The organism is Streptomyces aureoversilis (genome assembly GCF_042657885.1).
In the GTDB taxonomy this organism is placed as follows: domain Bacteria; phylum Actinomycetota; class Actinomycetes; order Streptomycetales; family Streptomycetaceae; genus Streptomyces; species Streptomyces aureoversilis.
Genome location: NZ_JBHSKJ010000021.1, coordinates 55170 through 112840, shown reverse-complemented (window position 1 = coordinate 112840; position 57671 = coordinate 55170). Strand labels below are relative to the sequence as shown.

General features: G+C 73.0%; 43 protein-coding genes and 1 pseudogene (3 of these 44 running past the window's edge). 22 read left to right on the top strand and 22 right to left on the bottom strand.

Annotated elements, in window-relative coordinates; genetic code table 11:
* Positions 1 to 77: the start of a phosphatidylserine decarboxylase gene (locus tag ACFPP6_RS29660; protein WP_382048838.1), read on the bottom strand. 241 nt of this gene lie to the left of the window's left edge; only the first 77 of its 318 coding nucleotides appear in the window; it begins with the start codon at positions 75 to 77; its stop codon lies off the left edge, out of view.
* A protein-coding gene (locus tag ACFPP6_RS29655; RefSeq protein WP_382048836.1) for a phosphatidylserine decarboxylase crosses the window boundary here: on the bottom strand, positions 1 to 978 show its 5' portion. 27 nt of this gene lie to the left of the window's left edge; 978 of the gene's 1005 nt are visible here — the first part of the coding sequence; its start codon is at positions 976 to 978; its stop codon lies off the left edge, out of view. The genes ACFPP6_RS29660 and ACFPP6_RS29655 overlap by 104 nt, the downstream gene beginning before the upstream one ends.
* A gap of 255 nt (positions 979 to 1233) precedes the next feature.
* Positions 1234 to 1674, bottom strand: a complete 441-nt coding sequence (locus ACFPP6_RS29650) for a MarR family winged helix-turn-helix transcriptional regulator (protein WP_382048833.1) — start codon at positions 1672 to 1674, stop codon at positions 1234 to 1236.
* Positions 1675 to 1756: 82 nt separating this feature from the next.
* Between ACFPP6_RS29650 and ACFPP6_RS29645 the strand changes: the two genes are divergently transcribed.
* From ACFPP6_RS29645 to ACFPP6_RS29635, 3 genes are all read left to right on the top strand, one after another.
* Positions 1757 to 2314: a quercetin 2,3-dioxygenase gene (locus ACFPP6_RS29645; RefSeq protein ID WP_382048830.1), complete on the top strand. Its 558-nt coding sequence runs from the start codon at positions 1757 to 1759 to the stop codon at positions 2312 to 2314.
* A 302-nt stretch (positions 2315 to 2616) separates the two neighbouring features.
* Positions 2617 to 3879: a family 2 encapsulin nanocompartment cargo protein terpene cyclase gene (locus ACFPP6_RS29640; RefSeq protein ID WP_382048827.1), complete on the top strand. Its 1263-nt coding sequence runs from the start codon at positions 2617 to 2619 to the stop codon at positions 3877 to 3879.
* Between the two features lie 75 nt (positions 3880 to 3954).
* Positions 3955 to 4812, top strand: a complete 858-nt coding sequence (locus ACFPP6_RS29635; RefSeq protein WP_179084287.1) for a geranyl diphosphate 2-C-methyltransferase — start codon at positions 3955 to 3957, stop codon at positions 4810 to 4812.
* 194 nt (positions 4813 to 5006) lie between these two features.
* On the opposite strand, the gene ACFPP6_RS29630 is transcribed toward ACFPP6_RS29635, so the two are convergent.
* Positions 5007 to 5372 (bottom strand): DUF488 domain-containing protein, encoded by a 366-nt coding sequence (locus ACFPP6_RS29630; protein ID WP_382048824.1) that lies wholly within the window; start codon positions 5370 to 5372, stop codon positions 5007 to 5009.
* 664 nt (positions 5373 to 6036) lie between these two features.
* Between ACFPP6_RS29630 and ACFPP6_RS29625 the strand changes: the two genes are divergently transcribed.
* On the top strand, positions 6037 to 6618 hold the full coding sequence (locus ACFPP6_RS29625) for a hemerythrin domain-containing protein (protein ID WP_382048822.1): 582 nt from the start codon (positions 6037 to 6039) through the stop codon (positions 6616 to 6618).
* Between the two features lie 256 nt (positions 6619 to 6874).
* On the opposite strand, the gene ACFPP6_RS29620 is transcribed toward ACFPP6_RS29625, so the two are convergent.
* On the bottom strand, positions 6875 to 7534 hold the full coding sequence (locus ACFPP6_RS29620) for an HhH-GDP family DNA glycosylase (RefSeq protein ID WP_382048819.1): 660 nt from the start codon (positions 7532 to 7534) through the stop codon (positions 6875 to 6877).
* 266 nt (positions 7535 to 7800) lie between these two features.
* On the opposite strand from ACFPP6_RS29620, the gene ACFPP6_RS29615 reads away from it, so the two are divergent.
* From ACFPP6_RS29615 to ACFPP6_RS29595, 5 genes are all read left to right on the top strand, one after another.
* The gene (locus ACFPP6_RS29615) at positions 7801 to 8799 is read left to right on the top strand and encodes an L-histidine N(alpha)-methyltransferase (RefSeq protein ID WP_382048816.1); all 999 of its coding nucleotides are present in this window, start codon (positions 7801 to 7803) and stop codon (positions 8797 to 8799) included.
* 604 nt (positions 8800 to 9403) lie between these two features.
* Entirely contained in the window at positions 9404 to 10093 is a 690-nt protein-coding gene (locus ACFPP6_RS29610) for an HAD family hydrolase (RefSeq protein ID WP_382048813.1), read from the top strand.
* 231 nt (positions 10094 to 10324) lie between these two features.
* Entirely contained in the window at positions 10325 to 12442 is a 2118-nt protein-coding gene (locus ACFPP6_RS29605; RefSeq protein ID WP_382048810.1) for a catalase, read from the top strand.
* Between the two features lie 57 nt (positions 12443 to 12499).
* Complete coding sequence (locus ACFPP6_RS29600; protein WP_382048807.1) at positions 12500 to 13009, top strand: metallophosphoesterase family protein; 510 nt, start codon at positions 12500 to 12502, stop codon at positions 13007 to 13009.
* 110 nt (positions 13010 to 13119) lie between these two features.
* Positions 13120 to 13371, top strand: coding sequence for a hypothetical protein (locus tag ACFPP6_RS29595; RefSeq protein ID WP_382048805.1), 252 nt, complete (start codon positions 13120 to 13122; stop codon positions 13369 to 13371).
* A 239-nt stretch (positions 13372 to 13610) separates the two neighbouring features.
* On the opposite strand, the gene ACFPP6_RS29590 is transcribed toward ACFPP6_RS29595, so the two are convergent.
* The 4 genes from ACFPP6_RS29590 to ACFPP6_RS29575 all read right to left on the bottom strand — a co-directional run bounded on the left by ACFPP6_RS29590 (position 13611) and on the right by ACFPP6_RS29575 (position 18507).
* Positions 13611 to 16277, bottom strand: a complete 2667-nt coding sequence (locus ACFPP6_RS29590) for an AMP-binding protein (protein ID WP_382048802.1) — start codon at positions 16275 to 16277, stop codon at positions 13611 to 13613.
* A 304-nt stretch (positions 16278 to 16581) separates the two neighbouring features.
* Positions 16582 to 17412: an ammonia-dependent NAD(+) synthetase gene (gene nadE / locus ACFPP6_RS29585; protein ID WP_382048799.1), complete on the bottom strand. Its 831-nt coding sequence runs from the start codon at positions 17410 to 17412 to the stop codon at positions 16582 to 16584.
* Positions 17413 to 17514: 102 nt separating this feature from the next.
* On the bottom strand, positions 17515 to 17928 hold the full coding sequence (locus tag ACFPP6_RS29580) for a hypothetical protein (RefSeq protein ID WP_382048796.1): 414 nt from the start codon (positions 17926 to 17928) through the stop codon (positions 17515 to 17517).
* 216 nt (positions 17929 to 18144) lie between these two features.
* Positions 18145 to 18507: a hypothetical protein gene (locus ACFPP6_RS29575; RefSeq protein WP_382048793.1), complete on the bottom strand. Its 363-nt coding sequence runs from the start codon at positions 18505 to 18507 to the stop codon at positions 18145 to 18147.
* Between ACFPP6_RS29575 and ACFPP6_RS29570 the strand changes: the two genes are divergently transcribed.
* Positions 18506 to 19126, top strand: coding sequence for a DUF4232 domain-containing protein (locus ACFPP6_RS29570; RefSeq protein ID WP_382048790.1), 621 nt, complete (start codon positions 18506 to 18508; stop codon positions 19124 to 19126). The genes ACFPP6_RS29575 and ACFPP6_RS29570 overlap by 2 nt on opposite strands.
* Before the next feature lie 63 nt (positions 19127 to 19189).
* Here ACFPP6_RS29570 and ACFPP6_RS29565 read toward each other — a convergent pair whose 3' ends face one another.
* From ACFPP6_RS29565 to ACFPP6_RS29550, 4 genes are all read right to left on the bottom strand, one after another.
* Positions 19190 to 19606: an SHOCT domain-containing protein gene (locus ACFPP6_RS29565; RefSeq protein WP_382048787.1), complete on the bottom strand. Its 417-nt coding sequence runs from the start codon at positions 19604 to 19606 to the stop codon at positions 19190 to 19192.
* A 20-nt stretch (positions 19607 to 19626) separates the two neighbouring features.
* On the bottom strand, positions 19627 to 20979 hold the full coding sequence (locus ACFPP6_RS29560) for a hypothetical protein (RefSeq protein WP_382048784.1): 1353 nt from the start codon (positions 20977 to 20979) through the stop codon (positions 19627 to 19629).
* Between the two features lie 142 nt (positions 20980 to 21121).
* On the bottom strand, positions 21122 to 21358 hold the full coding sequence (locus tag ACFPP6_RS29555; RefSeq protein ID WP_382048782.1) for a hypothetical protein: 237 nt from the start codon (positions 21356 to 21358) through the stop codon (positions 21122 to 21124).
* Between the two features lie 92 nt (positions 21359 to 21450).
* Complete coding sequence (locus ACFPP6_RS29550) at positions 21451 to 24192, bottom strand: winged helix-turn-helix domain-containing protein (RefSeq protein WP_382048780.1); 2742 nt, start codon at positions 24190 to 24192, stop codon at positions 21451 to 21453.
* Positions 24193 to 24482: 290 nt separating this feature from the next.
* Between ACFPP6_RS29550 and ACFPP6_RS29545 the strand changes: the two genes are divergently transcribed.
* A complete protein-coding gene (locus ACFPP6_RS29545; protein ID WP_382048777.1) occupies positions 24483 to 26132 on the top strand; it encodes an MFS transporter in 1650 nt (549 codons plus the stop codon).
* A complete protein-coding gene (locus ACFPP6_RS29540) occupies positions 26129 to 26674 on the top strand; it encodes a potassium channel family protein (protein ID WP_382048774.1) in 546 nt (181 codons plus the stop codon). The genes ACFPP6_RS29545 and ACFPP6_RS29540 overlap by 4 nt, the downstream gene beginning before the upstream one ends.
* Here the strand turns inward: ACFPP6_RS29540 and ACFPP6_RS29535 are convergent.
* Complete coding sequence (locus ACFPP6_RS29535; protein ID WP_382048772.1) at positions 26642 to 28039, bottom strand: diacylglycerol/lipid kinase family protein; 1398 nt, start codon at positions 28037 to 28039, stop codon at positions 26642 to 26644. The genes ACFPP6_RS29540 and ACFPP6_RS29535 overlap by 33 nt on opposite strands.
* Before the next feature lie 142 nt (positions 28040 to 28181).
* Here ACFPP6_RS29535 and ACFPP6_RS29530 point away from each other — a divergent pair, with 142 nt between their 5' ends.
* Together ACFPP6_RS29530 and ACFPP6_RS29525 are read left to right on the top strand one after the other, a co-directional pair.
* Positions 28182 to 29171 carry a hypothetical protein gene (locus ACFPP6_RS29530; RefSeq protein ID WP_382048769.1) on the top strand — a complete coding sequence of 330 codons (990 nt, stop codon included), beginning with the start codon at positions 28182 to 28184 and terminating at the stop codon, positions 29169 to 29171.
* A 5-nt stretch (positions 29172 to 29176) separates the two neighbouring features.
* Positions 29177 to 30583 (top strand): DUF2252 domain-containing protein, encoded by a 1407-nt coding sequence (locus ACFPP6_RS29525; RefSeq protein ID WP_382048767.1) that lies wholly within the window; start codon positions 29177 to 29179, stop codon positions 30581 to 30583.
* 51 nt (positions 30584 to 30634) lie between these two features.
* On the opposite strand, the gene ACFPP6_RS29520 is transcribed toward ACFPP6_RS29525, so the two are convergent.
* The 5 genes from ACFPP6_RS29520 to ACFPP6_RS29500 all read right to left on the bottom strand — a co-directional run bounded on the left by ACFPP6_RS29520 (position 30635) and on the right by ACFPP6_RS29500 (position 37123).
* Entirely contained in the window at positions 30635 to 31954 is a 1320-nt protein-coding gene (locus ACFPP6_RS29520) for a cation:proton antiporter domain-containing protein (RefSeq protein ID WP_382048764.1), read from the bottom strand.
* Positions 31955 to 32210: 256 nt separating this feature from the next.
* A complete protein-coding gene (locus ACFPP6_RS29515) occupies positions 32211 to 33356 on the bottom strand; it encodes an XdhC family protein (RefSeq protein WP_382048761.1) in 1146 nt (381 codons plus the stop codon).
* On the bottom strand, positions 33349 to 35490 hold the full coding sequence (locus ACFPP6_RS29510; protein WP_382048758.1) for a xanthine dehydrogenase family protein molybdopterin-binding subunit: 2142 nt from the start codon (positions 35488 to 35490) through the stop codon (positions 33349 to 33351). The genes ACFPP6_RS29515 and ACFPP6_RS29510 overlap by 8 nt, the downstream gene beginning before the upstream one ends.
* Positions 35487 to 36482: an FAD binding domain-containing protein gene (locus tag ACFPP6_RS29505; RefSeq protein WP_382048755.1), complete on the bottom strand. Its 996-nt coding sequence runs from the start codon at positions 36480 to 36482 to the stop codon at positions 35487 to 35489. Before ACFPP6_RS29505 ends, ACFPP6_RS29510 begins: the two co-directional genes overlap by 4 nt.
* Positions 36479 to 37123, bottom strand: a complete 645-nt coding sequence (locus ACFPP6_RS29500) for a (2Fe-2S)-binding protein (protein ID WP_382048753.1) — start codon at positions 37121 to 37123, stop codon at positions 36479 to 36481. The genes ACFPP6_RS29505 and ACFPP6_RS29500 overlap by 4 nt, the downstream gene beginning before the upstream one ends.
* Positions 37124 to 37427: 304 nt before the next feature.
* On the opposite strand from ACFPP6_RS29500, the gene ACFPP6_RS29495 reads away from it, so the two are divergent.
* Together ACFPP6_RS29495 and ACFPP6_RS29490 are read left to right on the top strand one after the other, a co-directional pair.
* A complete protein-coding gene (locus tag ACFPP6_RS29495; RefSeq protein ID WP_382048750.1) occupies positions 37428 to 38006 on the top strand; it encodes a TetR/AcrR family transcriptional regulator in 579 nt (192 codons plus the stop codon).
* 127 nt (positions 38007 to 38133) lie between these two features.
* A complete protein-coding gene (locus tag ACFPP6_RS29490; protein WP_382048747.1) occupies positions 38134 to 38694 on the top strand; it encodes an N-acetylmuramoyl-L-alanine amidase in 561 nt (186 codons plus the stop codon).
* A gap of 117 nt (positions 38695 to 38811) precedes the next feature.
* On the opposite strand, the gene ACFPP6_RS29485 is transcribed toward ACFPP6_RS29490, so the two are convergent.
* Positions 38812 to 39942: an ABC transporter substrate-binding protein gene (locus ACFPP6_RS29485; protein ID WP_382048744.1), complete on the bottom strand. Its 1131-nt coding sequence runs from the start codon at positions 39940 to 39942 to the stop codon at positions 38812 to 38814.
* Between the two features lie 213 nt (positions 39943 to 40155).
* On the opposite strand from ACFPP6_RS29485, the gene ACFPP6_RS29480 reads away from it, so the two are divergent.
* On the top strand, positions 40156 to 40731 hold the full coding sequence (locus ACFPP6_RS29480) for a hypothetical protein (protein WP_382048964.1): 576 nt from the start codon (positions 40156 to 40158) through the stop codon (positions 40729 to 40731).
* Positions 40732 to 40758: 27 nt separating this feature from the next.
* On the opposite strand, the pseudogene ACFPP6_RS29475 reads toward ACFPP6_RS29480, so the two are convergent.
* Positions 40759 to 40860, bottom strand: a pseudogene (locus tag ACFPP6_RS29475) (serine hydrolase); the annotation flags it as partial.
* 284 nt (positions 40861 to 41144) lie between these two features.
* On the opposite strand from ACFPP6_RS29475, the gene ACFPP6_RS29470 reads away from it, so the two are divergent.
* The 5 genes from ACFPP6_RS29470 to ACFPP6_RS29450 all read left to right on the top strand — a co-directional run bounded on the left by ACFPP6_RS29470 (position 41145) and on the right by ACFPP6_RS29450 (position 57066).
* Positions 41145 to 42275 (top strand): cytochrome P450, encoded by a 1131-nt coding sequence (locus tag ACFPP6_RS29470; protein WP_382048741.1) that lies wholly within the window; start codon positions 41145 to 41147, stop codon positions 42273 to 42275.
* Between the two features lie 7 nt (positions 42276 to 42282).
* Positions 42283 to 43920 carry a PfaD family polyunsaturated fatty acid/polyketide biosynthesis protein gene (locus ACFPP6_RS29465; protein WP_382048738.1) on the top strand — a complete coding sequence of 546 codons (1638 nt, stop codon included), beginning with the start codon at positions 42283 to 42285 and terminating at the stop codon, positions 43918 to 43920.
* Positions 43921 to 44030: 110 nt separating this feature from the next.
* Positions 44031 to 50480, top strand: coding sequence for an SDR family NAD(P)-dependent oxidoreductase (locus ACFPP6_RS29460; RefSeq protein WP_382048735.1), 6450 nt, complete (start codon positions 44031 to 44033; stop codon positions 50478 to 50480).
* On the top strand, positions 50470 to 56718 hold the full coding sequence (locus ACFPP6_RS29455; RefSeq protein WP_382048732.1) for a beta-ketoacyl synthase N-terminal-like domain-containing protein: 6249 nt from the start codon (positions 50470 to 50472) through the stop codon (positions 56716 to 56718). Before ACFPP6_RS29460 ends, ACFPP6_RS29455 begins: the two co-directional genes overlap by 11 nt.
* Before the next feature lie 153 nt (positions 56719 to 56871).
* On the top strand, positions 56872 to 57066 hold the full coding sequence (locus ACFPP6_RS29450) for a hypothetical protein (protein ID WP_382048729.1): 195 nt from the start codon (positions 56872 to 56874) through the stop codon (positions 57064 to 57066).
* Between the two features lie 93 nt (positions 57067 to 57159).
* Here the strand turns inward: ACFPP6_RS29450 and ACFPP6_RS29445 are convergent, their stop codons facing one another.
* Positions 57160 to 57671 carry the 3' end of a glycosyltransferase gene (locus ACFPP6_RS29445; RefSeq protein ID WP_382048726.1) on the bottom strand. 748 nt of this gene lie beyond the right edge of the window, so the window shows 512 of its 1260 coding nt (coding positions 749–1260); its start codon lies beyond the right edge, outside the window; it ends in the stop codon at positions 57160 to 57162.

Genomic DNA, 57671 nt, shown 5'->3' with positions numbered 1-57671 from the left:
ACGGACGCGATCGAGTTGAGTCCGACGGGTACCTGGGCGACGTACCCTTCGCCATCCGGCCCTCCATCGGAATCCACGTACACCGTCTTGATGATGACGTACCCCCGGCGGAAGTCGAGGAAGTCGCTGTAGTCGTACCCGTAGCCGACGTTCCCCCTTGTCGAGCAGGTGGGGGAAGTTCCGGATCCCGTAGTACGCACCGCCGATGTCCTCGCGGGCCTCCACCACCTCTCCCGCCACCGGAGTGTGGTACCAGTGGTAACTGTCGGGCATCAGGATGCACGACACCGCCGTACCGCCGATGAAATGGCCTGCGTACGGGGAGCCGTCGAGCAGTTGATCGACGTTCATGGTCACGTTCTTGACCGGGATCTGTGTGAGCTCGCCCAGCTCATCGACGATCATGTTGATGACGCAGTCGGCCGGGGCGACGACCACGGTCCGGTCGTCCTTGGCGTCGATCGGCCGCCGGCCTTCCTTGACCTTCCGGATGAAGAACTCGTTGAAGTTCTCCCAGTCCTCGATCTCGTAGTCGTCCATGCGCTTCGGGCCGAGCTGTTCGACCCACCTCTTGATGGTTTCCTTCGAGTCCGCCGAGTCCATCTGCAGGCCCTGCAGATGCGTGAAGTCGGCGATCACCTCGCGACCCGGACCCTTGGACACGAAGTCCATGCCAGGCTTGTTGTCGCCGTAGTTGATCCAGCTGAACTTCTCGATGAAGGTCAGCCCGTTGTCGACCCCCGACCCGTACACCTGCCAGTCGTACCAGTCCCTGAAGAACTGGCACAGGAACTTGATGTCCTGGCGCCGCCAGTCGCAGTACACGGGATCGTTCTTGGGCACCGGGCACGGCTCCGCGTGCTCGACCGCAGCGTTGTACTGATCCTTGAAACCGTCATGGTTCTCGGCGTACCAGTGGTGGACTTTCTCGAGGAACTGGTCGATGGTGCTCGAGAACGATTCCTGGCCCTTCGTCACGTTCCCCTCTCCTTCCGCTTCGGCGTGAGAGGTGGTGACTTCGATGGGACGACAGGACAGGGCAGGGCAGCAGCCCGCCGACAGCGGGCCCGCCCTGCGTGCCGCCGCTCAATGTGCCGTGCCCCCGGCCCCGGGCGCCAGCGCGCAAAATGGCCATCAGGCAGCACGTGCACCAGGAGCCTCTGCTCGTCCAGAGCTCTCCCGGCGGCGATTCTCTTCAGCCGCGCGCCGGAAGCCGGAGCCGGTCCCGCGGGTTCATGAGCTCGGCGAAGGGGCCCGCCCCCACGGCGCTTCCAGGGCCGCCCGCAGTGCGTCGAACGACTCCCGGCCGATCCGCTCGGCGAGCTCCTCCTCCAGTCGTTCGAGGATGACGCCGGCCTGACGGTGTGCGCGCTCCCCTTCCTCCGTGCGCCGGATCAGCCGCTGCCGGGCGGAGGCGGGGTCGGGAACCTGCACGAGGAGCCCGGCGGCGATCAGGCCCTGCACGGCCTGGTGCGCGGTCTGCCGGGTGACGCCCATGCGGCGGGCCAGCTCGGACGCCGTGGTGCCGTCCTCGTCCAGCACGGCGAAGAGCTGCACCTGCGTCGGGGACACCGGTGTGGCGCCGGCCGCTTCCATGGCTGACAGCAGCCCTTCCTCGAACCAGCGCCGGGCGTCGCTGAACAGCTGGGGGAGGGTGCGGCGGGTGGACTGCATGGGTTCCTCACGGTCGGCTTGCCTGCCGCCACTCTCTCATGTCAGGCTGCCTGACATTCCTGAGGTCGTTCGAAGGAGCCCCATGACCATCGAGTACGCCACCCGCTACCGGCGCGCCTCGCGCATACCCGCCGATCCGGGCAAGCCCTACTTCATCGAGAAGGGCGAGGGGGACCGTGCCCACCTGTTCGGTGACCTGATCACCATCTACGCCGGCGGCGAGCAGACCGAGAACACCTTCAACTTCTTCACCGTCGAAGGCCCCAAGGGCGACCTCATCCCCGCTCACCTTCACCCCGACACCCACGAGGTCTTCTACATCACCCAAGGCGCCGTACGGCTCTTCGTCGAGGACACCGAGGGCGTCCAGCAGGAGAAGCTGCTCACCCCCGGCGACTTCGGCTTCGTACCCAAGAACTGCCCGCACGCCTACCGCATGGAGCGCCACCACAGCCAGGTCGTCGGCGTCGCCGCCGGCCCCGGCGGCACCTTCGAGCGCTTCTTCGAAAACCTCGGCGCGCCCGCCGAGGGGCTCGGCCTGCCGCACCGGCCCGTCGTCCCCGGCCCCGGCAAATTCGCCACCGTGCCCCAGCAGTACGACGTGCGCTTCCTGCCCGACCATCAATGGCTCATGCGGTGAGCTTGACACTCGCCCCTTCCGCTCGGCCCGACTGAGACCTCGGGGCCTTCTGAGGAATCTGTGTCACCAGCCGACCGGATAAACATACACAGCTACATACGGATGAACTTGCGTTGCTTCTGCTGTGGGGCCGCCTGCCCATCGGTCACGCTGCTGCATGGCCTGATCGGGGTGGCGAGCGGTGACCGGCGGTGCCTGCGGCTACCGCCGCGCGCATCGTTCGGCCGGGTGCCGTGACCCGGAACCCCGGTGTCACGGGCCGCCGTTCACGATGCCTGCTCGCGCAGCGAAGGGAACCCCGGATGCCCCAGCTCGACGGCGCTTCTCCGCTCAAGGCGGGTGCGAGCAGTGCCCTCCGCCCCCACGATCTCGCACCCGGCGCCACGGCACCGGCCGTGGCGGACGCGCTGCACGGGCTCCTCGCCGGGCCGACGGGGCTGGGCACGTCGGCGGCCCGCCTGTTCCGCGCTGATCTCACTCCGCCGGGGGGAGAAGGGCGGCAGGTTTCCGGAATCCCCGGTGTATCGGCGCCCAAGCAGTCCACGCAGTCCACGGACGCCAAGGCCGCCGAAGCCCGGCCCGCGGACGGGCCCCCGGAGGGGTCTTCCGTCCGCGTACCGCCGCTCTACTGCCCGGATGCCGAGCGGGACGACCCGGCCCTCGGCGAAGAGGTGAACAACCGGCTGGTCGAGTGGGCGGAGGAGATCGGGATCTTCCAGGGCCGCCTCGAACGGCTGCGGTCCCACAACTTCGGGCGGCTGTTCATGCTCGCCCACCCCGACACCGACGACCCCGAGCGCATCCTCACCGCCGCCCGCTGCGGACTGGCCGAGTGGGCCGTCGACGACCACTGGGTCGACGAGGGGGAGGACACCACGCCGGAGCTGATCGGTTCCCGCCTGGCCATGGCCCACGCCGTCGTCGACCCCGTCCGGCTTCCGGCCCGCTACCTGGCGGAGTTCGAGAACCTCGTCCGGAAGGAGCCGGTCCTGCGGGCCTTCCGCTCCTGTCTCGATCATCTGGCGGGGATCGCGAGCCCCACCCAGGTCGCGCGGCTGCGTCACGAACTGGCCGTGATGTTCGTGGGATACAACCAGGAGGCCGAGTGGCGCAGCTCCGGGCGGACCCCCGCCGTGTGGGAGTACATGCTGCACCGCTACGAGAACGCCTTCTACCCGTGCATGGTCCTGATCGACCCGGTCGGTGGCTACGAACTCCCGGCCGCGGAATTCGCCGACGCACGCGTACGCCGCACCTATCTGTACGCCGGCACGGCCAATGTGCTGCTCAACGACCTGTATTCGATGAGCAAGGAAGACCCCACCGACACCAACCTTCCCAACCTCATCGCCGCCGAGGACAACTGCTCGCTGCAGGAGGCCGTCGACCGCGCGGCGTGCATCCACGACGAGCTCATGCACACCGTGGAGGCCGAGTGCGCCGTCCTGAGCGCAGCCGGCTCTCCTGAGCTGCGGCGCTACCTCGCGGGGCTGTGGGCCTGGATGGGCGGCAGCAAGGAGTGGCACGCCACCAGCCCCCGGTACCACGGCACGTCGTCCCAGTGAGCCGCGTCGCGCAAACCCCTGCAACGACCCGGTGAATCCATATCAGTTCATCCGCTATCGGAAAGAGAAGACACGGTGACCATTCAGGAGACCCACGCCCCGGTTCTCGCCAGCGCTTACCAGCGGTCCGTCGCCGAGTACTGGAACCGGGAGAAGAACCCGGTCAACCTCCGCCTCGGCGAAGTGGACGGCATCTACCACCACCACTACGGAATCGGCGATGCCGACTGGTCGGTCCTCGAAGGCCCCGAGGAGACCCGCGACGAGCGGATCACCGCCGAACTGCACCGCCTGGAGTGCGCCCAGGCGGACCTGCTGCTGAGCCACCTGGGCCCCATCGGCCCCGACGACCACCTGCTGGACTCCGGGTCGGGCCGCGGCGGCAGCAGCCTCGTCGCCAACCAGCGGTTCGGCTGCCACGTCGACGGGGTCTCCATCTCCGAGACCCAGGTGGCGTTCGCCAATGAGCAGGCCGGCAAGCACGGCGTGGCCGACAAGGTGCGCTTCCATCTCAAGAACATGCTGGACACGGGCTTCGAGACGGGCCGCTTCCGGGCCATCTGGAACAACGAAAGCACCATGTACGTCGACCTGTCCCAGCTGTTCCCCGAGTACGCCCGGATGCTGAGTCACGGCGGGCGGTACGTGACCATCACCGGCTGCTACAACGACGCCTACGGGCTGCCGTCCCGGGCCGTCAGCGAGATCAACGCCCACTACATCTGTGACATCCACCCACGGAGCAGCTACTTCAAGGAGATGGCGAAGAACCGTCTCGTCCCGGCTGCCGTCGTGGACCTGACCGAGGCCACCATCCCGTACTGGGAGCTGCGCGCCCAGTCGCCCCTGGCCACGGGCATCGAGAAGGCCTTCCTGACCGCGTACAAGGACGGCAGCTTCCAGTACCTGCTCATCGCGGCCGACCGGGTCTGACGGAACGAAGCCCGTCGGCCCCCGGCGGCGGGACGCCGGGGGCCGACGGGCTTCAGCGCCGGGGCTTGGCCTTGCGCAGGGTCGCGGGAACCTGTTCGAGGCCGGTGACCACCTCGGTGACGGATGCCGCCGGGCCGCCGAGCCTGTGCGGCTACGCCAGCCGGGTACGGCCCACGGTGCGGGCAGGGCGGGCGTCAGCTTCGCGTCAGGAGCTTTTGGAGGACGGCCGCTGCGCTGATGTCGCGGTCCTTCGTCGCGGTGAGGAGGGTGACGGCTCCGTCACGGGTCAGGTCCTTGAGGTGCTGGAGGGGTGTCGCGTGGGCCGTGTCGGACAGTTCGGCGCGATAGCGGCGGGTGAACTCCTCGAAGCGGGCGGGGTCGTGTCCGTACCACTTGCGCAGCTCGGTGGAGGGCGCGACGTCCTTGCACCACTCGTCGAGTGCGGCAGCGCCCTTGGTCAGACCACGCGGCCAGATGCGGTCGACGAGCACCCGGCTCCCGTCGGCCTCCTCGGGCGGGTCGTAGACCCTGCGCACCTGTACTTGCCGTGACCGCTGCATGAGCTCATCGTTCCGTGCGGCCGGGCGGGACGCACCTGGAGCGGCCGTCGCACCGTCCTGTTTCGCCCCGTGCTGTTCGTAGTGGCCGGTTCGGGATGGGGGCCGGGGCCGGGCAGCGGGTCGGGTTCGGGCCGGGGATCGCGGCCGGGAGGGGGCGACGGCGGGGGTCGCTCGGGTTCGGGCTGCGGCGGTGCCGGTGGTACGGGGTCCGGGCGGGGAGCCGGCGCGGGGCCCGGTGGGGGAACGGGGCCGGGCGACGGAGTGGGCTCGGGCGGCACCGGGATGGGCGGGGTCCTGTGCTCGTGCGCCTCGTGCATGGCGTTCAGCGTTCCTCCGGTCCGTACGCGGCCGTACGCGGCCGTACGCGGCCGTACGCGGCCGTACGCGGCCGTACGTGGCGGGCGGCTGCGGGCTCGCGGCCGCGCCGCCCGTCACCGGCTCCGGCCCACGGCCGGTGCGGTCCACTCCCGCCAAGCTGGCACACCTGGCACCTGGAGGCCTGCCGCCCGTGCTCCGTCCGGAGCAGTGCCGGTGCTCCTCCGTATGCGGTGCCGGGGCACGAATCCCGTCCGGTACGGGACTTCCGGCAGTGTCAGGGACGCGTTCCGGGGTAGCCGCAGAACCGTGCCGATGCATACGACCGACATCCCCGAGGAGGACTCCCATGGGGTACCCGGACACTGCCGGCCAACGGCCGGAGAGCAATGACGTCGTGGCTTTGCTCATGAATCAGCACGAGGAGATCCGGACCCTTCTCGACGAAGTACTGGAGCGCACCGGAGAGGAGCGGCGGCATGCCTTCCGGCATCTCGTCCACCTGCTCGCGGTGCACGAAACCGCCGAAGAAGAGGTCGTCCACCCCTACGCCCGGCGGGCCGCGGAGGGCGGCGAGCACGTGGTGGCCGACCGGCTCAAGGAAGAGGACGCGGCCAAGCGGGCGCTGAAGCGGCTGGAGAGCCTGGACCCCGACGGGCCCGCCTTCGTCGAGGAGTTCACGTCCCTGCGCGAGTCCGTGCGCGCCCACGCGCGGGCGGAGGAGACGTACGAGTTCACCCGGCTGCTGGATGCCGGCGACCCCGCCCGGCTGCAGGCGCTCGCCAAGGCCGTGCGCGCGGCGGAGGCCGTCGCACCGACACGCCCGCACCCGGGGACGGATTCCGCCGCCAAGAACGCCCTGTTCGGCCCTCCGGCCGCGGTGGCGGACCGCGCCCGTGACGCGATGCGCAAGGTGCTGGGCCGGAGCTGAGCAGCGGCCCGCCCCCCGATCGGCGGTCCGCCCCCTGTGGCGGCCCGTCGCGGCGGCCGTCGCGGCGTACGCCCTCCGGGCCGTCCCGAGGCTCCTGTGACTGCCCCGCTGAGCCGGGACGAGGCCGACGACCCCTGGCGGGGCGATGGGGCGGCGGCCCCGCACGGCCGGTCACGGGGCCGGCCCGCCGCAGGCCCGGCGCCCGGCGCGCACGCAGCCGAGCGCGTTGCCGGGCGGTCCAGTCCTTCAGCGCCGGTCAGTCCCCCTTCCGGGCGGCTTCGTTCACTTCGTCGGCGATCTCCTTGTCCAGTGCGGCCCTCACCAGCGCGGCCGCGAACGCCGGAGCGTCCTCACGCTTGACGAGCCGTGCCAGCGCACCGGATGCGCGCGGCAACCCGAGGCGTGCGGCTCCCTCAGCGGCCTTGCCGTCGAAACACGGGTGCACCTCCGGCCACACGCCCTGGACTTCCCGCAGGAAGATGTTCACGCCCGCCGGCCCGAGCCCCGGCAGCTCTTGCAGCAGCTTCCGCAGCCGCCCGGGATCGCCGTCGGCTTCCTCGCGCATCCGCCGGACGTCGCCGCGGTACCGGTCGAGGAGGAGTTGCGCGCCGTCGCCGAGCTGGGTGGCCGTCCGCTCGTCGTAGCGGCGGTAGCCGCCCTTGCCCAGCGCATCCACGCGCTGCTGCCAGGTCGCCCCGGCCATCCGCCGCGGATCCTTCATCCCGGCCTCCGCCAGGCAGCGTGCGGCTTCGACCGCGACGGACGCCCGGATCCGCGCGCTGAGCAGACAGGCCAGCACGACCAGGCGGTACAGCGGCTGCGGGGTGTCCCGCAGCCGGATGCCCGCCTCCTCGGCGTACGTCCGCCCGTACATCCGCAGCAGCGTGGCCGCGGTCCGCTGGTCGCCGGTGCTCATGGAACGAGTGTGTCCTGCTCCGGCCCCGTCCGGTCGGCGGACGCCCGTCGCCGCACCACCCGCCCCACGCGATCACCCGGAAGGCCGAAATCACCCGGGAACGCTGAAATCGGCCGGAGGGCGGCTTCGGGTCACCGCGCGTGACGAGCCCACGGCGGCGCCGTGGCATCCGTCCGGCCGCCGGCCCGCTCACCTGCACGAGCGATGCCGCGGGGGCGGTGATAGGAAGGAACGGAGGCCGGCGGCCCGAGTCCCAGGAGCGGTGGATGAGCGTGGAGAGTCCCGGGCCCGGTGTCGTCGAGGTCGCTCTCGCGCCGGGCTCGCGGCCGGCCGGCGGCGAGGAGGACGAATTGCGGGCGGGCCTCGCCGAGAGGCCTCGCCGCATCCCGCACCGCTACAACTACGACACGGTGGGCTCACAGCTGTTCGAGGAGATCAGCCGCTTGCCCGCCTACTACCCTCCTCGCTCGGAACGCAGGCTGCTGCGTGACCACGGAGCCGAGATGGTGGGCCTGTCGGGCGCCACCGAGCTCGTGGACCTCGGGGCCGGCAGCGCGGAGAAGTCGGAGATCCTGCTGGCGGCCATGGAGACGAACGGGCTCCTCGGCGCGTACACCGGCATCGACGTGAGCCTCGAACCGATGCGGGCCGCCGCCCTCCGTCTCGGGGCCCGGTGGCCGGCGGCCCGCATCACCCTGGTGCACGGTGACTTCGCCACCGCCCTGCCGTGGCTCCGAGGCGGTGGGACAGGACGCCTCATGGCCATGCTCGGCAGTACCTTCGGATGTCTGACGCCACCCGAGCGATCCGGCTTCCTGCGCGCTTTGCGGGCCTGCTGCGGACCGCGCGACCACGTGCTGATCTGCGCCGACCTCTTCCAGCCGGTGGACACCGTGCGCCGGGCGTACCGCGCCGGATGCACGGGGGAACGGCCGGTGCGCCGCTTGTTCGCCCTCAATACCCTGGCTCACCTCAACAGGGAATACGGGGCCGATTTCGACCCCGCCTTCTTCGAACCGGACGTGGTCTACGACGTCCCCCGCAGGCAGGTGCGAGGCGAGATCCGTAGCACCAGACGCCAGCGGGTGGTGGTCTCCCGGCTCGGCACGGCCCTCGACTTCGCCGAGGACGAGACGCTCTTCTACGACGTGCTGCACAAATTCGAGCTGGGCGAACTGCTGGGGGAAGTGGAATCCTTCGGCTTCCGGTGCCGCCGGCACTGGGTGGAGGAGGAATTCCAGTACGCGGCCCTGCTGCTGAGGTGAGCGCGAGCGTGGGCGCGAGGGCGAGCTGAGGTGCGCCTTCGCGCACCCGGGGCCGGGGCTTTCCCTGCTCGGGGCCGGACAGGCGGCGGCGTTCAGGCAGCCTGCCTGCCGCTGTCCTCGGCAAGCGGGCCGACAGGCGACGCCCGGTCCCCCGGCGGGGCCGGCTCCTGGGAGGGAAGGCCGGGCACGGCCCGCAGAGGGCGCTGAGACTGTACGGGGTGCCCGGGCGCGGGGCTGCTCAGCAATCGTTCCTCATAACGGCCCAGCGCGAGCACCACGCACAACAGGAAAGGAGGCAGGAGCAGGGCGACGGCGACCACGAGGGCCCCTTCCGCAGTGGCGGTGTGTTCCCCATCGCCTTGCCGTACATGCCGGATACAAACACTCCTGCCCACGACGCCGGGGCCGTGCCGCCGCGCTGTTTAGCCGCCCCGCCCCCGGGAACCCGGGGGCCGTCATCCGCCCGCGCCGGTGGGAAACACCAGCGCGGGACTGCCGGGGAAGGACCGCCGGCCAAAGCACAAGGAGACACCATGCGGGCCCTGACCTGGCACGGAAGACGGGACGCCCGGGTGGAGACCGTGCTCGCCCCGGGAGCGGTGGCATGAACTCCCGGCCCCGGGCGGCGCTGTTCGACGTGGACGGCACTCTGGTCGACACCAACTACCTGCACGCGGTCAGCTGGTGGGAGGCGTTCCACCAGGCCGGGCACCGGGTCGCGATGACGGACATCCACCACACCGTCGGCATGGGTTCGGACCGGCTGCTGGACCGTCTGCTCGGCGAGGACCGCGACCGGGACGGGGACGAGGCCGTCAGCTGTGCGCACAAGGCGATCTACGCGACGTGGTTCGACCGGCTGCCGGTCCTCGACGGCGCGCCCGGCCTGCTGCGGGCGCTCGCGAGCCGCGGCTGGCGGATCGTCCTGGTGACCTCCGCCCAAGGCTCCGAGCTCGGCGCGCTCCGCCGCGCGATCGGCGCCGACGACGTCATCCACGCCGCCACCAGCGCCGACGACGTGGACTCCAGCAAACCCGCGCCGGACCCCGTCCACCAGGCGCTGGAGCAGGCCGGGACCGACGCCGGACGCGCCCTGTTCGTCGGGGACACCGTGTGGGACGTCAAGGCGGCCCGCGCCGCCGGAGTGGACTGCGTCGCCCTGCAATCGGGCGGCATCGCCCGCGCCGAACTCGAGGCCGAGGGCGCCGTGGCCGTCTACCGGGACCCGGCCGACCTGCTGGCAGGGCTGGACGACAGCCCGTTCGCCGGCCGGGAACGGGAAGGCGAACGGTAGCGCGCCGGGCCCGCCTCCCCGCGGCACCCGTTCGTGCCCCGCCGCGGGCCGGCGGCTCGGCGGGCAAGCGTCGCGCAGGCACACCGGCTCGGCCACCTGGAGCATTCCCGGCGCAGGCGCCCCGCCCGTTTCGGCTTGCCGCCTCCGGGAAGGCGGGTCAGCCTGAGGAGGCGCGCGGCGCTGCCGCCGCCGGCCCCGAGAGAACCGCACGACGAGGAAGGACGTACGCGCGTGCCCGATCGCTCCGCGTCAGGCCGAGGCTCCTCGGGCCCCGACGCCAAGGACCAGCAGCTGGACCGGTTCCGCGCCGCGCCCCGCCACGACGCGCTCACCACCGATCAGGGGGTGCGCGTCGACGACACCGACAACGCGCTGCGCGCCGGGCACCGGGGCCCCACCCTGCTGGAGGACTTCCACAACCGCGAGAAGATCACGCACTTCGACCACGAGCGCATCCCCGAACGCGTCGTGCACGCCCGGGGCGCGGGCGCCTACGGCTACTTCGAGCCGTACGAGTCGCTCAGCGAGTACACCTGCGCCGACTTCCTCGCCGAGGCGGGCCGCCGCACCCCGGTGTTCGTCCGCTTCTCCACCGTGCAGGGGCCGCGCGGATCCGCCGACACCGTCCGCGACGTCCGCGGCTTCGCCACCAAGTTCTACACCCGCGAGGGCAACTACGACCTCGTCGGCAACAACATGCCGGTGTTCTTCATCCAGGACGCCGTCAAGTTCCCCGACTTCGTGCACGCGGTGAAGATGGAGCCGCACAACGAGATGCCCACCGGCGCCTCCGCGCACGACACCTTCTGGGACTTCTGCTCCCTCCAGCCCGAGTCCACCCACATGCTGATGTGGCTGATGTCGGACCGTGCCATCCCGCGCAGCTTCCGGATGATGCAGGGCTTCGGCGTGCACACCTTCCGCTTCGTCACCGCCGACGGGCGCGGCACGTTCGTGAAGTTCCACTGGAAGCCCGTGCTCGGCGTCCACTCCCTCGTGTGGGACGAAGCGCAGATCGCGGCCGGCCGCGACCCCGACTTCAACCGCCGCGACCTGTGGGAGGCCATCGAGGCGGGCGAGTACCCGGAGTGGGAGCTCGGCGTCCAGCTCGTGCCGGAGGAGGACGAGTTCGCCTTCGACTTCGACCTGCTCGACGCCACGAAGATCATCCCCGAGGAGCAGGTGCCCGTACGGCCCGTCGGCCGGCTCGTCCTCGACCGCAACCCGCAGAACTTCTTCGCCGAGACCGAACAGGTCGCCTTCCACACGGCGAACGTCGTCCCGGGCATCGACTTCACCAACGACCCGCTGCTGCAGGGCCGCAATTTCTCCTACCTCGACACCCAGCTGATCCGTCTCGGCGGCCCGAACTTCAGCCAGCTCCCCGTCAACCGGCCGATCGCGGACGTCCACCACAACCACCGCGACGGCTTCGGCCAGCAGGTCATCCACCCGGGCACCAACTACTTCCCGAACTCGCTCGGCGGCGGCTGTCCGGCCCACGCGGGCGCGGGCGGCGGCGCCGGGGTCTTCCGGCACTACGCGGAGCGCGTGGACGGCGACAAGATCCGGGTGCGCAGCGAGAGCTTCAAGGACCACTACAGCCAGGCCGCGCTGTTCTGGAACAGCATGGCCGACTGGGAGCGGCGGCACATCGTCGAGGCGTTCCGCTTCGAGCTGGGCAAGGTCGACGCGGTCGAGGTGCGCGAGCGGATGACCGGCAACCTCGCCCACGTCAACCAGGACCTGGCGGCCGAGGTCGCCGAGGGCCTCGGCCTGCCCGCCCCGGCGCCGGTCGGCGGCGTCACCGCTGCCGCGTCACCCGCCCTCAGCCAGGAGAACCTGGCCGGTACGGGCATCCGTACGCGCAAGGTCGCCGTCCTGGCCGCCGACGGCACGGACACCGGGCAGGTCACGGCGGTCCGGGACCGGCTCACCGCCCGGGGCGCGATCGTCGAGGTCCTGGCCGCCAAGGACGGCACCGTCCAGGGCGCCGGCGGCGAGCCCCTCGACGTGGACCGCGCCCTGCCGACCATGGGCTCCGTCCTCTACGACGCCGTCGTCGTCCCCGACGGTGCCCAGGCGGTCTCCGCTCTGGCCGCCGACCCCGCGGCCGTGCGGTTCGTCGAGGAGGCGTACCGGCACGGCAAGCCGCTGGCCGTCCTCGGCGACGGCACCCGGCTGCTCACGGCCGCGCGGCTGCCCGAGGACGTCGTCCTGGGCGAGTCCGCTCCGGGCTACGGGGTGTTCACCGGCAACGGCACCGCCCCCGCGGAGGACCTCGCCGACGCCTTCGCCGAGGCCATCGGGCAGCACCGGTTCCCCCACCGCCCCGGACTGCTCAACTGAGGCGCGACACGATCCGGGCCCGGGCCCGGCGACCTTCCGGGGGTTACAGTGCGGTCCATGCGGCTGCTCCTGACCTCCGACACGCACCTGCCGACCCGGGCCCGCAGACTGCCGCCGCTCCTCCTGGCCGCGATCGACGACGCCGATGCCGTCCTCCACGCCGGCGACTGGACCGACGTCGCCACCCTGGAGCTGTTCACCGCCCGCGCCCGCCGTCTCATCGCCGTCCACGGCAACAACGACGGCCCCGAGCTGCGTGCCCGCCTGCCCGAGACCGCTCACGCCGAGCTCGGCGGGCTGCGCTTCACGGTCGTCCACGAGACCGGCCCGGCCCGCGGCCGGGAGAACCGCTGCGCCGAGCGCTTCCCCTCCACCGACGTCCTGGTCTTCGGCCACAGCCACATCCCCTGGGACACCGTCGCCCCCGGCGGGCTGCGTCTGCTGAACCCCGGCTCACCGACGGACCGGCGCCGTCAGCCCCACCGCACGTACATGACCGCCCATGCCGCCGACGGGAGGCTCACGGCGGTGACCCTGCACCGTATCGAGGCGGCGGAGGCCGGGTAGGACCACGGGCCGCCGCCGCACCGCATGCCCCGCAGGGTTCCGGGTACCCGGGGCGCGCCCGCCGCATCCGCGCGGCGGGGTGAACGACCACGACCACGGAGGTGGCCGGCATGGCCCGGCAGCAGCCCAGGAAGACACCCCGCGACCAGCGCGGACCGGGAGCTCATTCCGGTCAGGAGAGCCAGGCGCGCGAGCGCTCCGTGCCGGGCACGGCGAGCGCCCGCGAGGGCTACGGGAGCGAGGGCGGCACCGCACACGACGAGGCCCTGGAAGGGGTGAGGGCGCCCGGCGAGCGGGGGGAGAAGGACAGGGCGAAGGAGCGGACGCGCGACGAGGGGCACGGCAAGAGGACCCAGCCGTGACCGCCCGGCGCGGCGAGAAACCTGCGGGCCGCCGCAAGGCCGTTCCCCGGGACATGCAGGACCAGCAGGCGTCGCCACCGCCGGACCGGAGCACGGCAGGCCCGGAATCCTCTCGCGGCTCGAGGAACGCCGGGAGAGCCGGGAGAACTGAGGGCGCCGGGGGAGCGGACAAGCGCACCGACAGGACGGGCGGCCTCAAGCAGCCGAAGGCGGACGAGCCCCCGGACTGAGGCCGGCGCCTACCCGGCCAGCGCCCCTCCCAGGTCGCCCCGGGCCCTGCTCGTGCCCGGGGCGGCCGGGGCGTCCGGGCCCGGCGCGGGCTCCTTCGCGGCCGGCCGGCGGGCGAAGGGCAGCCGGCGCATCAGACGCGTCACCACCGCGGCGTACGCGATGCCGATGACGAGCGAGGCGCACAGCGCCAGCATCGGCGAGTGGCCCTTGAGGTGCGGGTAGACCTGCCAGTGCGTCAGGTAGATGGAGAGGGAGCTGCCGGCCAGCAGGCCGGCCGCCCGGTTGAGGGTCCTGGTGCTCGGCAGGACCGGGCACCACACCAGCAGGAGCAGGCCGCAGATGACCACGACCTCCCGCTGGGCCTGGCCGAAGTGGAAGAGCCCGGGCACGGACACCAGGACCGTCGTGGTCACCAGCAGGCGGTGCCGCACGGTGGTCGCCTTGGCCGCGGCCCAGCCCAGGGCGAAGAGCCAGAAGACGACGACCGGCGTCAGGTGCGGGACGCGCAGGTCGAACCCGGGGAGGTTGTAGCGGGTGACCAGCCCGAGCGCTATCAGGGCGGCGGGAAAGGCGAACGGGAACCGGCGTTCGGTGCGGTCCAGCGCCGGGACGGCCAGGCAGACGGCCAGGGCGACCAGGAAGTATACGAGGGCCTCGACGAACCAGTAGTGCCACTCCTGCCGGCCCTCGTGCGAGCCGATGACGCTGTTGAGCAGGACCGCGTTCTCCAGGTCGTAGCCCCGGCCGAGGAAGACCACGAGGCTGATCCAGGCGACGCTCGGCAGGGCGATGCGCGTGATGCTGTGCCATGCGTGCCGGGCGCGCTCGCGGCGCGGCGCCGAGGTGAGGTGGAAGCGGGCGAAGTTGAAGCCGGCGATGCCGAGCAGCACGTGTGCCCCGCCCTGGACGACGAACAGGGGTATGTGGGAGCCGACGATGAGGACGATGGCGACGGCGCGGAGGGCGACTCCGGTCTCCAGCGTGCGCATGCGGCGCGCGGCCGGGCGGTGCCCGGGCCGGGGGAGGGGACCCGCCGGCCGGAGTCCGCGGATCGGCCGGGTGTGCCAGTCGGCGGGGAGGCGGCCCAGCATCTGCTCGATCCGCAGCGACATCTCCACGTAGGAGAGGGAGTCGCCGCCGAGGCCGACGAAGGTGCTGTCCTCGGTGACGTCGGTCCGGCCGAGGACCTCCGCGTAGAGACGGCAGAGCGCCGTGGTGACGGTCACGGCCGCCGTCCCGGGCGCCGTCGCCGGCGGCTCCTCGGCTCCGGGCGCCCGCGCCTGCTGCCGTACGGCCCGGTAGTCGGGCTTGCCCGTGGCGAGCCGCGGCAGTTCGGCGAAGTGGCTTACGTGCACGGTGTGGACGGGTAATCCGCTCACTTCCGCCGCCAGCCGCCGCAGGTGCGCGAGGTCACGGGGAGGTGCGCCGGTGACGGCCACGATCATCCGCTCGTCGTCGCCCGTGCAGCAGGCGGTGATGCCGTGCCGCTCCAGCACCGACTCGATGCGCTGCGGGTCGATGCGCAGGCCGAGGATCTTCAGGAACCGGCTGCTCCGGCCGACCACCTCGTACAGCCCGCGGTCCGTGCGCCGCGCTATGTCCCCGGTGCGCAGCTCGTCGACGGTGCGCCCCAGGCGCAGGTCCGCCGGGGTCCGGGCGTAGCCCAGCATGACGTTCGGCCCGCGGTACACCAGCTCGCCGGCGCCCGGGCCGGCCGGGTCGCCGGGGAGGGGCTCGATGCGGAAGGAGCCGCCGGGGACGGGGACGCCGATTGACCGCGGGTGCGCGAAGACGAGTTCGGGCGGCAGGTAGGCCATGCGGGCGGTGGCCTCGGTCTGTCCGTACATCACGAACAGCTCCCAGCCGGCGCGCCGGCCCAGGTCCGCGTAGCTGGCCACGCGCTCGGGCGCCAGCCGGCCGCCGGCCTGGGTGACGTAGCGCAGGTGGGGCAGGCGCATGGCGGCGAATCCGACCCTGTCGAGCAGGTCGAAGGTGTGCGGGACCCCGGCGAAGGACGAGCCGCGGGCGGAGCGGAAGAGCTCCCAGAAGCGCGGGTCGGACACGGAGAGGTCGGTGAGGATCAGTCCTGCGCCGCGCAGGAGGTGGCTGTGGACGACCGAGAGGCCGTAGCAGTAGTGCATGGGCAGCGTCGTGGCGGCCCGGTCGTCCTCACGGATGTCCAGGCACGAGCTGATGGATTCCGCGTTCGCCTGGAGGTTGCCGTGGGAGAGGCGCACGAGCTTCGGCGAGCCCGTCGAGCCGGAGGTGCTCAGCAGCAGCGCGAGGTCGGGGTGGAGCTCGTGCGCCGAGACGGCGCGCCGCTCGTCGATGTGCCACGTACCGTCGTCGGCGGGCCGCGCGACCACATCGGGGTCGTACGCGGCGACCAGCGATTCCATGGCGGAGCCGCTGCCCGGTGACAGGAGGACGGGATGGCCGGCGGCCAGGGCCGCGAGATGGATGACGAGCGCGTCGGCCGCGTTGGCGCCGGCGAGCAGCACGAGACGCCGCCGTGGGCCGAGGCGCCGGGCGGCGGCCGTCACGCGCTCGGCGAGCTCGCGGTACGAGACCTCACCGGTGGGAGTGATGAGGGCTGTGTGATCACCATGAGTTGCGAGGGCGCGGGCGAAGGGGACCGATTCGACTCCGTTGGACTGGCCGAAAGAGAGCGTCACGCCGAGTATCGTAGATAAGGGTTGCTTTACCTGGAAGACCGGCGGAGAGGGTCTTTTCCGGAAGGTGGACTTCCCCGCCTCTGCTCGAAAACCTGTCTCTGACCTGCAGCAATGATCCAAAGCTGTTACAGGTCGGCGTTCCGTGCGGCTTCCTAGATCATTTGATGAAGCTCTCCGCGCTTTTGACGGACTTTACCCAGGCGATTGGCTATTGGGGTTTCTCGTGGGGCATTTTCGGCCTCCGGGCCCGTCGTCGGAGCAGAAGGCCCTCCGGCCGGAGCGGGAGGGCCTTCTGCTCGGGATGTCAGGGAGCGATGGGCAGCTGACGCTTGTGGTCGGTGAGGCGGTAGCGGCGGACGATCGTGTCGAAGGCCCGCTCGTCCACCGGCTTGCCCTCCAGGAAGTCGTCGATGTCGTCGTAGGTGACCCCGAGCGCGTCCTCGTCGGCCTTGCCCGGGTCGAGGGTCTCCAGGTCGGCCGTCGGGGTCTTCCACACCAGCTCGGCGGGCGCGCCCAGCGCGTCCGCGACGGCGCGCACCCGGCGCTTGGTCAGGCCGGTCAGCGGCACCAGGTCGGCCGCGCCGTCGCCGAACTTGGTGAAGAAGCCGGAGACCGCCTCGGCGGCGTGGTCGGTACCGACGACCAGGCCGTCGTGGGCACCGGCCACCGCGTACTGGGCGATCATGCGCTGCCGGGCCTTGATGTTGCCGTGCACGAAGTCCTGGTGGTGGGCGTCGCGGAAGCCGACGCCGGCGGCCAGCGAGGCGTCGAGTGCGGCGTCGCTCGCGGGCTTGATGTCCACGGTCAGCAGGTGGTCGGCACGGATGAACGAGAGCGCGAGCTGAGCGTCGTGCTCGTCGGCCTGGACCCCGTAGGGCAGCCGCATCGCGTAGAACCGGGCCTCGTGCCCGGCGGCGCGGGCCCGCTCGACGGCGAGCTGGCACAGCCGGCCCGCGGTGGTGGAGTCGACGCCGCCGCTGATGCCGAGCACGAGGGAGCGCAGACCGGTGGAGGTCAGCCGCTCGGCGAGGAAGGCCACCCGGCGCTCGATCTCCCGCTCGGCCTCGAAGGTCTCGGCGACCTCCAGTTCCCGGGCGATCTCCTGCTGCAGGGCGATGGACGCCGGCTCGCTCACGTCTGCTCCTCGTTGCGCTTCACGATGTGCTGTCGCGCCCACCCTAGCCGGGACGTGTTCGAGCAGGTGGAAGCGGTTCCTGCGGTGAGCGCGGTGTGCAGGTCACGGAACGGCGGCGGTGAGGCGGACGGAGCTCAGGTGGGTGCCGGGTCCCGCGGGGTGCGTCAGCCGCATGCCGGCAGGTACGTCTCCGAGGGCCTCCGCCACTTCTCGGTGCGGGTGGCCGAAGAGGTCGACGTCCTGCCAGACGACCGGTGTGGTGGCCGAGGTGCTCGGCGCGTCGCCGATCCGGTCGAGAGCGACGTAGTCCATCCCCTCCCCGTGCCTGCTGCCGATCAGCAGCGAGACGCCTCCGTACTCGGCGGCGAACGACCAGTTCAGCCCGCACACCCAGGTCTCACGCACGTCGCACAGCGTGGCGAGGGTCCACTGCGCCGCGCGCTCGGCCATGCCGAAGGCCAGCGTCCCGGCTCCGCGGGGCAGGACGATCCCCGTCCGGGGCAGCAGCTCGAACATCCCGCGACGGTACCCGGTCCGGCGTCGGCTCCGGAGCCGGCTGACCGCAAGAGTTGGCTGACTGACCGATCGTCTGTGGCGGGACTGTGACAGGGGATTGTGGTGTGCGCCACGGCGGGCCGTGGGGCGGTCCTGGTCGAATCGGCACATGCTTCGTGTCTTTCGCGCTTTTCCCCTCGCCCTCACGGGTGTCCTGCTGCTCACGGCGTGCGGTTCTCAGGTGGCGGGGTCAGGGGATGGCGGCCCGGCGCGGACGCCAGGGTCCGGCTCCGGTTCGCCGGGCTCTTCCGGTGAACCCTCGTGCGGGGACCGGGCGTCCGGCGAAGCCTCCGCGCCCGGCTCACCGGCCGCGCCCGGCAGTGCTGCCGGCGAGCCGGGCAAGGGCGGCGTGAAGATCACCGGTGTGAGCCCGGGGGCGCGTCCCTGTGCCGGGTTCGAGGTCACCAACCACAAGAGCGAACCCTTTACGTACACGGTCACCTTCACGTTCACGTCGGATTCCGGTGAGGCACTGCAGACGGTGAAGGAATCGGTGCCCTCGGTCGGGCCGGGGCAGACCGTGAAGCGCACGGTCACCATGAGCGAACGTGGTCCGGGCGCCCGGAACGACATCACGGGTGTGCGGATCACGACGGTGAGGAGCGTGCCCGCTGCCGAAGCCCCGTCCCGAGGGGGCGCCTGCCCGTCATCGGGAGTGCATGTGTACGCGGACGAAGGGGACGCCGCCATGGGGCTGCGCGTCGTGGGGCTCCTGCTGGAGAACTGCGGCACGCGGCCCTACCGGCTCAACGGCTACCCGCAGCTCCAGCTCCTCGACGGGGACCACCGGCCCGTGGACAGCGTGAAGATCCTCCGTGGCGGCAGTGCCATCGCGACCGGTACCGGAGCCGACGGGGAGCCTCGGCAGCTGGTCCTGCAACCCGGCGAGCGGGCGCACTCCGGTCTGGTCTGGCGCAACACCACCGGGGGCGGCGACGCCGTGAACGTCCCCTACGCGAGGGTGCGGCCGCAACCCGGTGCTCCTGCGGTGACGGTGGCGCCCGAGTTCGACCTGGGCACGACGGGACAGCTCGGCGTCGGCCCTTGGAAGAAGGACGAGACGCGTGCGCCGGGCGGCGATGGCACGTCCGGTGCGCAGGCGCCTGACAGGCCGTCTGCCGCGAGACCGTCCGCGGCCGGTGCCCCTGCCCGGCCGTGAGGGGGTTCCCGTCCCGGTGCTTGCCCCGGTGCGGCCTCGGCGCTGCCCGGGGAACCCGGCGCTTCAGTGCAGGATCTTCTCCTTCGCGCGGCGGAACTCCTCGTCGGAGATGTCTCCTCTGGCGCGGACCTCCGAAAGCTTCATGAGCTCGTCGGCCTCGCTTCTGCGGCCCGTTCCGCCGGCCGTCTCGCGGATGTAATGGTCGAGCGCCTCCTGCTGTGCTTGGAGGTGACGCCGTTCGCGGGACCCCATGCTCCGGCCGCGGGCGAGGACGTAGACGAAGACGCCGAGGAAGGGCAGCAGGATGGTGAGGAGGAGCCAGCCGGTCTTGGCCCAGCCGCTGAGCGTGTCGTCGCGGAAGATGTCGGCGATCACACGGAACAGCAGGATGAACCACGAGACCCACAGGACTATCCAGAGGACGGTCCAGAACGCACCCAGGAGCGGGTAGTCGTAGGCCAGATATACGTAGTCGTTCATGATCGGGTCCTATCGGAGTCCTATCGGGGTCCTATCGGGTCCTTTGTCCTTTCCGTGCCGTCCACGGTGGAGGCGGCGCCGAGTACCGCGAGGACGGCCAGGACGACGACGGCGATGCCGAGGACCAGGGCGACGCATGCAGCCGTCGGGTAGTTCCAGAGGACCAGCGCTACGACCGCTGCTGCGATGACGATGCCGGTGGTCCAGCGCCGGTGCGTATCCAGCCAGTGGCCCGTGGCGCCGGTGCGCAGACCGGAGCGGGCCATGGCCCGTCCGGTGGCGCCGGTGGCCCGGGAGGTCGCCGAGCGGATGAACCGGGCGCCGCGTCCGGGTCCGTAGAGATATCCGGCCACTGCCGCGATGACGGCCGTGACGAGGACCGTGCGGGTGCTGTTGCGCAGGAAGCGGACGAAGGTGTCGTAGACCGAGGCGGCCGCGTCCGCCGGCAGCATCGTGGTCGGGACGGAGTCCAGATAGACGCGCCGTGCGATGACGAGCCCCAGCAGGAGCAGCACCATCATCACGCCGGTGCCGATGGCCGCGACCATGAGCGTCACCCTGTGCGCGGGTGCCGTCCACACGGCGAGCGCCGCCAGGGCGACCACGGTGACGGGCAGCCACGTCCCGACGACGTTGAGCAGGCGCATGGTGTCCTGGGCGTCGTCGAGCTTGTCGGTCCGGAACAGCGGGATCGTCTTGTCGGTGTCGGGGATGTTCGCGGCCTTCTCGTACCCCTCGTCGACCAGCTTCTCCTGGACCTTGTCCAGGACGGTGCCCAGGTCCAGGACGACGCTGTCGCCCTTGGCCTCCACGGCGCTGCTCCCCTCGCCGGTGAGCGTCTTGACCAGGGCCGCGTGGGCCCGCCGGTTCGCACCGTCCCACAGCTGCGCGAACTGGTCGCTCGTGACGACCTTGCCGACCACGGTGTGAACGGCCGTGGTGAGAGCGTCCTTGAGGGGACCGGCGAGGAGGTGGGACTTGTCCACGATCGCCGGTGGGGCGTCGGTCTTGGCGAGCGCGTTGCTCAGGGCGTCGGTGATGCCCTTGACGTCGACGTTGTCGACCACGCGGGTGGTCAGCCGGTCCGTGACGGCGTTCTGCACGGACGGGTCCCTGGCCAGCGGCGCGACGGTCCGGACGTAACGGTCGGTGTCCGAGACCTGGCTGTCGGCCCAAGCCGCCACGACCGCGAGGGGCGAGAGCACGAAGGCGAGCACCAGCAGGACGGACGCCGCGGCGTAGCGCAGCCGCCGGTGGCGCAGGGCCTCCCGCCCGCGAAGGCGCGCGTAGTCGCGGCGTTCGCTGGGGGTCAGCGGGCCGTCGCGGTACGGAGGGCCGGACCCCTGGGGGCCGAGAGCGCGAGGCGGGTCCATGGCCTGCTCCCTCCTGCTGGGCGCGGGGCGGCCCGAAAGGGCACGGGCCGAACGCTTGAAGGGCCGGTCTCATGCGTAGGGTCGGCGTTGCCCGGCACGAACCGCATCACCCGTGGCGGATGAGCCGGACGGGCACCGCCCGTCAACCGGGCAGGCGGCGCATCTCCTCCACCTTCAGGCCGAGGTCCTGGAAGCGGGCGAGGAGCCCGGACAGGTGGGCCTCGTCCGTGACCGAGCCGAAGAACAGCGTCTGCCGCGGGACCGGTTCGGCCGCCAGTTCCGGGAACGCCTCGGCCATGAGGGGGGAAACGTCACCCGTCACGCGGAATTCGTAGCGCATGGTCATGGTCGGTCTGCTTCCGCCGTCGGGGCGCACCATGGTGCACGCACCCCACCAGAGGCAGCGTGCGCGCTTCGAAGGCCTCCGCCACCACCCGGAACAGGTGGTCAGAGGAGTGGTCAATGGAGTGGTCAAAGGATGTGCAGTTCCCTGCCTCGCTCCACGGCATCGCGACGCCGTGAGACGCACAGCTTGCGGTAGACGCTCCGCAGATGGGTCTTCACGGTGTTGACGGAGAGGGTGAGCTCGGCGGCGATCTCGTCGGCGGACATCATCTTCTGCACGCACAACAGCACGTCGCGTTCCCGGCTGCTGAGGGGTTGGACGAGGCCGGCGGGCGGTTCGCTTCCGTGCACGCCGAGCCAGGCTCCCCGGTCCTGTGCAGGACCGGCACCGGCCGCCTCGTTCAGCAGGTGGCGCAGCCAGGGACCGGCTTCGGCGAAGGGCCGGCGCAGCCGCTCGGGCCGGGCGGCGTCCAGGGCCCGGTCGAGCAGGCGCCGAGCGGCCGCCCGGTCGTCGGCCAGGAGCGCGGCGCGGGCCCGTAGCAGCCGGATGCTCACCCGGTCCGTCAGGCTCGGGTCAGGGGAGGCCTCGGCACGGGCCAGCAGCCGCAGGGCGCGGTCGGTGCGTCCGGCGGCGAGGTGGGCGCGGGCGAGGGCGACGAGGGCCGTCGGTCCGTCGGTGCGGGCGCCGTGCACGGCGGCGACAGCGGCTTGGTGGTCCCCTCGGGCCAGTGCCACGGCCGAGCGCATGAGCGCGACCCGTTGGACGGGCCACGGCGCGTCGGCCGTCCCCGGGCCGGGGAGGGCGGTGAGGGCGGCCTCCCGGCGCCCCCGGGCGAGTTCCAGGCGGGATCGCAGCACCGCCGCCTCGGTCGCCAGGACCGGGTCCTCGCGCACGTCGGAGCACGCGAGGGCCTGTTCGAGCCGGCGCTGGGCGACTTCCCGGTCGTCCCGTTCGAACGCCACCGCGGCCAGGGCGGCGTAACCGGCGCCGGACCGGTGCTCCGGCGGGGCGCCGTACTGGTCGGCCATGACCAGTGAGCGCAGCGCGTGGTCTTCTGCCGAGGTCAGGGCGCCCGCGGCGCTCTCCGTCACCGCGAGCAGGCCGAGGGACATGTGCCGTACGGGGAGGGACGCCTCGGCCGTACGGACGTCGGCGGCTCCGGTGGCCTGGGCGCCCTCGGCGGTCCCGGCGCCCCCGGCGGATCCGGCGGCTTCGGCAGCTTCGGTGGAAAGGCGGCCGGCCTCGGCGAGACGACCGGAGCCCAGGAAAGCCCGGGCGAGCCCGTACAGCCTCAGCGCCTCGATCTCGGGGTGCGCCTGGAGGCGTTCGAGCGGCATCCGCCCCATCAAGTCCGAGACGGCCTGTGCCGATTCCTCCGCTCGTCCCTCCGCTCGTCCCCCAGCTCGTTCCTCCGCCTGCGACGCGCACAGCAGCTGCAGCAGCGCGTGGGTGAGCCCGACCTCCGGGTCCGGCTCGACGCCGTTCCGGCGCAGCTGCCGTTCGGCCACGGCGAGGCGCTCGCGGCAACCGGCACGGTCATGCTGCGCCAGCCTGCGCGCGGCCGCTACGAGGGCCGGTTCGGCCCCGGCCACGGAGGACGGCATGCGGGAGAAGGCGCGCTCGGCACGTCCCGCCTCCGGAGGGGCGCACAGGGCCCCGACCATCAGCTGATGAACGGCCTCGGAGGCGCCGAACCGCCAGTCCCCGGCTTCCGCGGCGTGCTCCAGCGCCTCGACGGTGCGGCCCGCTCCGGCCAGCCAGCGGGCGGCGCGGGCGTGCAGCCGCGGTACGAGAGCGGGATGCCGTATGCGCAGCTGGGCGCGGAGCACGCCGGCGAACAGCGGGTGGACCCGGCACCAGGACGTGCCGGGGACGGGGTCGACGAAGGCGCTCTCGTGGGTCAGCCCGGCCAGGACGGCCTCGGCGTCCTGGCGCCCGGTCAGGGCGTTCACCAGGTCGGGGTGGAGGCGGTCGAGGACGCTCGCGCGCAGCAGCAGTTCTCTGGTGGCGACGGGCTGGGCGTCGAGCACCTCGGCGGTCAGATAATCCGAGACTGCCTGCTCGGAGCCGGTGAACGAGCGGGTGAAGCCGTCCGGATCGCCGGTGCGCTGCACGGCCAGGGCGCACAGCCTCAGTCCGGTGGCCCACCCTCGGGTCCGCCGCATCAGGGCGCGGACGACGTCGTCCCCCGGCTTGAGGCCGTGCCCGCGCAGCAGCGCGGCCGCCTCGTGCGGGGTGAAGGCCAGGTCGGCGCCGCGGACCTCCGTCAGCCGGTCCTCGGCCCGGTAGCGGTGGAGCGGCAGCAGCGGGTCCACCCGGCTCGTCACGACCAGCCGCAGCAGCGGCCCGCAGTGTTCGAGGAGGAATTCCAGACCGGCCGGCACCCGTCGGCCCGCCACCTTCTCGAAGCCGTCGAGGACGAGGACCACGGGTCCGGGCAAGCGCTCCGTCGCGGCGGCGAGCCGGGTCAGCAGGGAGGTGCCGACGCTTCCGGGACGGGCCGGCACGGGGATGCCGTCGGGCTGCTGCCGGGGGAGAGCGCGTCGCAGGGCTTCCACGACGTAACTCCAGAAGACGCCCGGTGCTCCGTCGTACGAGTCGAGCGTCAGCCACGCCACGGGCCCGGGAGGCTCGCCGTCCCGCACCCACGCGGCGGCGAGGGTGGTCTTCCCCGCGCCCGCGGGACCGGTGACCAGGGTCATCGGCCCGTCCGTGGCCGTGCGGAGCCTGTCGAGCAGCCGGTGCCGGGGAACGTGCACGCGAGGGACGGCGGGTACCGAGAGCTTCGCGGCGAGCAGCGGATCGCCGGACCAGGCCAGTGTCGTTCCGCGCCCGTCGCCGGAGAACGGGGCGTCGGTCGGAGGCATCCGATCACCACCGTGCTAGACCGCTCCTCTCCTTTCATCTTCACCACGTTCGACCGTTGATCGCACACGGACCCGCTGCGGGTTCCGGCCGGTCCGGATCTCCTGAGCCGCAGGGCGACACACCCTGCCGAAAGCGTCGAAAACGCCGCCCCTTCGCCGTGCGGTTCTAGAGTGCGATCAACCCGATCAACCCGATCAACCCGATCAACCCGATCAACCTGATCAAACCGGTTGATTCGATCAAGCTCGGCCGTGACCGGGGTCCACCAGAACGCGGAAAGGGCGCAGGCGTGAAACGATGGCGGGCCCTGATCGTGCTCGGGACGGCCCAGTTCCTGATGGTGCTGGACACGTCGGTGATGAACGTCTCGATCAGCACGCTGGTCGAGGACTTCGACACCGAGGTCACGGCGATCCAGGCCGTCATCACCCTCTACACCCTGGTCATGGCCGCCTTCATGATCACCGGCGGGAAGCTCGGTGACGCGTTCGGGCGCCGCAGGGCCTTCGCGGCCGGGCTGGTCGTCTACGGAGCCGGGTCCGCCGTCACCTCGCTGGCGCCGTCGCTGTGGGTACTGGCGGTCGGCTGGTCGGTGGTCGAGGGACTCGGCGCCACCCTCGTCCTCCCGGCGCTCGCGGCGCTCGTCGCCGGCGCGTACCGCGGGCGGGAACGGGCGGTCGCCTACGGCGTCATCGGCGGACTGGCCGGTGCCGGCATCGCCGTGGGGCCGCTGCTCGGCGGTTGGGTGACCACGTACCTGACCTGGCGGCTGGTGTTCGCCGGCGAGGTCGTGGTCGTCATCGCCATGCTGTGTGTCGTCCGGTGGATCCCGGACACCCCGCCGGGGCCGAGGACCGCCCTGGACAAGGGAGGCGTCGTGCTGTCGGCGGCCGGGCTCGCCCTCGTCGTCCTGGGCGTCCTGCAGAGCAGTTCCTGGGGGTGGCTGAAGCCCCGGAACCCGCCCTTCACCGTCCTCGGCTTCTCCCCGACCGTGTTCGTCATCGCCGCGGGGGCCGCCGACCTGTGGCTGTTCTGCGTCTGGGAACGGCGGCAGCAGGCGCGGGGGAGGGAGCCCCTGATGCGCCTGTCGCTGTTCGGGGCGCCGCCGCTGAGGTCCGGGCTGACGATGCTGCTCTGCCAGAACCTCGTCCTGCTGGGCCTGTTCTTCGTCATCCCGCTGTACCTCCAGGTCGTGCAGGGCTTCGACGCCTTCCAGACCGGCCTCCGGCTGCTGCCCGTGTCGGTGACCATGCTGCTGTCCGCCATGGCGGGGCCGCTGTTCGGCCGGATCGCGGCGCCCAGGACCGTGGTGCGGTGCGGCCTGCTGGTGCTCGTGGCGGCGCAGGTGTGGCTGCTGGCCACGATCGAGCCCCGGATCGACAACCTCTCCTTCGGCCTGGCGATGGCCGTCCTCGGCCTGGGCATGGGGCTCCTCGCCTCCCAGCTGGGCAATGTCGTGCAGTCCAGCGTCGGAGAGGAGGAGCGCAGTGAGGCGGGCGGCCTGCAGTACACGGCACAGAACCTCGGTTCGTCCCTGGGCACCGCGCTCATCGGCTCCCTGCTGATCGGCGCCCTGGTCCATGCCTTCACCACCCAGATCGACGGCAACCCGAGGATCTCGGACGCGGCACGGCAGCAAGCCGGCATCGCCATGGAGGCCGGGGTCAGCTTCGTCGGCACGGACCAGGTGCGCGGCGCCGCCGAACGCGCCTCGCTCCCGCCGTCCGAAGCCGACGCGCTCGTCGACTCGTACGCCGCGGCGCAGCTCGACGCCCTCAAGGCCGCCGTCCTGGCCGCCGCGGCCATCACCCTCGGCGCGTTCCCGTTCACCCGTCGCCTGCCGGCCGAAAGGCTGACGGGGGAGACAGGGAGGACAGGGGAGACGGAGAAGACAGGAGAGACAGGGGAGACAAAGGAGACGGGAGGGACCGGCCGGTGAGCGTGGCCCTGCGGCCCATCGGGACCGCGACCGGTCTCGTCCTCGCCTACTACCTCCTCCCTCTCGACCGGAGGTTCGAGGGGAGCAGCGCCGTGGGCCTCGTCCTCGGACTGGTCGCCGTGGCGGCCCTCTTCACGTGGCAGATCCGCTCGATCCTGCGCTCCTCCCGGCCCCGGCTGCGTGCCGTCCAGGCGCTGGCCACCACCGTGCCGTTGTTCCTGCTGCTCTTCGCGGCCACCTACTACCTCATGGAACGGACCGCACCGGGCAGTTTCGGCGAGCCCCTCAACCGGACCGACGCCCTGTACTTCACGCTCACGGTCTTCAGCACCGTCGGCTTCGGCGACATCACCCCCCGCTCGGAACCGGCGCGGATCGTCACCATGGTGCAGATGGCGGGCGACATCCTGCTCATCGGCGTCGCCGCCCACGTCGTCGTCGGGGCGGTCCAGTCCGCCCTCGGGCGCGGGCACGCCGACGGACGCGGGCAGCCGCCGGCTGCCGGGCCGTCACCGGGCCCCGGGAGCGCCGGCCGGGGGTAGGGCACGGCCCCGGCCACGGTCCGCCGTGAACGCGAGCTCCAACAGGCGCCGCCAGTCCAGCCGCGGCCGCGCCTGCGGAACTCCCGGACGGTGCCGGGGAACCCGTACCCGGAGCGCGCCGGGCTCCGACACGCAGCGCACCGGAGTGGGGAGGGCCAGCGCTTCGCCGTCGATGCCGACCTGCACCTCCGGCCGGTCGGCATCGACGACGACCTCGCCGGAGGTGAGGGCCACCAGGCCGGGCGCGCGCCTGCCGCGGAGCAGATCGGCGGCCTGCACCGCGCTGTCGGCCTTGACGCTCACCAGCCCCAGCACCCCGCCGTCGAGCCGGTCGCGCCGGCCCAGCCCGGCACGGTCGCCGACCCGGTACGGGTTGTTGCTGACCAGTACGGCCTGCGGGCCGTCGACGGTCACCGCACCGGCGGCGCAGACCGTGAGCCGGGGGCCGTGCTGATGGGTCAGCACGTCGGGCAGCAGCCGCAGCAGGGTGCCGACCTTGTCGTCCCGGTACGCCGGGCTCTGCACGACCTCCGCGTACGCGCCGAAGGACGCGTTGTTGACGAAGACCCGCCCGCCGACGCGCCCGAGGTCCACCCGGAGCTCCACCCCGTCGGTGAGCGCCTCCAGGCTCCGGGACGGGTCCTCGCGGTCGAGCCCGAGGTCCAGGGCGAAGTGGTTGCGCGTCCCGGCCGGGATCACCACGAACGGCACCCCGTGTTCGGCCGCCACACCCGCCACCAGCGCCTGCGTCCCGTCGCCACCCGCCACGCCGAGCAGGTCCGCGCCCCGTGCGAGGGCGTCGCGGGCGAGCGCCACGACGTCCTCGGAGGGGGCGGAGCCGAGCAGGACGACTTCCGCCCCCAGCGCCTCGGCCTTCTCCTTCAGCCGGAAGCGCCCCACCTTCCCTCCGCCCGAGCGGGGGTTCATCAGCAGGCAGGCGTGCCCGGGCGGCGGAACGGGCCGTCCGTGAGCCGTGGCGGCGGGGGCCGCTTCCGCCCGCAGCGCAGCCCAGCCGGCGACGGCGGCAAACGCCCACAGTGCCACGGAGACGAGGACGAGCCAGAGCAGCTTCGCCGCGGCGTACGACGCGAGCACGGCCACCGGGGCCGCCACGGCCAGCACCAGAGCGAGGCCTCGCACCACGCCCCGGCGCGTCAGGGCCCACCACCCGGCCGCTGCCGACACCACCAGGCCGGCCAGCCCCACGGCCACCAGCGCCACGCTCTTGAGCCCCGCCACGGACAGCAGGAGCACCCCGGCACCGGCGGTCGCCGCGACCGCCAGCCGTGCACTCCAGCGCTGCCTCGCCCCTCCTCGGCCGCCGACACGCCTCGTAGGGCCCTGCCTTTCGGGAACACGCCTCATACGACCTCCAGCCCTCGGAGACCTCCGGCACCGGTGGCCCGGACGCCCCACTTCACCCATGGTGGGCGCCCGCAGGGGGCGGTGCCCACCTCACCCGGAACGGGTGAGGCGGGCCCGGCGTGCCGGACCCACAGTGGAACCGATGAACGGCGGCGGACGTACCACCGAGGGATCACGACCGGCCCGTACGGCCGGGTCGGCGACGGTACAGGCCCAGGCGCTGCTGCCGATGATCTGGGCCGATCCGCAGCACATGCCCGAGCAGCTGGCCCTCTTCGCGGTGAGGCGCTTCGGGCCCCGGGCTGACGCCTACGTGGCCCGCCGCAAGCAGCGCAAGCCCCTGGCCGGGGACGACGAGCTCCGCCGGGACGTCATCGCCCACGGAACGCGCCTCACGATCGCCGACGGCGCCGTGCTGGGCGGGCCGTTCATGATCACGATGCCCGTCAGCTTCGTCGCGGCCCTGCTCTCCCAGGCCCAGATGGTGATCGAACTGGCCGTCCTCGCCGGACACGACCCCCGGGGCGAGAACCGCGTGGCGGACCTGCTGGTCCTTCAGGACGTGTACCCGTCGACCGAGGCGGCCGCCCGGGCCCTGAGCGAGACGAAGCGTCACCCGCCCGGGGGCCGGGGACGGCTTCCCCGGCGGACACGCTGGTCGCTGCTCGTCAGGATGGCGGCGCTCCTCGGCATCGTGGGCGGGGGCGAGAAGCGCGGCAAGCTCCAGCAGGTGGTCTCGACGGCCCTGATCGTGGCCGTGTTCCTCGTGGGCATGGTGCTGCCGCTGATCTGGATGCCCGCACTCGCGGTGGTCTACCGGCAGAACACCCTGCGACTGGGAGCGAAGACCGTGCGCTACTACACCCCGGACGCCGCGGAGTACCGGGGCGGACGGCGCAGACGGATCGTGCGCGTGCCCACGGCGGCGGGCGTCGCCGCCGTACTGCGCGTCCTCGCCCTCGCGGTCGCGCCCTTCGTGGTCGCGGCGGTGGCCGCAGTGGCGGGGTTCCGGCTGACCGGCGGGTTCTGGGGGACGTGCCTGCTCGTCCTCTTCGCGGTCTCCCTGCTCATGGCGGGAGTCTGGTTCGTGCACCGCCGGTCACGCGGCGGACGAGCAGGGGAGGAGGAGTGAGGGAGATGGACTCGAGCATGCGGGAAGCCCGCCTGACGCCCGGCGAACGCGCGGCGCGCGGCAAGGCGGCCCGCGGCCGGATGCCGCGCTCGGCCCACGCCCGGTTCGAGCCCCGGGCCGACCGGGGCGACCCGGTGGCGATCCTCGAACGGCAGAGCGCCGACCGCGTGCCGGAACTCGTACCGATCCGCTACGGCAGGATGCTGGAGTCGCCGTTCGCCTTCTACCGCGGCGCCGCGGCCGTCATGGCCGCGGACCTGGGAGCCCGGCCCACCACCGGGATCGAGGCGCAACTGTGCGGAGACGCCCACCTGCTGAACTTCGGCCTCTTCGCCTCGCCCGAGCGCCACCTGGTCTTCGACGTCAACGACTTCGACGAGACCCTGCCCGGGCCGTGGGAGTGGGACGTCGAGCGGCTTGCCGCCAGTCTGGCGATCGCGGGACGGGAGAACGGCTTCTCCGGGAAGCGGCGCGCGGACGTCGTCCGCGGCAGCGTGCGGTCCTACCGGCAGGCGATGCGCGGCTTCGCCGAGATGCGCAACCTCGACGTCTGGTACGCGCACTTCGACACCGAGCACCTGCGCGCGCTGTTCGCCGGCCGGCTCGGCGAGCAGGACCGCCGACGCGTCTCCCGGGCACTGGAAACCGCACGTCACCGCGACCACCTGCACGCCTCCCAGCGGCTCACCGTGGTCGTCGACGGAGCCCGGCGGATCGCCGCCGATCCGCCCCTGCTCGTCCCGCTGAGCGACCTGCTGGCCGAGGACCGGCGGGCCGAACTCGAGGAACGCCTCCGCCTGCTCGTCGAGCGCTACGGCCACAGCCTCGCCTCCGACCGCCGGCACCTCCTGAGCCGGTTCCGCATGGCCGACGCCGCGCGCAAGGTCGTGGGCGTCGGCAGCGTCGGCACCCGCTGCTGGATCGTGCTGATGCTCGGCAGGGACGACGACGATCCGCTGTTCCTGCAGGCCAAGGAGGCGGGCCCGTCGGTGCTGGCGCCGTACGTGCGCCCGAGCGCGTACGGCAACGAAGGGCAGCGCGTGGTCTGCGGACAGCGCTTGATGCAGGCCGTCGGCGACATCCTCCTCGGGTGGGAGCGCGCCGAGGGGATGGACGGGCGCCGGCGCGACTTCCACGTCCGGCAGCTGCGCGACTGGAAGGGAAGCGCCCGGCCGGAGACGATGTCGCCGGCGCAGCTGCAGCTCTACGGGGAGCTGTGCGGTGCCACCCTGGCCCGCGCCCACGCCCGTTCCGGCGACCGGATCGCGATCGCCGCGTACCTCGGCGGCGGCGAGGCCTTCGACCGGGCCGTGGCCGGGTTCGCCGAGGCCTACGCCGACCGCAACGAGCTCGACTTCCGGGCGCTCGGCGAGGCCGTACGCCGTGGCCGTGTCGCGGCCCGGCGGGCGTGACGCGTCCGTGACCGCCGGGCCGGTGCCACCGGCTCCTCCGCCGGCCCCGGGTCACCGGTTCTTCCACTCGGGCAGGACGTGCTCGCCGGTCACCCTCTCGGACACGGCCTCCCGCAGGGACGGCCGACGGGCCCGGGCCCGCTCGTACCACCGGCCGTACCGGTCGGCGAGAGGGACGGACGAGACGCCGTGCAGGAGGATGCCGAGCCCGACGGTGACGGCGATGACGGTGCCCATGAGCCGGGCTCCGGGGACCTTCTCGGCGGCCACGAGCAGCCCGAGGACGAGGGAGGGCAGGCCACGGGGGCCGAACCATCCGGTGTAGGCCAGGGTCGGGGGACTCAGCCGGCTGCCTGCGAGCGCGAGGGCGGTGGGCAGCATGCGCACGGCCGTCAGGCTCAGCACCGCGTAGACGACGACGTGCCCGCTCAGGTGCTGCAGGGCGGGGCCGAGCAGCACCGCGCCGAAGACCAGGAAGGTCAGCGAAGCCAGGAGCGCCGCCAGGTGCTCCACGGACTCAAGCGTGTCGTCCTCGGTGTCCTGAGAGGTCGGTACGACCTCCGGCGGCGGTCCCGCGCGCACGGCGGCCGCGAAGGCGAACCCCGCCACCCAGGCGGCGACGAAGGGACTGCCGCCCGTGGCCGCCGCGAGCGCGCCCGCCCCCGCGGCGACGGCGAGGGGAAGAATGCGGCGCCAGTCGTCGGTGACCCGCCCGGCGAACCACGACCTGGACAGCAGCACCCCACCCAGCCCCCCGGCCACCAGGCCCAGCGCGGGGCTGAGCAGCAGCACCTGCCGGAGGATCCCGGTCACCCCCTGGTGCGAGGCCGCTGTCCCGGGCAGAGCGGCGAGGAGGACGGCGAACACCGGCAGGACCAGGCACTCGTTCAGCCCGCACTCGGCGTTGAGCCCGTGCCGCACGACCGCGGGGATGCGCCGCGCGAACACGGCGGCCTTGCCCACGGACGCGTCGGTGGGCGCGAGGACCACCCCGACGAGCAGCAACTCCCATGTCGTCAGGCCCGGCAGCAGCGCCCACGCGAGAAGCCCACCGCCCACGATGGTCAGCGGCAGGCCGACGGCGAGGAGACGGACGGGCAGGAACCAGCCGTTGCGGAACTCCTCCGAACGGACGGTGGCGGCGTCGGTGAACAGGACCAGTGCCAGCGCCACCTCGGCGAGGGCGAGCACCGGCCCGGTGTCCCGCTCCAGATCCAGCAGCCCGAGGCCGACCGGGCCGATGAGCACTCCCGCGGCGGTGAACACCATCGGGGCCGACACCACGGTCGCGGCCAGACGCCGGGAGACCAGCGCGTACCCACCGGTGACGGCGGCCACCGCGGCCACCGCCCACCCGCCGCTTCCGCTCACAGTCCCTCCTCCGGCCCGCCGCGGCGCGCCGTGCACCGACGTGACTCCCGCGCCGGCCCGGATGCCGAGGTCGGGCGACCGGGCCCCTCGTGCCCGCGCGGGCGGACCTGTCCAGGAAGACTGATCGGTACGGTGCGCCCCGCGGCACCGGACACGCGGACGCTCACCCGATGGACGCACACGGGTTCCGGGCCGGCACATACGGACCGCTGATGCCCCGCAAGGGGCTGGAGGACAACCGGCGACGCCACGCCCTTCACGCGGCCGCGCCGGCCCTCCGCTCTCCCTCGGCGGCACGGTGAATGGGCGTGCCCGAACCGGTCAGGGGCACCCCCGTCCCGCCCCGCCGGGCCGCCACGATCTCCGCCGCGATCGACAGCGCCGTCTCCTCGGGCGTACGGGCGCCGAGGTCCAGGCCGATCGGCGACCTCAGCCGGGCCAGCTCCCGGTCGGTCACGCCGGCGTCGCGCAGCCGCCGGTAGCGGTCCGCATGGGTGCGGCGCGAGCCCATCGCGCCGACGAACGCGACCGGCATCCGCAGCGCCTCCTTCAACAGCGGTACGTCGACCTTGGCGTCGTGGGTGAGCACGCACAGGACCGTACGGCCGTCGACGGCGGTGCGCCGCAGGTAGCGGTGCGGCCAGTCGACCACGACGTCGTCGGCCCCGGGGAAGCGGGCCCGGGTGGCGAAGACGGGGCGGGCGTCGCACACGGTCACGTGGTAGCCGAGGAACTTGCCCGCGCGCACGAGCGCCGCGGCGAAGTCGACCGCACCGAAGACGATCATGCGGGGCGCCGGCACGCTCGCTTCGACGAGCAGTGTGAGACCACCGGGGCAGTGCGATCCGTCCTCCGAGAGTTCGACCGTGCCGGTGCGGCCGGTGTCCAGCACGGCCCGGGCCTCGGCCGCCGCCGTCCGGTCCAGCTCCGCCCGGCCGCCGAGGGTGCCCTCGTACGCCCCCGAGTCGCGCACGAGCAGGAGCCTGCCGAGGAGTCCGGCCGGTCCCCGGACGACCCGGGCGACCGCCACGGGCCCGCTCCCGGCGGCAGCCGACAGCGCCGATCGGAACGCCGCCCGCCCCGGCGCGCCCGCGGCGACCGGCGTGATCATGACGTCGATGACCCCGCCGCAGGTGAGCCCGGTCGCGAAGGCGTCCTCGTCGCTGTAGCCGAACCGTTCGACGACCGTCTCACCGTCCGCCAGCGCCTGCCGGCACAGCTCGTACACCGCTCCCTCGACGCAGCCTCCCGAGACCGAGCCGATGACCGTGCCCTCACTGTCGACGGCGAGGGCGGCGCCGGGGCCGCGCGGCGCGCTGCCGCTGACGGCCACGACGGTGGCGACGGCGAAGTCCCGGCCCTGCCCGGCCCAGCGGTGCAGCTCCTCGGCGATGTCAAGCATGCGGTTCCCTCGTGCTCGTCCCGCCCAGGATGACGCGGTCCGGCCGGATGGGCAGGCTCCGGTGGCGTACGCCCGTCGCGTGCCAGACCGCGTTGGCGACGGCCGCCGCGGCGCCCACGATGCCGATCTCGCCGATGCCCTGGATGCCGACCGGGTCGTCCGGGTCCGGGGCGGGGTCGTCGATCCAGTCCGCCTCGATGCGCGGCACGTCTGCGTGCGTGGCGACGTGGTATCCCGCGAGGTCGGCGCCGTAGTGGCCGCCGGAGGCGCGGTCCCGGACGGCCTCTTCGTGCAGGGCCATGGAGATGCCCCACGTCATTCCGCCGACGAACTGGTTGCGGGCGGTGAGCGGGTTGACGATCCGGCCCGCCGCGAAGATGCCGAGCATGCGCCGCACCCGTACCTCGCCGGTGCCGGCGTCGACGGCGACCTCGGCGAACTGGGCTCCGAAGGAGTGCCGTTCCTTCGGAGGGAGCGCATCGACGGCCGCGGTGGTGTCCGACCGCACCGTGATTCCTTGCGGCGGGATGCCGGCGCCCGGGGTGAGCCGCTCGCGCAGCTCGGCGGCCGCGGCGGTGATCGCCCACGCCCAGGAGCGGGTGCCCATCGAACCTCCGGCGATCATCGCCGGTCCGAAGTCGCTGTCCCCGATCCGCACCCGGACGCGGTCCGGCCCGGTCTCCAGCGCGTCGGCGGCCACCTGGGTGAGCGCCGTCCGTGCTCCGGTGCCGATGTCCGCCGCGGAGATCCGTACGGTGAAGGTCCCGTCCGCCTCCGCCGTCACGGCCGCCGTGGACGGCCGGGCCATCACCGGGAAGGAGGCCGCCGCCGTGCCGGTGCCGAGCAGCCAGCGGCCTTCACGGCGCACCGCGGGACGAGGGTCGCGGTCCGCCCAGCCGAACCGGCGGGCGCCCTCCCGGAAGCAGGCGAGCAGGTGGCGGCCGCCGAAGGGCAGGCCGGACACGGGACCCCGCTCGGGCTCGTTGCGCACGCGCAGCTCGATCGGGTCGACGCCGCACTTCTCGGCGAGTTCGTCGAGCGCCGCCTCCAGCGCGAACGAGCCCGGCGCCTCGCCCGGTGCGCGCATCCAGCTCGGGGTCGGCACGTCGAGGCGCACCACCCGGTTGGCCGTGTGGTGGGCGTCCGCGTCGTACATCACCCGGGCGGTAGCGGCGCTCGGCTCGACGAATTCGTACACGGTGGAGGTGAGGCTCAGCGAGCGGTGCTCCAGCGCGCGCAGCCGCCCGTCGGCGTCGGCGCCCAGCCTGACCCGCTGTGCCGTGGGGCTGCGGTAGCCGGCGAGCGAGAACATCTGGCGGCGCGTCAGTACGACCCGCACCGGGCGCCGGAGGACGGTCGCGGCCATCACGGCGGCCACCTGGTGCGCGCGGAGCCCCTTGCTGCCGAACCCGCCGCCGACGTGTTCGGACCGCACCCGGACCGAGGCCGGGTCGAGCGAGAACAGGCTCGCGAGCTCGCCCGCGACCCAGGTGGTGCCCTGGTTGGAGTCGACGACTTCGAGCCGGCCGCCCTCCCAGCGCGCCGTGGCCGCATGCGGCTCCATCGGATTGTGGTGCTCTTCGGGGGTGGTGTACTCCGCGTCCACGACGACGGCGGACGCCGCTAGTCCGGCCTCCAGGTCCCCCTTCTCGACGACGGCCGGCAGGTGGCCGTCCAAGGGGTACGCGTCCGGGCGCTCGCCCGGGAACGCGATGTCGTAGCCCTCCTCCTCGTAGTGCACGACGAGCGCTTCGGCGGCCTCCCTGGCCTGCTCGGGCGTCTCGGCGACGACCAGCGCCACGGGCCAGCCCATGTGCGGCACCCGGTCGTGCTGGAACACGGCGCAGGTCGGGTCCGGTGGAACCCCCAGGAGGCCGATGTAGCCGGTGTCGACCCGCGGGGCGTTCCCGTGCTGGAGAACGGTGAGCACCCCCGGCATCGCGAGGACAGCGGCCGTCTCCAGCGAACGGATGCGGCCACGGGCGACGGTGGACAACACCAGCCAGCCATGGGCGAGGCCGGCGAAGGGGACCTCTGCGGCGTAGCGGGCCGCGCCGGTGACCTTGTCGCGGCCTTCCACCCGGGTGTGCGCGGTGCCGACGGCGCCCTTGCGCGCCGTGGGGGCGGTGGTCATCGGGCGGCCTCCTCGGCGAGTTCGGTCAGCACCGCCACCACGAGATTGCGCATCAGCGTCACCTTGTATCCGTTGTGCGGCAGCGGCTCCGCGGCCGCCAGTTCGGCGTCCGCGGCGGCGGCGAACACCTCGCCGCCGGGGTGCGCCCCGATCAGCGCCCGTTCGGCCGCCGCGGCCCGCCACGGCCGGGACGCGACCGCACCGAAGGCCAGGCGCGCATCACGGATCACGCCGTCCCGGACATCGAGCCCGGCGGCGACCGAGCCGATCGCGAACGCGTACGACGCACGCTCGCGCACCTTCCGGTAGCGGGAGCGGGCGGCGGCGGGCGGAGCGGGAGGCAGGGTGACGCCGGTGATCAGCGCTCCCTGCGGCAGGGCGGTCTCCAGGTGCGGCGTGTCGCCCACGGGCAGGTAGAACCCGGTCAGCGGCAACGCGCCCGGGCCGTCGGTCGTCTCGTACGAGACGACGGCGTCGAAAGCCGTCAGCGCCACGGCCATGTCCGAGGGGTGGACCGCCACGCAGTGGCCGGAGGCGCCCAGGATCGCGTGGTTGCGGTGTTCGCCCTCGACGGCGGAGCAGCCGCTTCCGGGGACGCGCTTGTTGCAGGGTCTGGTCACGTCGGCGAAGTAGCCGCAGCGGGTGCGCTGGAGCAGGTTGCCGCCGACCGTGGCCATGTTGCGCAGCTGCCCGGAGGCGCCGGCCAGCACCGCCTGCGCCAGCGCCGGGTAGTGGCGGCGGACGTCGGGGTGCGCGGCGAGGTCGCTGTTGGTGACGGTCGCGCCGATGTGCAGACCTCCGTCCGCAGTCGGCTCGATGCGGCCCAAGGGCAGTTCGCGCACGTCGACGAGGCGGGCGGGGCGCTCGACGCCGGCCTTCATCAGGTCGACGAGGTTGGTGCCGCCGCCGAGGAAGCGGGCGCCGGGATCGGCATCGAGCAGCGCGAGGGCACCGGAGACGTCGAATACGCGCTGGTAGGCGAACTCCTTCACGCGACTGCCCTCTTGGCCGCCGTGGCTGCTGGGCGCTCCGTGGTCGCTGCGTGCTCCGTGGTCGCTGAGCGCTCCCTGGATGCCGAGTGCTCCCTGGTTTCCGTCCGGACCGCGGCCGCGCGGGAGACCGCCTGCACGATCGACACGTAGGCGGCGCAGCGGCAGAGGTTCCCGCTCATACGCTCCCGTATCTCGTCGTCGGTCAGCGGGGGCGGGACCGCTTCGGGCCGTACGTCGTCGGTGACGGCGCTCGGCCAGCCCGCCGCGTGCTCCTCGATCACCGCGACCGCCGAGCAGATCTGCCCCGGCGTGCAGTAGCCGCACTGGTAGCCGTCCAGGTCGAGGAACGCCTGCTGTACGGGGTGCAGTTGGTCGCCTTCGGCGAGGCCTTCGACGGTGGTGATCGCACGTCCTTCGGCCGCCACCGCGAGCTGCAGGCAGGCCACGACCCGGCGTCCGTCGAGCAGGACGGTGCAGGCGCCGCATTGCCCCTGGTCGCAGCCCTTCTTGGTGCCGGTCAGATCGAGACGCTCGCGTAACGCGTCGAGGAGGGTGGTGCGGTGATCGACGGTCAGCGTGTGCTTGTCGCCGTTGATGTCCAAGGTGACGGAGCTGTGCGTGGATGCGGGGGGTGGGGCCATGATCAGCCTTCTTTCGCGTATCCGGAGCACGCCGAGGGGGCGGGCCGGCAGGCAGACGAATCAGGAGCCGGATCAGGAGGTGAAGGGCCGGGCGGGAGATGGCGCGCTGTACGTACGTGGCGACGTGGATCCGGGAACACTGCGGGCGGCGGAGATCGCAAAGCCGGTGCCGCGACGGCCACCAGCAGGCCGTATCCGCCGCTATGGTGAGCACAAGCGGACAACTGTCCGCTCATTTGGAGCGTAGTGGACAGTTGTCCGGTTAACAAGGGCGGGATTCGGGCACGCGCCGCCGGGAGGACGAGTGCAGGAGAACAAGGATGCGGTTCTGCGGTCGGACGCGAGGCGGAACCGCGAGCGCATCCTCGAAGCCGCAGTGGCCGAGCTGACGCGCTGCCCGGACGCCCCGCTGAGTGCGATCGCCAAGAAGGCGGGCGTCGGACAGGGCACGTTCTACCGCAACTTCCCCCACCGCGAGGCACTCGTCCTCGAGATCTACCGCTACGAAATGCAGCAGGTCGCCGAGACCGCGACCCAGTTGCTGGAAACGCGGGAACCGGACCGGGCCCTGCGCGAGTGGATGGACCGCCTCGCCCGGTTCGCCATGACCAAGGCCGGCCTGGCGGACGCGATCCGCATGGCCACCAGCAGGCCCGGCGGACCGGCGAAGCCGGGGCACGCCCCGGTGACCTCCGCGGCCGGCCTCCTGCTCCGCGCCAACGAGCAGGCCGGCACCATCCGCCCGGGCGTTTCCCCGGACGACTTCCTCCTCGCCATCGCCGGCCTCTGGCAGATCGACCCCTGCTCGGACTGGCAGCCGCGCGTCACCCGGCTGCTGGACCTCGTCATGGACGGACTGCGCGCGGGAGCGCCGGGGCGGTAGCCGTGCCCCGACTCCCGGGAGGGAGGCCGGGGCGGGAGTGGGCGCTCGGGCGGGGGAGCCGGCGCGGGCGGGCCTGACTCGGCGTCAAGCGACGGGGCGGCGCGTAGAGTCGGCAACCATGGGCCTCATGGAACGCTATGCCTGCGACCATCTCGTCAGCTGGCACCACCGGCTGCCCGAGCGCCGTCTCGAGACCGTCACCACGGTCGTGCTGCACGCCACCGAGCTGCCCGGCTTCGACGAGGCGCTGCTGGAAGCCGACAAGACGGCACGGGAGAGCGAGACCGGGCGCGGGATGTGCGGGCACCTGTACATCGACCGGGACGGTGCGGTGCACCAACTGGTGCCGTTCGGACGCGTCGCACAACACGTCCGCGGACACAACACTTCGTCCATCGGCATCGAACTGATCAACCGCGGCCGGTACCCCCGCTGGTTCGACGCCGACCACCAGACCCCGACCGAGCCGTTCCCGGCCGCGCAGGTGCAATCACTCCGGGAAGTGCTGAGGGCGCTGCACGGCGAATTCCCCCACCTCACCGACTTGTACCGGCACAGCGATCTCGATACCGCCCTGATCCCGGCGGCGGACCGCCCCGAGGCGAGGGTGCGCCGCCGGATCGACCCCGGGCCGCTCTTCCCCTGGAAAGCCGTGTCGGCTTTCTGGACCGAGCTCGGCCGACCATGAAGTGCCGCCGGTGCCAGGCCCCGATGCGCGCCCTGCCACCCGCCGCCCACTCCAACCTCCAGGGCGGGCCCTCCGCCGGCGGGGGAACCGGGGCCGTCCGCCGAGTTCCTGTTGTGCCTAGCCCTGTGTGCCGTTCTGGTCGACGGGGTACAGGCCGAGCCGGCCTTCGGGGTCGGCCGGGTTGGCGCCCTTGACGTCACCGACGTAGAGGTTGATGAGCGCCTTGTAGCGGTCGAGGGCGGCACGGTCGCTCATGAACGCGCCGAGGCCGAGCGGGTTCATGTTCGGGTAGTCGAAGATGCCCTTGCGGCCTGCCGGGGTGGCGACGTCGGTGCGGGCGCTCCAGCGGTTCTGCTGCCCCTGCTTCGACAGGATCCAGCTCAGGTACAGCTTGGCGGCGGCCTTGTGCGGGGCGTCCTTGAGGATGGCGCCGGTCTGGGGCCACGCGACCCAGGGCGACTTCTCCGGGATGCTCGTCCTCGACAGACCGCTGGAGCTGCCCGAGCTGCCGAAGTTCGCCACGTAGTCGCCGGTGCCGACCAGGCCGGACGCGTCCGCGGTGCCGCGGACGAACTTGGGGTTCTGGGCGAGGAGCTTCTTCAGGTAGTCGGTGCCGTACTTGTCGGTGAGCTGCTTGAAGTAATACAGAACGGCGTCGTCGTCGTTGGGGTAGGTGAAGACGAGCTTGTTCTTGAACTCGGGCTTCAGGAAGTCCTGGGCCTCGACGGGCGCGTTGTCGCCGAGCGTGGTGGCGGTGACGTTGGCGAAGGCGATGAAGAACAGGCCCGTGTAGTAGCCGTCCTTGTCCTTGACCTGGTCGTAGACCTTGTTCCAGCCGACCGGCTTGTACTTCTCGAGCGCGCCCTCCTTCTTCCAGCGCGGGAAGTCGTCGAGGGTCTGCAGGTGGACGACGTCCGCTACGACCTTGTGCTCGGCTATCTGGTTGTCGAGGCGCGCGTCGTGGTTCTTGCTGAAGTCGACGACGGTGTCGACCTTCATCTTGGGGAACTGCTTGACGAACGCGTTCTTGAGGGAGTCGGCCTGGCCGGGCTTGTCGCCGCCGGCGTAGACGACCAGACGGCCGCCCTCGGCAATGGCGTCCTGGTACAGCTTCTGCAGCTGCTCGTCTTCGCTCGCGCTCTTCGGCGCGGAGTGGGCGGCGGGGGTGGCGGCAGCGACGGTGGCTCCGCTCGCGGCGAGGACGCCGAGGGCGACGACTGTGGCCCAGGCCTTTCGGGTGGACTTCACGAGGGCTCCTTCATGGGGGGAGGCGGGAGATCTTGAAAGTTCAATGACTCCCGGGTGCTCACTCTAGGGCTCTCTCGTTGAATGTTCAAGGAGTGGGGTGCGGGTGTGCCGCCGGCGGTGTCGCCGATGACTGTGATCGAGGACGTGGAACGCCTCGGACGCCGGAAACGGAACTCCCCGCCGGGCTTCCCTCGGTGTCCGTAAACTACGGGTATGGCTGCGGGGGGCTGGAACTGGTTCTGGATCGTGTCGTCCATGCTGCTCGGCCAGGCCACGGTCCTGGCCTCGGGGATCTTCAACAACCGCTCCCAGTTCAGGCGTGAGGCGCTGGCCAGGAAGGCTGACCGGCACAAGGTGCTCGCCGAGCGCCGTGAGACGTTCGAGCTGACTCATCTGGTCGAAGTGAACACCCTGCTGCGGAACGCGATGGCCACTCTCCTCGCGTTCAGTTCCGCCCGGCATCTGTACAGGTCGCGCATGCAAGCAGAACCGTCCGAGCCGCCGGAGAGCCTCCGGCAGCCCGTGACGGACGCCTCCGACGCGTCGGACGCCGCTCTCGACGCCTTGCGCTCCCAGGTCGGCTTCATCCTCGCGAACAACGTCCGGGCCCTGGCCGACGCCGCGGAGGAAGCCATCACACGGGCGGCCTCGGCCGTCTCCCTCGACGCACCGGTCGACTTCACCGACGTGAGCAAGAAGGCGAACGCGGCATACGAAGCCCTCGCCGCGCGGGTCCGGGACATCTACGCGACCGCGGATCCGGTGACGCCGGCGCCGGCCGCGTCGTAAGCGGCCAACGGCCTGCCGGACCGGCTCGGCGCACAGCGTCGTCATGGTTTTCGTGATGGACCATACGCTGGTGACGGTGTCGCGCTGCCATGGCCGCGTGCGCGCCTGATCCGCGTGCCCGCCCCACAGGCCGAAGCCACGGCGCGCGCACTCACCTGATCGGGTGAGCTCGATTCCTCCTGCGGGTAGCGGGGAGTGCGTCGGGCAGCCTCTTCCCGGAAGCTTCCCGGGCGGGAGGAGTCGCTGTCGTGGCACCAGGACCTACCCGAGCCGGCCGGACCGATGTCGTGCGGTTGCTCGTTATCGGCGTGCTTCCCACTCTCGTTCAGGGCGCCTGTCTCCGGCGCTCCCTGGGGGTCAGGCTGACGGCCGCACTGGACACCCACGCTTGGGGCTGCCGAATTCTGGACGACTTGCGCGAGCGTCACGGTCCGGGGCCGGTGCTCGTCAACGCCTTCGGCAGAACAGGTCTCATCCTCCTCTCGGCCGACGACGCTCGCCGCATGCTCGCCGAGACCGGCGTGTCGTTCACGACTGCCAACCGCGAGAAGATGGCCGCCCTGTCACATTTCGAGCCGGACGCCGTGCTGGTCACTCCGGGCGCCGCCAAGGCGGAGCGGCGCAGGTTCAACGAGGCCGCAATCGACCATTGCGCGGCCGGGCAGTGGTTCCGCGAAGCCTGCCGGGCAGCCGTCGAGGAGGAGGCGCGGCCACTGCTCGTCGGGGGCCAGCTCACATGGAAGCGGTTCCGCGGCGCTTACCAGCGCATCGTGCGCCGGATCGTCTTCGGTGACGCCGCCCGGGACGACGAGCGCATCACCGAGCTACGGGACAAGCTGCGCAGCGACGGCAATTGGTTCATGCTGCACCGCAAACGCCATCGTCTGCGCAATGAGCTGTTCGCCCGCTGCCGGCGCTACATCGACCTGCCCGAGCCGGGCGGCCTGGCCCGAGCGGTGAGCGCCACCCCGGCCACAGCCGAGATCAAGCCCGTGGCCCAGATGCAGCACTGGTTCTTCGCCTTCGACGCCGCCCCTGTCTCCGACTACCTCACACTCGGTCTCCTGGCCGGCCGCCCGGAGCATTCGGCCAGGGCCCGCACGGACCGTGCGTACCTCAGGGCCTGCGTCCTGGAGGCCCAGCGGCTGTGGCCCACGACCCTGGCCCTCGTGCGCGACACCACTGCCGAGACGCACTGGCCGGGCGGCTGGACCCTTCCGGCGGGCGCGGCGGTGATCGCCTGCACCCCGTTCTTCCACCGGGACGCCCGGCGCCTTCCGTACGCCGACCGGTTCGAACCCGAAGTGTGGCTCGACGGGCGGGCCGAGGCGGACTGGTCGATCGCACCGTTCAGCCGTGGCCCCGCCCAGTGCCTCGGCAAGGAGATCGTCCTCTCCACCAGTGCCCTGCTCCTCACCGAACTGCTCCGCCATGACTGGCGCATCACCTCGCCGAACCGTCTCGGACCCGAGCGCCCCCTCCCTCGCACTGCCGATCACACGTCGCTGCGGTTCGCGGCCGGCGATCGCGCGGCCCGCGGCTGACGCCGTGATGGACTCTGCTCGTCCGGCTGCCTCTCCGGCCCTCACCGCATCCGTCCGGTGGTATCCGGGCGACCGCCCGGCCGCCTTCGCGCCGGCGGAGATCCTGAGCGCGGCGGGCGCCATCAGAGAAGCCGTCCATCTCGTGACCGCCCCCGAGGGACGGGGAATCGGGATCGCCGTAGGGGGTTCCACGAGCCCGGCCCTCCCCGGGCGGCGGGGACTGCCCCTGCTGGGCACCCTGCCACCGCTGTACCCGGAGTGGCTCGGGGACCGCTCCTTCGGCGAGGCGCACGGCGTGCGGTTCCCCTACGTCGCCGGGGAGATGGCGGGCGGCATCGCGACCGTGGCCATGGTCCGCGCCATGGCCCGGGCGGGCATGCTCGGCTTCTTCGGCGCCGCCGGACTGGATCCGGAACGTGTCGAACGGGCGGTTTCCGAGCTGGCCTCCGGGCTCGCGGGGAAACCGAACTGGGGCGTCAACCTCATCCATTCGCCCGGTGAGCCGGTGCTGGAGGACCGGGTCGCCGAGATCGTCCTGCGCCACCGCGTGCCGGCCGTCTCCGCCTCCGCGTTCATGGCGCTCACCCCCGCGGTGGTCAAGGTCGCCGCCCGCGGACTGCGCCGCGGACCCCAGGGGCGGATCCTGCGCGGCACCCGGCTGTTCGCCAAGGTGTCCCGGCCCGAGGTCGCGGGGCCCTTCATGGCACCGGCCCCCGAGCCCCTGGTGCGCGCCCTCGTGGAGCGGGGGGAGCTCACCGCGGACGAGGCCGGGCTGGCCGCCCGGGTGCCCGTCGCGGAGGACGTCACCGTCGAGGCGGACAGCGGTGGGCACACCGACAACCGGCCGCTCACGGTCCTGCTGCCGGCCATGCTCGCCCTGCGGGACGAACTCACGGCCCTGCACGGCTACGACCGCGGCATCAGGATCGGGGCGGCGGGCGGCCTGGGCACCCCCGCCGCGGTGGCCGGCGCCTTCGCCCTCGGCGCGGCGTACGTCCTGACCGGTTCCGTCAACCAGGCCACCCGGGAATCAGGGCTGTCGGAGGACGCGAAGGCGATGCTGGCACAGGCCGACGTCGCCGACGTGACCATGGCACCGGCGGCCGACATGTTCGAGCTCGGGGTGAAGCTCCAGGTGCTGCGCAGGGGAACGCTCTTCGCCGCGCGCGCCACCCGGCTCTACGACCTCTACCGCGACCACGAGAGCTGGGAGGACATCCCGCCCCGGCAGCGGGCCCGGGTCGAACAGGACATCCTCGGGACGTCGTTCGACGCCGTCTGGGCCGAGACGCTGTCCTTCTGGCAGCAGCGGGACCCGTCCCGGCTCCGCAAGGCCGAGCAGGATCCCCGGCACCGGATGGCGCTGGCCTTCCGCTGGTACCTGGGCATGTCGAGCCGCTGGGCGGTGGCGGGGCACACCGAACGCCGTGCGGACTACCAGATCTGGTGCGGCCCGGCCATGGGAGCGTTCAACCGCTGGGCGGCGGACAGCTTCCTCGCCGAGCCCGTCCGGCGCGACGTGGTGCAGATCGCGCTGAACCTCCTCGAGGGCGCGGCCGTCCTCACCCGAGCCCATCAACTGCGCAGTCACGGCGTCGCCGTGCCCGCCGCCGCCTTCGCCTTCCGGCCCCGGCGGCTCGCCTAGCCCCTCCCGGCGCGGCACGGCTCGTCCGGCCGCGCCGGCCACCGCCCGTCCCGTCCCGTTCCACCCCGCCCCGCCCCGCCCCGCCCCGTTCCGCGACACGAGGACACACCATGCCGGATGAGCCGCTCCCGCGCCGCGTACCCGTCGCCGTCGTCGGTCTCGGCGCCCTGCTGCCGGACGCCCGTGACGTCGAACAGGGATGGCGGCTGATCCTCGGCCGCAGGAACCTCATGCAGGACATCCCGCCGACCCGCTGGCTGATCGACGACCACTACCACCCCATCCCCGGCACTCCGCGGAGGCTCTACACGTACCGCGGCGCGTTCCTGCCCACCGTGGACTTCGATCCCATGGCCTACGGCATCCTGCCGCAGAACCTCGCGTCGACGGACACGGCGCAACTCCTCGCCCTGCTGGTCGCCGAGCAGGTCCTGCGGGACGCCGCGGACGGCGGTGTCGCCCGGCCGGACGGCGATCGCGTCGCCGTGGTGCTCGGCTCGGCCGCACTGGCACTCCTCGCGGAGTCCAACGCCCCGACGCAGCGGCCGGTCTGGCTCAAGGCCCTGCGCGAGCACGGCCTGCCGGAGGCGGAGGCGCATGCCGTCTGCGACCGCATCATCGCGCACTACCCCCCACCGACCGAAGCCACCTTTCCCGGTCTGCTCAGCAACGTCGTCGCCGGGCGCATCGCCGCCCGCTTCGACCTGCACGGCACGAACCACACGACCGACGCGGCGTGCGCCGGCTCGTTCGCCGCCTTGTCCACCGCCCTCGACGAACTCTCCCTGGGCCGCGCCGACCTGGTCATCAGCGGAGGCGTCGACGCGACGAACGACATCGGCATGTTCTGCTGCTTCACCACCACCCCGGCGCTCTCCCCGACGCAGGAGTGCCGGCCCTTCGCGGAGGACGCCGACGGGACCATGCTCGGCGAGGCCGTGGTGATGTTCGCGCTCAAACGCCTGGCCGACGCCGAACGCGACGGCGACGGCGTGTACGCGGTCATCCGCGGCCTGGGCAGTTCCTCGGACGGGCGCGGCACGGCCATTTACACGCCCAGGGCGGGGGGACAGGCACTCGCCCTGCGCCGGGCCTACGAGGAAGCGGGCTACGAACCTGCCACCGTGGAACTCGTCGAGGCCCACGGCACCGGCACCAAGGCGGGAGACCAAGCCGAATTCACGGCCCTGAGGGAGGTGTTCGCACCGAGCGGCCGTGCCGGCCGGCAGTGGTGCGCCCTGGGGTCGGTCAAATCGCAGATCGGCCACACCAAGAGCGCGGCGGGGGCGGCCGGCCTGCTCAAGGCCGTCCTCGCCCTGCACCACAAGGTGCTGCCACCGACCATCAACGCCGATCGCCCGCACCCCGGCCTGCGCATGGAGACCAGCCCGTTCTACCTCAACACCCTGACCCGCCCGTGGATCCGGGCCGGGGACACCCCGCGGCGCGCGTCCGTCTCCAGCTTCGGGTTCGGCGGCAGCAACTTCCACGTCACGCTGGAGGAACACCGGGCCCCGACTTCGAATCCGACTTCGAATCCGAATCCGGCTCCGGCTTCAACTCCGGCTCCGTCCCGGACCCCCGCCGGCTCCCGGCCGCGCCTGCGCACCGCGCCGACGGAACTCCTGCTGCTCTGTGCCGACTCCGCCGAAGAGCTGCGCGAGCGGGTGGCGGATCTCCGGCGTGCCGCGCAGGAGGCCGGCGCGCGGCCGGCGCACCGTCTCGCCGACCTGGCCCGTCGCACCCAGGAGGAGTTCCGGCCCGACGCGGCCCGGCGGCTGGCGCTACTGGCCACCGACACGGCCCGGCTCGTCGAGCGGCTCGACCAGGCTGCTGCGGGCCTGGACGCGGGGGAGGCCCTCTCCCGGCCGCTCGCCCTGCACTGGGGGGCTGGACCGCCCGAGCCCGGCCGCCTGGCCTGGCTGTTTCCCGGCCAGGGTGCCCAGTACGTGGGCATGGGGGGCGACTTGGCGGCCCACCATCCCGGGGCACTCGCCGTCTGGGACGCGGTGGGCGGGACGGGCCCTGAGGGAACCGGTTCTGAAGGAACCGGTCCTGAGGGAGCCGACCCTGACGGCGCTGGCCCCGGGGGAGCGGGTTCCGGCGGAGTGCCCCTGCACCGCGTGGTCTTCCCTCCGACCCTGCCGGACGACCGGCGCGCCGCGCAGCAGGAGCTGCTCACGGCCACCGAGTGGGCGCAGCCCGCCCTGGCCGCGCACAGCCTGGCCCTGCTCGCCGTGCTGGAGGAGTTCGGCCTCCGCCCGGACGCGGTCGCGGGTCACAGTCTCGGCGAACTCGTCGCCCTGCATGCGGCGGGTGTGTACGACGGGGATACGCTCATGCGCCTGTCCCGCGTCCGGGGCGAGGCGATGCGCGACGCCGGGGCCGCGACCCCGGGAGCGATGCTGGTGGTTCTCGCCGACCCCTCCGAGGTCAGGGACGCGCTGACGCAGTCCGGGGCGGAGGAGGTGTGGATCGCCAACCACAACGGCCCCCGGCAGACGGTCGTTTCGGGCACGCCCGAGGCGATCGCGAGGGTGGCGGCGCGGATGAAGGCCGCCGGCACCGTCACCGTGCCGCTGGTCACCTCCGCCGCCTTCCACAGCCCGCTCGTCGCTGCCGCCCGGGCCCCCTTCGCCGCGGCCCTTGCGGCCGCCACGCTCTCACCCCCGGGCCCGGAGGTCTTCTCCAACACCGACGCCGCGCCCTACCCTTCCGCCGCCGAGGAGATCCGCGCCCGCCTGACGGGCCACCTGACCGAACCCGTGCGCTTCACGGAACAGATCGAAGCCATGTACCGGGCCGGGGTGAGGACCTTCGTCGAGGCCGGACCGGGCACGACCCTCACGGCGCTCGTGGACCGGATCCTCGGGGACAGGCCCCACCTGGCCGTACCCCTCGAGCGGCGCGGGACGCACGGCGTGACCGCCTTCCAGGACGCGCTGGCCCGGTTCTCCGTCCACGGGATTCCTCTGGACTTCGCGCCCTACTGGCAGCACTACGTCCCGCCCCGCCCCGCCGGCCAGGAACGCGCACCCAGGATGACCGTAAAGATCGACGGTGGTAACTACGGACGGCGCTACCCGCCGCAGGATGCGGCCCGGGGAGCCACGGAACGGCAGAAGACGGCGGACGAACCCGCCCCCGGATCCGCGCAGCCCACCGGGCCCGGCACGGTCCTCCCACCGGCACCTTTCGCACCGCCGGTGCCGCCGCCCTCGGCGGCATCGCCCGCTGTCCCCGCACCGCCTGCCGAGCCCGGGGCGGCGCCCGTGCTGCCCGGCGTCTTCGCCCTGCCCGAGCCGCCTGCGCTGCCCGGCGTCCCGGCTCCGGCCGTGACGCAGCACGGGCCCGAGCCGGTTCCGGCGGCGTTCCCCGTACCACCGGCTGCATCCCCGTCCGCGTCCCCGCCCCCGCCCCCGCCGGCCGGCGAGGACGACGCCCGGATCGCCCTGATCGAGGATGCCCAGCGCCAGACCGCGGACGCCCACGCCGTCTTCCTGCGCTCCATGAGCGAGGCGCATCAGGCATTCCTGCGGATGTCCGAGACGTCCTTCGCGGCGCTGGTGGGAACAGCGCCCGGTGAGTCCGCGGCCCCGCCCCCGGAGGGGTCCACCGGCATGCCCGGTATGCCCGGCGGGCCCGAGGCGTCCCCTGTCCCGCCCCCGGCCGCCCGGCCGGACAGCACGTCAGCCCCCCTGTCCGCCGCCCCGGTCCTCGCGTCGTCCCCTGCCGTGCCGCAGACCGTCGAAGCCGCCACCCTGCCCACCCCGGCGGAGTTCGACCCCGCGCGGCTCGAACAGGAACTGCTGGCCGTGGTGGCCGAGCGGACGGGGTACCCGCTCGAGATGCTCGACCTGGACATGGAACTGGAGTCGGAGCTGGGCATCGACTCCATCAAACGCGTCGAGATCCTCTCGGTGCTGCGGCAACGGATGGGGGAGCTGCCCGAAATGCAGGGCGACCCGACGGAGCTGGTGTCCCTGCGGACGCTCCGGCAGGTCGTCGGCAAGATCCGGGAGGTGACCGGCGGCACGGCAGCGGTTGCGGGCGCACCGGAGCTCGGGCCCGGTCCCGCCGAGGCGCCGGCGCTTCCTCCCGGTCCTTCCGGCCCCGCTACGGCGCCGGAGCCGGCCCGGGCCCCGGCCCTCGTGGGGCGCTATGCGCTGCGCACCGTCCCCGCCCCGCCCACCGGGCTGGCGGTGCCCGGCCTGGGGAAGCACGTCCTGCACGTGGTCGACGGGGGCTCCGGTCTCGCCGCCCTCGTGGCCGGGCGCCTGGCCGGGCGGGGAGTTCCCGCCGAGCCCGTCCCGGAGCCGCTGCCGGAGAGCCGGGCGGTGCTGCTGCTGGGCGGCCTGGCCGAGGACCTGACGGTCGACGCCATGGTGGAGGTCCAGCGGGACGCCTTCCGGGCGGCGCGCACGGTGGCGCCGCGGTTCGCCGAGGAGGGCGGCGTGTTCGTCACCGTGCAGGACACCGGCGGGGACTTCGGAGCGGGGGGTGCGCAGGGCGAGCGGGCCTGGCTGGGCGGCCTCGCGGGACTCGTGCGGACGCTCGCCGGGGAGTGGCCGCAGGCCGTGGTCAAGGCCGTCGACTGCGCGCGATCGGGGCGTTCGCCCGGGGCGGTGGCCGACGCGGTCGTCGGGGAACTGCTCCACGGAGGGCCGTTGCTGGAAGTGGGCCTCCCTGCGGACGGGAGCCGTGTGACGGGAGTGGCCGTTCCCGCCCCGCCGGGAGCGGAGGACGGCGGCCCGGGCCCCGACGACGTCATCGTCGTCACCGGTGGCGCCCGCGGGGTGACCGCCGCCGCGGTGACGGCTCTCGCCCGGTCCAGGCGGCCGCGGCTGGCCCTGCTGGGCCGCACCGAACCGGCCGACGAGCCCCCGGGGCTGCCGCCGGGAAAGGACGAACCCGCCCTCGTACGGGCTCTCGCCGCGCAGCGGCCGGGCGCCGCCCCGGCCGGTCTCGCTCAGGAGGCCCGCCGTATCCTCGCCGTCCGTGAGATCCGGGCGACCCTCTCCGCGATCGAGGAAGCGGGCGCGCCCGTGCGTTACATCCCGGCCGACACCCGCGACCCCGAGGCGGTGCGAACCGCTTTGCACGCGGTGCGCACCGCATGGGGACCGGTGACCGGCATCGTCCACGGCGCCGGAGTGCTGGCGGACAAGCGGATCGCGGACAAGACCGACCGGCAGTTCGACGACGTCTTCGGTACCAAGGTCTCGGGGCTGCGCGTCCTCCTGGACGCGACGGCCGACGACCCCCTGCGCACCCTCTGCCTGTTCTCCTCCGTTGCGGGCTGCTTCGGCAACCCGGGACAGAGCGACTACGCGATGGCCAACGAGACCCTCCACCAGGTGGCGGCCGGCGAGGCGGCCGCCCGCCCCGGCTGCCGGGTGCGAGCCCTGGCCTGGGGGCCCTGGCAGGGCGGCATGGTCACCCCCGCACTGGCGGACCACTTCACGGCCGCCGGAGTGCCTCTCCTCGACCCCCCGGCCGGAGCACAGGCGTTCGTCGAGGAACTGACCCGCCCGGGAGAGGACGACCGGGTGCTCCTCGTGGCCGTGCCCGCCGGAGCCCGGGCGCAGAGGGAACTCCCCGCCGTCCTGCCACCGCCCGGAATGCGGCGTCTTCAGGCCGCCGGCGCGCGCGTGACCCCGGCCACTCACCCGTACCTGGCCCACCACGTCATCCGGGGCAGGGCGGTCCTGCCCCTGGCGCAGTCCCTGGAGTGGATCCTTGCGGCGGCCCGCGCCTGGAACCCTGCCGCCGCCGCCCTGACGCTGCGCGACATCCGCGTCCTGCTGCCGGCCTACTGGGAGGCGACGGACACCCAGGGCAAGGAGTTCACCCTCCACGGCACGAACGGGACCTCGGATCCCGGCTCGCTGACCGTGGAACTGCGCGGCGCCGGGGGGCGCGTGCATTGCAGGGCGCTCGCCGCGGCCGACGACGGTCCGGCAGGAGCGGTCCCGCCCGTACCGGCGGAGACGGAGGTCCCCGCCCTGCCGCCCTGGGAACGTGGGGAGATCTACGACGGCGACGTGCTCTTCCACGGCCCGCTGCTGCACGCGCTGACGAGCGTCGAAGGGATGGGACCGGCCGGCGCCCGGGGGACCCTCGCCGGCTCGGCCGCTCTGGGCTGGCCCGGCGACACGTGGCAGACCGACCTGGCCGCCCTCGACGGCGCCTTGCAACTCGCCGTGCTCTGGGCGCCGGAAGTCCTCGGAGAGGCCGCGCTCCCGATGTCCGTGGGCACCTTCCGCCTTCACCACCGCGCCCGCGCACAGGGCCCGGTCACGTGCACCCTCCAGGCGGTCCGCGCCGAGGACAACGCGGCCTGGTGTCACCTGCGCCTGGCCGGCGAGGACGGCACTCCGTTCGCCGACCTGTTCGACGTCGGGCTGATCCGGCGACCGGACAGGCTCCCGGGCCCCCGACCCGACGGTCCCCTGACGCCCGATAACTCCCCGAAGGCCGAGGGCCCTCCGACGCCCGACGGCTCCCCGACGCCCGAAGGCTCCCCGAGCGAGGAAGGACGGGACACCGGTGGCCTTTGAACCCATCGCCGTCGTGGGGCGCGGATGCGTGCTGCCGGACGCGCACAGCCCGGAGGAGTTCTGGCAGAACGTCCTCGGCCGCCGGGTCAGCCTCGGCCCGGCTCCGCAGGACCGCTGGGGGCTGCCGTCCGGCGCCCGGCCGGCCTCCTCCGACGGCACAGGCCGTGCCGACCAGGGCGTCGGCGGATTCGTCCGCGGCTTCGAAGACGTCTTCGATCCCGCTGCGTACGCTCTCGGCCGCGCCGAGGCCAGGAGCCTCGACCCGCTCTTCCAATGGGTCCTGCACGCCGGGCAGCGGGCCCTTGCCGAAGCCGGGCACCCGGCCGCCGTGCCGTCCCGCGCCGGCCTCGTACTCGGCAACCTGTCGTACCCCTCCACAGCAGCCGCCCGGCACACCGAGCACGTATGGCTCGCGCAGCAGGAACCCCCGGTGCGGGACGCCCTGCTGGCGTCGCTGCCGCCCCGGCCCCATGCCTTCAACCGCTTCTCCTCCGGCCTCCCGGCCCTGCTCGCGGCCCGCGCACTGGGGCTGGAGGCCGGTGCGTACGCCCTGGACGCCGCCTGCGCCACATCGCTGTACGCGGTCAAACTCGCCTGCGACCGGCTGCAGGACGGGGCGGCGGACCTGATGGTGGCGGGCGCCGTGAGCCGTTGCGACCCGCTGCTCATCCAGGGCGGTTTCACGGTCATGGGCGTGCGCAGCCCGACGGGGCGGAGCCGGCCGTTCCACCGGGAGGCCGACGGCCTGGTGCCGGCCGAGGGCGCCGTCATGTTCGCCCTCATGCGGTTGAGCGACGCCCTGGCCCAGGACCGGCAGGTGCTCGCCGTGATCCGGGGCGTGGGGCTCGGCAACGACGGACGCGCCTCCGGACTGGTCGCCCCCGATGCCGCGGGCCAGGAGCGCGCGATGCGAGCGGCCTACGCGTCGGCCGGAGTGCCCCCCGAGTCCGTGGGGCTGCTGGAGTGCCACGCCACCGGGACGACCGTGGGCGACGCCGTCGAGGTCCGGTCGGCGGGGCGGGTCTTCGCCGCTCACCGCGGGCTGCCGGCCGGATCCGTGAAGGCCAACGTGGGCCATCTGCTGACCGCCGCGGGCGGGGCGTCGCTGCTCAAGGCGATCGCCGCACTGAGGGCCGGGGTCCTGCCGGCGTGCCCGCACGACGGCACCCCCACGACGCTGGAGGGGCAGCCGATCCGGTTCCTCACGGAACACGAGGCCTGGTCCGGGCCCCGCCGGGCGGCGGTGAGCGCGTTCGGCTTCGGCGGCTCCAACGCCCACCTCGTTCTCGACGCCGGGGACACGCACGACACACCCTTGCCCCTTCCCGCCTCCGCGCCCCGGCCGGACGGCGTTCCCCTGGCGGTCGTCGCGCTCGCCGCCCGGGTGGGGCGCGACGGCGGCACCGAGGACCTCGCCGTCGCGCTGTGCACGGGGCGGCCCGACCGGGAGCCGCGCGAGAGCGTCGACATCGCTCTGCAGGGCCTGCGGTTCCCTCCCGTGGACCTGCGGGAGGCCCTGCCGCAGCAACTGCTGGTCCTCGACGCCGCGCGGGAGGCCGCCCGCGGCGTGTCCCTTCCGTCGCCGCGCACGGCCGTCGTCGTCGGGGCGGGCGTCGACCCGCAGGTGGGCCGGCACGTCGCCCGCCGCCGGATCGAGGACCTCTGGCAGTGTGCCGGGCTGCCCCTGCCTCCCGGTGCGCCGGCCGGGCTCCAGGACGCGTTCACCCCTCCGGGCACCGCCGCCGGAGCTCTGGGCGCCATGATGAACATCGTCGCCAACCGCATCAACAGCCAGCTCGACCTGACGGGGCCCGGCCTCACCGTCTCGGCCGAGGAGGACTCCGGGACCACCGCCCTCGCCCTGGCCGCCCGCTTCCTGAGGGCGGACGAGGCGGACGCCGCGATCGTCGGAGCGGTCGACCTCGCCCACGACCCCGTCCACCGCGCGGCCCTGCGCGACCTCGGCGTGGACCGGGAACCGGGGGACGCCGCAGTCGTCCTCGTCCTCAAACGGCTGCCGGACGCCGAGCGGGCCGGGGAACCGGTCCTGGCGGTCCTGGACGACGAGCCCGACGGCGCGCCCGACCTGCGGGTGAGCACCGTCCCCCTGGACGGCACGGAGGATTGCTGCGACAACTCCGCGCTGTTCGGCACGCCGCACGCCGCCGCCGGCCTGCTCGCCGTCGCGACCGCCGTCACCGCCCTGCGCTACGGATCCCGACCCCGGCCGGGCCGGTTCGCCGAAAGCGGCACGCCGTTGCGTACGGCCGAGGCCGTCGTCCCGGTCCTGGAGGGCCCGCAACGGCGGGTGCGGCTACGTGCCGCGCTCACGGCTGCCGGGCCCGCCCGGCGCCACGGACAGGTCGCCTTCGTGTACACGAACGGTTCCGCCGCCTACCCCCGTATGGGCCGGGAACTGACCCTCGCCCTGCCGGAACTCGCCGAGGCCGTCCGGCACCGCTGCGACACCGGGGACGTCCCCTGGCCGCCCACGGACTTCGCCGGCACGGGCGCCCTCGGCAGGATCTGGGCCACCACCCGGCTCGCCGCCCTGCACACACTGATCACCCGGTACGTGCTCGGCCTGCGGCCCGACGCGGCCATCGGCTACTCCTCGGGCGAGACCTCCGCGCTGATCGCCCTGGAAGCATGGCCGGACGCCGCCGCCCTGGCCGAGGACGCCCGGCGCGGTGACCTGCTCACCCGCGACGTCACGGGCGAGTACCGGGCGGTCCGCCGCGCCTGGCAGGCCCGCGGCATCACCGGAAGCCGCTGGCGGAACTACCTGCTCACCGCCCCGCCCGAAGAGGTCCGGGAGGCCGTCGCCGCCGAGCCGGCCGTGCACCTGATGGCGATCAACGCTCCCGGCGTCTGCGTCATCGGAGGCGAGGAGACCGCCTGTGCCGCCCTGGTGCGGGACCGCTTCGCCCACCGAGCGGTCCGGCTCGACTACGACATCGCCGCCCACGCCCCCGAACTGGAAGCGGTCCGCGACGCCTGGCACCGGCTGCACCGCCGCCGCACCGTGCCCGTCCCGGGCGTCCGCTTCTACCGGGGCGACACCGCCGAACCGTACGCCCCGACCGAGGAGAGCGCCGCCGACGCCCTCACGGCGCAGGCCACCACGACGGTGGACTTCCCGGCGGTGATCGAGCGGGCCTACGCCGACGGCGTCCGCGTCTTCGTCGAGCACGGCCCCCTCTCCCTGTGCACCGACTGGATCGGCCGCATCCTGCACGGCCGCGAGCACCTGGCAGTCGCACTCGACGAACCCGGCGGCCGGGCCCTGCACCGGCTGCACCGGTCCGTGGAGCGCCTGGAGGCCGCGGGACTGTGCGACCCGGCACCCCTGCTGCGCCTGCTCGGCCCGAGGGGCACCGGCACCGACGAGCCGGGCACCGAGCGCCCCCGGGCGGCGGCGCACCGGATGCTGCGCCTACCGGCCCATCCCCCCGCCGTCAGGCTGCCCGCACCGGACGCGGCCGTCACCGTCATGCGGCCGGCACCGGACCTGCCCCCGGTGTCGTCCGAGGCCCCCGAAGGCGGGCAGCGGTCCGTGGTCCCGCCCCCGTCAGCGGCCGTTCCGTCCGAGGCTTCCGGCACCGCGGCCGTCGCACGGCACCGGACCCGCGTCACCGACCTGCACCGGCAATACCTGACGGATCAGGCCGCCCTGCACCAGCGGTTCCTGCAGGGGCAGCAGCTGATGACGGGCCGGCGGCAGGCGAAGGACGCCCTGCCACGGGGGTCGGCTCCGCCGGTGGCTGCGGGCCCGCAGCCGGCCCCCGCTCCGCCGCCGCAGCCGGCTCCGCCCCGGCAACCGGTCCTGCCCGGGCCCAAGTTCGACCGCGCCCAGCTGGAACGCCTGGCGGACGGCCCGGTCTCCGAACTCTTCGGCCCGCTGTTCGCCGCCCAGGACGGCTACCGGCGCCAGACCCGGCTGCCCGGGCCGCCCCTGCTGCTGGTCGACCGCGTCACGGGCATCGACGCGGTACCGGCCTCCATGGGAACGGGCACCATCTGGACCGAAACCGACCTCAGGCCGGGCTCCTGGTTCCTCGACCACACCGGCCGCATCCCCGGCGGCCTCCTGGTCGAGGCCGGCCAGGCCGACCTGCTCCTCATCAGCTGGCTCGGCGTCGACCTGCTCAACCGGGGCGAGCGCGTCTACCGGCTCCTCGGCTGCGAGGCCGTCTACCACGGCACCGCACCGGGACCGGGACAGACCCTGCGGTACGAGATCCACGTCGACGGCCACGCGCAACACCAGGGCACGCGGCTCTTCTTCTTCCACTCCGACTGCTTCGCCGACGGCGAGCACGTCCTCAGCATCCGCAACGGCCAAGCCGGATTCTTCACCGACGCCGAACTGGCCGCGGCAGAGGGCATCCGGTGGACCCCGGGCACGGCCCCGCCCCCGGACCTGCCGTTCGAACCGGTCACCCCGCCGCCCACCGCCGACCGCTTCGACGCCGAGGCCGTACGGGCCTTCGCCGACGGCAGGCCCTACGACTGCTTCGGACCCGCATGGCACACCACCCGTGCCCACCTCCGCACGCCCCGCATCGACGGCGGGCGGCTCCTGCTCATCGACGAGATCACCGCGTTCGAACCGGCCGGAGGCCCGCTCGGGCGCGGTTATCTGCGCGCCGAGCTGCAACTGCGCCCCGACGGCTGGTACTTCGAAGGGCACTTCAAGAACGACCCCGTCCTCCCCGGCACCCTGATGAGCCACGGCGCCCAGCAGGCGATGGCCTTCTACCTGGCCGCGCTCGGGCTGACGACCGACCGGGACGGGGCCCGGTTCGAGGCGGTACCCGGCGTCACGGCCGTGTCCCGCTGCCGCAGCCAGGCGACCCCGGCGAGCCGGCGCGTGGTCTACGAGATCCACGTCGGCGGCCTGAGCACCGGCCGGGAACCCGTGCTGTACGCGGAGGCCATGGTCAGCGTGGACGGCGTCAACGCCTTCCACGGCCGGAACCTGGCGCTGCGCCTGGTGCGGGACGCCCCGCTGGACCACTGGCGGGAGCTGGGACCGCACCGCGAGCAGACCACCGGCGCCTGCCTCGAACCCCGGCTGCTGGGCGGCCTCGTCGGCCACCGCGAACGCCGTCCTGCCGCCACCGAGAACGGCTTCGCCTTCGACTATCCGTCGCTGCTCGCCTGCGCCTGGGGGCGCCCCAGCCAGTCCTTCGGGCCGTGGGCCGCCGTCATGGACCGGGCGGCCACGGTGATCCGCCTGCCCGGACCGCCCTACCACTTCATGAGCCGGATCGTGTCCCTGGAAGCGGCGCCGGGGGACCCGCGGCCGGGCAGCGCGATCGTCGCCGAGTACGACGTGCCGTCGGACGTCTGGTACTTCGAACAGAACGGCAGCGCCGTGATGCCCTGGGCGGTGCTGATGGAAGTCGCGCTGCAGCCCTGCGGCTGGCTCGCCGTCCGCACTGCCGACGCCTCCATCGCCACGGGCCCCCGGCTCGTCTTCCGCAACCTCGACGGCACCGCCCGTCTGCACGAGCAGGTGCGCCCGGGTACACGGACCCTGCGCACCCGGGCAGAGCTGTCCGGCGCCATCCGGCACGGGGACACCACGATCGTCTCCTTCACCGTCGACTGCACGGCCGACGGCGCGCCCCTGCTGACCGCGACCTCGTCGTTCGGCTTCTTCCCGCAGACCGCCCTGGACCGGCAGGTCGGCATTCCCGCCGACGCCGGCGAGCGCACGCAGTGGGACATGCCCTACGACCTGAGCGCCGACCTCACAGGGCGACGTCCGGCCGGGGGCGCGCGGCTTCCCGGCCCCATGCTGCGGATGCTGGACCGGGTCACCGGGCACCGGCCGGACGGCGGCCCGGCGGGCCTGGGCCGGCTGCGTGCGGAGAAGGCGGTGGACGCCGGCGCATGGTTCTTCAAGGCGCACTTCTTCATGGACCCGGTCCAGCCCGGCTCCCTGGGCGTGGAGGCGATGGCCCAACTGCTGCAGTTCCACCTGCTGAGGACCGCCCCGGCGGCAGCGATCGCCGACGGCACCCTCGAACCCCTGACGGACAGGGAGTTCACGTGGCGGTACCGAGGCCAGGTCGTACCCACCGACGGACTGATCACCGTCGGCGTCGACGTCGTCGAGGAGGGTGAGGACGAACGGGGGCGCCACGCCTCGGCCGACGGCTGGCTCTGGGTGGGCGATCGCCGCATCTACCGGGTGCGGGGGCTGGGGATGAGGCTGGGCCGCGCGTGAAGTACGCAGGCCCTGCCGGCTCGGCCGCACTGTTGGAGCGCAGGTGGCCGAACGCGCCTTCGCGGCCTCCCTTGCGCCCCATCTCCCGAGCAATCTTATGCAGCGGCAGGGAAAGGCTTACGACGACGTCACCACCACACTGAAGGAGTCTCCGTGAGCCGCACTTACCGAACCGTCCTCGCGCTCGCCGCAGGTACCGTCCTCTCCGTGCTGGGAGTGGTCGCCCCGGCCGCGTCCGCTCAGGCGGCCCCCGCCGCTCCGGCATCGCTCGGCGGCGACTTCTGCAGGCTCGTACAGAACGGCTCAGAGGCCTTGGGCACCCCCATCGGTGGGACGTGCCCCGACTGAACGTGCTGGGTCTCCGCCGACCAGTGGTCGGCGGAGACCCGCGCCGTTGCGGATGCCGTCGCCGGAAGGACACTGCGTGCGATCGCTGGACCTTCACTGCGCACGAGACGGGGCCGGCCCGGCACGGCCGAGCGCGCGGACGACCCCCGCAATGCCGTCCTGCTGCTCGATCATCGCCCCGATGCGGCGGGTCCGTTCGCGGTAGCGGCCGTCGGTGAGGAGCCGGGTGAGGGCGAGGCCGAGGCCGTCGCTGTCCAGGCGGGGCATCGGGACGGCGGCGGGGGTGAGCCCGAGGGATCGGAGCCGGGCGGCCCAGAAGGGCTGGTCGAACTCGAAGGGGACGGGGAGGGTGGGGAGAGCGGCTCGCAGGGAGGCATGGGTGGTCCCCGGCCCCGCGTGGTGGACGGCGGCGGTCATGCGCGGGAAGAGCCAGGCGTGCGGGCATTCCCCGATGGTGAGGATGCCGTCGCCTTCGGCGTCGCCTGTCAGGTCGGCCCAGCCGTTCTGAACGACGGCGCGGATCCTCAGCCGGCGGACGGTGCGGGTGATGATTCCGGACAACCGTTCCGCATGGCCTCGGCCCATGCTTCCGAAGCCGAAATACA

Coding starts and splice junctions, on each gene's coding strand:
- ACFPP6_RS29650 (WP_382048833.1), bottom strand. CDS start 1,674: ATGCAGTCCACCCGCCGCACCCTCCCCCAGCTGTTCAGCGACGCCCGG.
- ACFPP6_RS29645 (WP_382048830.1), top strand. CDS start 1,757: ATGACCATCGAGTACGCCACCCGCTACCGGCGCGCCTCGCGCATACCC.
- ACFPP6_RS29640 (WP_382048827.1), top strand. CDS start 2,617: ATGCCCCAGCTCGACGGCGCTTCTCCGCTCAAGGCGGGTGCGAGCAGT.
- ACFPP6_RS29630 (WP_382048824.1), bottom strand. CDS start 5,372: ATGCAGCGGTCACGGCAAGTACAGGTGCGCAGGGTCTACGACCCGCCC.
- ACFPP6_RS29625 (WP_382048822.1), top strand. CDS start 6,037: ATGGGGTACCCGGACACTGCCGGCCAACGGCCGGAGAGCAATGACGTC.
- ACFPP6_RS29620 (WP_382048819.1), bottom strand. CDS start 7,534: ATGAGCACCGGCGACCAGCGGACCGCGGCCACGCTGCTGCGGATGTAC.
- ACFPP6_RS29615 (WP_382048816.1), top strand. CDS start 7,801: ATGAGCGTGGAGAGTCCCGGGCCCGGTGTCGTCGAGGTCGCTCTCGCG.
- ACFPP6_RS29610 (WP_382048813.1), top strand. CDS start 9,404: ATGAACTCCCGGCCCCGGGCGGCGCTGTTCGACGTGGACGGCACTCTG.
- ACFPP6_RS29600 (WP_382048807.1), top strand. CDS start 12,500: ATGCGGCTGCTCCTGACCTCCGACACGCACCTGCCGACCCGGGCCCGC.
- ACFPP6_RS29595 (WP_382048805.1), top strand. CDS start 13,120: ATGGCCCGGCAGCAGCCCAGGAAGACACCCCGCGACCAGCGCGGACCG.
- ACFPP6_RS29580 (WP_382048796.1), bottom strand. CDS start 17,928: ATGTTCGAGCTGCTGCCCCGGACGGGGATCGTCCTGCCCCGCGGAGCC.
- ACFPP6_RS29570 (WP_382048790.1), top strand. CDS start 18,506: ATGAGCGAACGTGGTCCGGGCGCCCGGAACGACATCACGGGTGTGCGG.
- ACFPP6_RS29575 (WP_382048793.1), bottom strand. CDS start 18,507: ATGGTGACCGTGCGCTTCACGGTCTGCCCCGGCCCGACCGAGGGCACC.
- ACFPP6_RS29565 (WP_382048787.1), bottom strand. CDS start 19,606: ATGAACGACTACGTATATCTGGCCTACGACTACCCGCTCCTGGGTGCG.
- ACFPP6_RS29560 (WP_382048784.1), bottom strand. CDS start 20,979: ATGGACCCGCCTCGCGCTCTCGGCCCCCAGGGGTCCGGCCCTCCGTAC.
- ACFPP6_RS29555 (WP_382048782.1), bottom strand. CDS start 21,358: ATGGTGCGCCCCGACGGCGGAAGCAGACCGACCATGACCATGCGCTAC.
- ACFPP6_RS29550 (WP_382048780.1), bottom strand. CDS start 24,192: ATGCCTCCGACCGACGCCCCGTTCTCCGGCGACGGGCGCGGAACGACA.
- ACFPP6_RS29535 (WP_382048772.1), bottom strand. CDS start 28,039: ATGAGGCGTGTTCCCGAAAGGCAGGGCCCTACGAGGCGTGTCGGCGGC.
- ACFPP6_RS29530 (WP_382048769.1), top strand. CDS start 28,182: ATGAACGGCGGCGGACGTACCACCGAGGGATCACGACCGGCCCGTACG.
- ACFPP6_RS29525 (WP_382048767.1), top strand. CDS start 29,177: ATGGACTCGAGCATGCGGGAAGCCCGCCTGACGCCCGGCGAACGCGCG.
- ACFPP6_RS29515 (WP_382048761.1), bottom strand. CDS start 33,356: ATGCTTGACATCGCCGAGGAGCTGCACCGCTGGGCCGGGCAGGGCCGG.
- ACFPP6_RS29510 (WP_382048758.1), bottom strand. CDS start 35,490: ATGACCACCGCCCCCACGGCGCGCAAGGGCGCCGTCGGCACCGCGCAC.
- ACFPP6_RS29500 (WP_382048753.1), bottom strand. CDS start 37,123: ATGGCCCCACCCCCCGCATCCACGCACAGCTCCGTCACCTTGGACATC.
- ACFPP6_RS29490 (WP_382048747.1), top strand. CDS start 38,134: ATGGAACGCTATGCCTGCGACCATCTCGTCAGCTGGCACCACCGGCTG.
- ACFPP6_RS29480 (WP_382048964.1), top strand. CDS start 40,156: ATGGCTGCGGGGGGCTGGAACTGGTTCTGGATCGTGTCGTCCATGCTG.
- ACFPP6_RS29465 (WP_382048738.1), top strand. CDS start 42,283: ATGGACTCTGCTCGTCCGGCTGCCTCTCCGGCCCTCACCGCATCCGTC.
- ACFPP6_RS29460 (WP_382048735.1), top strand. CDS start 44,031: ATGCCGGATGAGCCGCTCCCGCGCCGCGTACCCGTCGCCGTCGTCGGT.